The organism is Paraglaciecola sp. G1-13, assembly GCF_055809255.1.
In genome coordinates this window covers 3,689,547-3,747,217 of the sequence record NZ_CM147903.1, presented here as the reverse complement: position 1 = coordinate 3,747,217, position 57,671 = coordinate 3,689,547, and the positions used below count along the sequence as shown (strand labels likewise).

At 45.6% G+C, this 57,671-nt stretch carries 39 protein-coding genes (2 of these 39 cut by a window edge); 30 read left to right on the top strand and 9 right to left on the bottom strand.

Going from position 1 to position 57,671, the window contains the following annotated elements; translation table 11 throughout:
* The 3 genes from AC0L6N_RS15925 to AC0L6N_RS15915 all read right to left on the bottom strand — a co-directional run.
* Positions 1–2,472: the 5' portion of a TonB-dependent receptor gene (locus tag AC0L6N_RS15925; protein ID WP_473481355.1), read on the bottom strand. 570 nt of this gene lie to the left of the window's left edge; the window shows 2,472 of its 3,042 coding nt (coding positions 1–2,472); it begins with the start codon at positions 2,470–2,472; the stop codon falls past the left edge of the window.
* 91 nt (positions 2,473–2,563) lie between these two features.
* Positions 2,564–5,278, bottom strand: coding sequence for a poly(beta-D-mannuronate) lyase (locus AC0L6N_RS15920; RefSeq protein WP_473475898.1), 2,715 nt, complete (start codon positions 5,276–5,278; stop codon positions 2,564–2,566).
* Between the two features lie 422 nt (positions 5,279–5,700).
* Positions 5,701–6,714 carry a polysaccharide lyase family 7 protein gene (locus AC0L6N_RS15915; RefSeq protein ID WP_473475896.1) on the bottom strand — a complete coding sequence of 338 codons (1,014 nt, stop codon included), beginning with the start codon at positions 6,712–6,714 and terminating at the stop codon, positions 5,701–5,703.
* A gap of 675 nt (positions 6,715–7,389) precedes the next feature.
* On the opposite strand from AC0L6N_RS15915, the gene AC0L6N_RS15910 reads away from it, so the two are divergent.
* The 15 genes from AC0L6N_RS15910 (at position 7,390) to AC0L6N_RS15840 (ending at position 34,130) form a co-directional block, all read left to right on the top strand.
* Positions 7,390–8,850: a sensor histidine kinase gene (locus AC0L6N_RS15910; RefSeq protein ID WP_473475893.1), complete on the top strand. Its 1,461-nt coding sequence runs from the start codon at positions 7,390–7,392 to the stop codon at positions 8,848–8,850.
* Between the two features lie 2 nt (positions 8,851–8,852).
* Entirely contained in the window at positions 8,853–9,269 is a 417-nt protein-coding gene (locus AC0L6N_RS15905) for a response regulator (RefSeq protein WP_473475891.1), read from the top strand.
* Positions 9,270–9,298: 29 nt separating this feature from the next.
* Positions 9,299–10,855 (top strand): PAS domain-containing sensor histidine kinase, encoded by a 1,557-nt coding sequence (locus AC0L6N_RS15900; protein ID WP_473475889.1) that lies wholly within the window; start codon positions 9,299–9,301, stop codon positions 10,853–10,855.
* Positions 10,856–10,907: 52 nt separating this feature from the next.
* A complete protein-coding gene (locus AC0L6N_RS15895) occupies positions 10,908–12,617 on the top strand; it encodes a two-component system response regulator (protein ID WP_473475887.1) in 1,710 nt (569 codons plus the stop codon).
* A 177-nt stretch (positions 12,618–12,794) separates the two neighbouring features.
* Entirely contained in the window at positions 12,795–16,010 is a 3,216-nt protein-coding gene (locus tag AC0L6N_RS15890; RefSeq protein WP_473475884.1) for a ligand-binding sensor domain-containing protein, read from the top strand.
* 495 nt (positions 16,011–16,505) lie between these two features.
* On the top strand, positions 16,506–18,623 hold the full coding sequence (locus tag AC0L6N_RS15885; protein WP_473475882.1) for a S8 family peptidase: 2,118 nt from the start codon (positions 16,506–16,508) through the stop codon (positions 18,621–18,623).
* A gap of 260 nt (positions 18,624–18,883) precedes the next feature.
* Positions 18,884–23,380 carry a hybrid sensor histidine kinase/response regulator gene (locus AC0L6N_RS15880; RefSeq protein ID WP_473475880.1) on the top strand — a complete coding sequence of 1,499 codons (4,497 nt, stop codon included), beginning with the start codon at positions 18,884–18,886 and terminating at the stop codon, positions 23,378–23,380.
* On the top strand, positions 23,370–25,142 hold the full coding sequence (locus AC0L6N_RS15875; RefSeq protein WP_473475877.1) for a two-component system response regulator: 1,773 nt from the start codon (positions 23,370–23,372) through the stop codon (positions 25,140–25,142). The genes AC0L6N_RS15880 and AC0L6N_RS15875 overlap by 11 nt, the downstream gene beginning before the upstream one ends.
* Positions 25,139–28,168: a sigma 54-interacting transcriptional regulator gene (locus AC0L6N_RS15870; protein WP_473475874.1), complete on the top strand. Its 3,030-nt coding sequence runs from the start codon at positions 25,139–25,141 to the stop codon at positions 28,166–28,168. The genes AC0L6N_RS15875 and AC0L6N_RS15870 overlap by 4 nt, the downstream gene beginning before the upstream one ends.
* Positions 28,169–28,597: 429 nt before the next feature.
* Complete coding sequence (locus AC0L6N_RS15865; RefSeq protein WP_473475871.1) at positions 28,598–30,004, top strand: DUF1533 domain-containing protein; 1,407 nt, start codon at positions 28,598–28,600, stop codon at positions 30,002–30,004.
* A 185-nt stretch (positions 30,005–30,189) separates the two neighbouring features.
* A complete protein-coding gene (locus AC0L6N_RS15860) occupies positions 30,190–30,849 on the top strand; it encodes a TonB family protein (RefSeq protein ID WP_473475868.1) in 660 nt (219 codons plus the stop codon).
* A gap of 125 nt (positions 30,850–30,974) precedes the next feature.
* The gene (locus tag AC0L6N_RS15855) at positions 30,975–31,484 is read left to right on the top strand and encodes an RNA polymerase sigma factor (protein ID WP_473481353.1); all 510 of its coding nucleotides are present in this window, start codon (positions 30,975–30,977) and stop codon (positions 31,482–31,484) included.
* The gene (locus AC0L6N_RS15850; RefSeq protein WP_473475866.1) at positions 31,477–32,082 is read left to right on the top strand and encodes a hypothetical protein; all 606 of its coding nucleotides are present in this window, start codon (positions 31,477–31,479) and stop codon (positions 32,080–32,082) included. Before AC0L6N_RS15855 ends, AC0L6N_RS15850 begins: the two co-directional genes overlap by 8 nt.
* Positions 32,083–32,259: 177 nt before the next feature.
* Positions 32,260–32,892 (top strand): putative quinol monooxygenase, encoded by a 633-nt coding sequence (locus AC0L6N_RS15845; RefSeq protein ID WP_473475863.1) that lies wholly within the window; start codon positions 32,260–32,262, stop codon positions 32,890–32,892.
* 245 nt (positions 32,893–33,137) lie between these two features.
* Complete coding sequence (locus AC0L6N_RS15840; protein ID WP_473475861.1) at positions 33,138–34,130, top strand: DUF2167 domain-containing protein; 993 nt, start codon at positions 33,138–33,140, stop codon at positions 34,128–34,130.
* A gap of 81 nt (positions 34,131–34,211) precedes the next feature.
* On the opposite strand, the gene AC0L6N_RS15835 is transcribed toward AC0L6N_RS15840, so the two are convergent.
* The 6 genes from AC0L6N_RS15835 to AC0L6N_RS15810 all read right to left on the bottom strand — a co-directional run bounded on the left by AC0L6N_RS15835 (position 34,212) and on the right by AC0L6N_RS15810 (position 40,279).
* Positions 34,212–35,294, bottom strand: a complete 1,083-nt coding sequence (locus AC0L6N_RS15835; RefSeq protein ID WP_473475859.1) for an aldose epimerase family protein — start codon at positions 35,292–35,294, stop codon at positions 34,212–34,214.
* The gene (gene glpK / locus AC0L6N_RS15830; RefSeq protein ID WP_473475857.1) at positions 35,291–36,784 is read right to left on the bottom strand and encodes a glycerol kinase GlpK; all 1,494 of its coding nucleotides are present in this window, start codon (positions 36,782–36,784) and stop codon (positions 35,291–35,293) included. Before glpK ends, AC0L6N_RS15835 begins: the two co-directional genes overlap by 4 nt.
* A gap of 38 nt (positions 36,785–36,822) precedes the next feature.
* Positions 36,823–37,557 carry a FadR/GntR family transcriptional regulator gene (locus AC0L6N_RS15825; protein ID WP_011576261.1) on the bottom strand — a complete coding sequence of 245 codons (735 nt, stop codon included), beginning with the start codon at positions 37,555–37,557 and terminating at the stop codon, positions 36,823–36,825.
* A 67-nt stretch (positions 37,558–37,624) separates the two neighbouring features.
* Positions 37,625–38,554 (bottom strand): SMP-30/gluconolactonase/LRE family protein, encoded by a 930-nt coding sequence (locus AC0L6N_RS15820; protein WP_473475855.1) that lies wholly within the window; start codon positions 38,552–38,554, stop codon positions 37,625–37,627.
* Between the two features lies 1 nt (position 38,555).
* A complete protein-coding gene (locus tag AC0L6N_RS15815) occupies positions 38,556–39,512 on the bottom strand; it encodes a 2-dehydro-3-deoxygalactonokinase (protein ID WP_473475853.1) in 957 nt (318 codons plus the stop codon).
* Entirely contained in the window at positions 39,512–40,279 is a 768-nt protein-coding gene (locus AC0L6N_RS15810; RefSeq protein ID WP_473475851.1) for an SDR family NAD(P)-dependent oxidoreductase, read from the bottom strand. Before AC0L6N_RS15810 ends, AC0L6N_RS15815 begins: the two co-directional genes overlap by 1 nt.
* 468 nt (positions 40,280–40,747) lie before the next feature.
* Here AC0L6N_RS15810 and mraZ point away from each other — a divergent pair, with 468 nt between their 5' ends.
* The 15 genes from mraZ to ftsZ form a co-directional block, all read left to right on the top strand.
* Entirely contained in the window at positions 40,748–41,206 is a 459-nt protein-coding gene (gene mraZ / locus AC0L6N_RS15805; RefSeq protein ID WP_006994258.1) for a division/cell wall cluster transcriptional repressor MraZ, read from the top strand.
* Complete coding sequence (gene rsmH, locus AC0L6N_RS15800) at positions 41,206–42,141, top strand: 16S rRNA (cytosine(1402)-N(4))-methyltransferase RsmH (protein WP_473475847.1); 936 nt, start codon at positions 41,206–41,208, stop codon at positions 42,139–42,141. Before mraZ ends, rsmH begins: the two co-directional genes overlap by 1 nt.
* Positions 42,138–42,458 carry a cell division protein FtsL gene (ftsL, locus tag AC0L6N_RS15795; protein WP_011576256.1) on the top strand — a complete coding sequence of 107 codons (321 nt, stop codon included), beginning with the start codon at positions 42,138–42,140 and terminating at the stop codon, positions 42,456–42,458. The genes rsmH and ftsL overlap by 4 nt, the downstream gene beginning before the upstream one ends.
* Positions 42,455–44,215 (top strand): peptidoglycan glycosyltransferase FtsI, encoded by a 1,761-nt coding sequence (locus AC0L6N_RS15790; protein ID WP_011576255.1) that lies wholly within the window; start codon positions 42,455–42,457, stop codon positions 44,213–44,215. Before ftsL ends, AC0L6N_RS15790 begins: the two co-directional genes overlap by 4 nt.
* On the top strand, positions 44,205–45,782 hold the full coding sequence (locus tag AC0L6N_RS15785) for a UDP-N-acetylmuramoyl-L-alanyl-D-glutamate--2,6-diaminopimelate ligase (protein WP_473475844.1): 1,578 nt from the start codon (positions 44,205–44,207) through the stop codon (positions 45,780–45,782). Before AC0L6N_RS15790 ends, AC0L6N_RS15785 begins: the two co-directional genes overlap by 11 nt.
* Positions 45,779–47,194: a UDP-N-acetylmuramoyl-tripeptide--D-alanyl-D-alanine ligase gene (locus tag AC0L6N_RS15780; protein ID WP_473475842.1), complete on the top strand. Its 1,416-nt coding sequence runs from the start codon at positions 45,779–45,781 to the stop codon at positions 47,192–47,194. Before AC0L6N_RS15785 ends, AC0L6N_RS15780 begins: the two co-directional genes overlap by 4 nt.
* Positions 47,188–48,270 (top strand): phospho-N-acetylmuramoyl-pentapeptide-transferase, encoded by a 1,083-nt coding sequence (mraY, locus tag AC0L6N_RS15775; protein ID WP_473475839.1) that lies wholly within the window; start codon positions 47,188–47,190, stop codon positions 48,268–48,270. Before AC0L6N_RS15780 ends, mraY begins: the two co-directional genes overlap by 7 nt.
* A gap of 15 nt (positions 48,271–48,285) precedes the next feature.
* Positions 48,286–49,611, top strand: a complete 1,326-nt coding sequence (gene murD, locus AC0L6N_RS15770) for a UDP-N-acetylmuramoyl-L-alanine--D-glutamate ligase (protein ID WP_473475837.1) — start codon at positions 48,286–48,288, stop codon at positions 49,609–49,611.
* Positions 49,608–51,071, top strand: a complete 1,464-nt coding sequence (gene ftsW, locus AC0L6N_RS15765; RefSeq protein WP_473475835.1) for a cell division protein FtsW — start codon at positions 49,608–49,610, stop codon at positions 51,069–51,071. Before murD ends, ftsW begins: the two co-directional genes overlap by 4 nt.
* Positions 51,064–52,212: an undecaprenyldiphospho-muramoylpentapeptide beta-N-acetylglucosaminyltransferase gene (gene murG, locus AC0L6N_RS15760; RefSeq protein WP_473475832.1), complete on the top strand. Its 1,149-nt coding sequence runs from the start codon at positions 51,064–51,066 to the stop codon at positions 52,210–52,212. The genes ftsW and murG overlap by 8 nt, the downstream gene beginning before the upstream one ends.
* Positions 52,209–53,663 carry a UDP-N-acetylmuramate--L-alanine ligase gene (gene murC / locus AC0L6N_RS15755; RefSeq protein ID WP_473475830.1) on the top strand — a complete coding sequence of 485 codons (1,455 nt, stop codon included), beginning with the start codon at positions 52,209–52,211 and terminating at the stop codon, positions 53,661–53,663. Before murG ends, murC begins: the two co-directional genes overlap by 4 nt.
* Entirely contained in the window at positions 53,660–54,616 is a 957-nt protein-coding gene (locus AC0L6N_RS15750) for a D-alanine--D-alanine ligase (RefSeq protein WP_473475827.1), read from the top strand. Before murC ends, AC0L6N_RS15750 begins: the two co-directional genes overlap by 4 nt.
* 5 nt (positions 54,617–54,621) lie before the next feature.
* The gene (locus AC0L6N_RS15745) at positions 54,622–55,383 is read left to right on the top strand and encodes a cell division protein FtsQ/DivIB (RefSeq protein WP_473475825.1); all 762 of its coding nucleotides are present in this window, start codon (positions 54,622–54,624) and stop codon (positions 55,381–55,383) included.
* A gap of 21 nt (positions 55,384–55,404) precedes the next feature.
* Positions 55,405–56,634: a cell division protein FtsA gene (gene ftsA, locus AC0L6N_RS15740; protein ID WP_011576245.1), complete on the top strand. Its 1,230-nt coding sequence runs from the start codon at positions 55,405–55,407 to the stop codon at positions 56,632–56,634.
* Positions 56,635–56,717: 83 nt separating this feature from the next.
* Positions 56,718–57,671 carry the 5' portion of a cell division protein FtsZ gene (gene ftsZ / locus AC0L6N_RS15735; protein WP_011576244.1) on the top strand. It continues 219 nt past the right edge of the window, so the window shows 954 of its 1,173 coding nt (coding positions 1–954); the start codon lies at positions 56,718–56,720; the stop codon falls past the right edge of the window.

Genomic DNA, 57,671 nt, shown 5'->3' with positions numbered 1-57,671 from the left:
GTTTTCTAATACAGTTTGTTGTTGGAATCCGCCTTGGAATTGCTTGTAGTAAAAGCCGAATGCAAAGATAGAATCCTCGTTTGGATACCATTCAAACGCCACATCGTAGTTCCAAGACATCAAAGGCTGTATATTCGGGTTGCCCGAGCCGTTTACACCGACAAGTAAGTCCGACAAAGACGTTGGTGCAATATCATCATCTGTTTGGAATGTGCGGCTGTAGCCCATATCAGACGGATCAGCGCGGGACATACCACGGTAAATCCCGCCACGAATTAATATGTCGTCGCTGTAATTAACCACCAAGTTAAAGCTCGGTAACACTTCAGTGTAATCACCGCCGCCTTCGATTCTTTCTAAAGAGTCACCGGGCACAAGACTGAGCACGCCTAGCTCGTCGGTGACTACATCAAATGTATTTCTAAAGCCGATGGATGTGACGTCTGTATCAACTACGCGAACACCAAAGTTACCGCGGATCAACTTACCAAACATTTCAGTGTCATAACTTGTCATAACGTAAGCTGAGTTGGTTTTTTCAGTGACATCTATGGTGCCACTGTTTTCATACTCTAGTTCAGGGTAACTAAAATCGGCCCCACGAGATGCGGCAACCGCCTCAGAGAAGCATAAGTTATCATAGGTTGCCCAAGACGAGCCTGTTCCGCTATCAACTACATTGCCTTCACTATCTACATGGGTAACTATATTGCCGTCAGACACTTCAGATAAAAAGCCGCTCTCTGGGAAGTCTTTTTGACAGCTATCGAGTACCTCTAGGGCGGTTGTTTCACTCGTGTCTAGGGTGTATTCATTTCTTGAGCCGTTACCTTGACTGCCGCCGTACTGAATGAAGCTCAACTCAGATGTTCTAAGGCCTGCTTGCACACTGGTGAACACCTCTCCATCTAAGGCATAATCAAAATCTATGCGTGCTGATTTGATCTCATTGTCACGGGTATTTTCTCTATCGATACGGGTGCGTAAGCTGTCGGTAAAATTACTGATATCAGTCACATCTAAATCGGTGACTGTGAAGTGCGGAATTTCTTTGCCCATATCCCAGCTAAAGAACTGTCTGTCTGGTGTGCGACCTCTATTCGATACTTGCAATTCTTCACGCTCAGTTTTTGAGTAAGACACATCCACGTTAATGGTCAGCGCGTCTGTAGCGTAATGCTCTACGTTTAATCCATAACCGCGGTATTTTTCTTCCCGAGAAAACTGCTCACCTGCAGACTCAATCCTGTCTTGACCTTCCCAGTGCAATATACCGCCCACACTATTGGTTACTAGCGTTGGACCGGTTAAACCTGGGATCGCGCGTTTTTGTAAAAAGATTAAGTCGTGACGGGATTCTTGTTGGGTGCGATCAGATACTTGTGCATCGAAGTTGATATCCCACGCGTCGGACGGTTGAAATTGCAATGCTAGGAACAGAGCGTCTCGTTCATCCGAGGTCTCATTTTGGCGGTAGCTACGGCTACTGCCTGTCCACGCATAGGGGATTCCATCACTTTCGGCTACGCCAGTTTCTGGGTCAATATTGGCTTGATAACCTTGGTTGTTGCTGCCACTGATTTGGTCCTCACAATCCCCAGCACTGCTGCGATAAAAGCCTTCATTAGTGATTGTAGGGTCGTTTAAGCACGGCCACAAAGAAGAGCCCGTAGGGCTAGAGCTTCTGTACTCAGCTTCTGGTTGGCTAATGTCTTGACGCTGCACACCAAAAGACACCCCAAGTGCTTGGCCGTTATCAAACTCAAATTGGTCAACATAACTAAAGGTACCGCGAAACCCTAAATCCCCTTGCAAGGAGTTGTCGACATTGCCTTCATCAGGGTTGTAGTTGGCTTTGACTTCACCTTGAAAGCGTTGCTTGCCAAAATCCAGCGGTTGGACCGTTTCTAAAGAAATCACCCCAGCCACACCACCTTCAATCATGGAAGCATCTTGGGTTTTGTAGATAGCGACTTTTTTAACCAATTCTGACGGGAACTGCGAGAAGTTAACCGAGCGGTCACCACTGCCATTCGTCGCTTGACGTCCGTTAATGTGAGTCGCACTTAAAAACGGGCCAAGACCACGAATGGTAATTTCCGTCGCGCCGCCGTTCTCTCGGTGTGATGCCGCGCCAGTAATAGATTCCAGCGCTTCACCAATAGAAAGGGCAGGCAAATCACCAATATCTTCAGAAGAAAGTCCGTCAACCACAGTGGTGGACTCACGCTTGATGGCAATTTGATCTTGAATTGTGCGTCGGGTGCCGACCACGTCAATGATTTCCAATTCAGCATCATTTTCGTCAGTTAATTGCTGTGCTTCTTGTGCCTGCAAGGCAAAGGCCGTTGTGCTGGCTAAACTTGCGAAAATGGCTGTTTTTATCCATTTAGCCGCTGGGCTCAGTCTAAATTTTCTATTCTCCGTGCTAATCGGATATGCGGTATTCTTCTGCAGTGTGGTCAACGACATTTCGAGATCTCCGTTGTGTCTTTTCATGCTTTCTTTCATGCTTGTGTCGCGGCGAATGGTAGTTTCAGTGTGTAAAGGCGCTCGGCGTTGATTATTCATCGCTTGCCACCCAAGTTGAACCAACGCCCACTTCCGTCGCTAATATGTAGTGAAGGCCTTTAGCGCCTGCTATTGCTTGTGCGCCAGCAGGATCGGTTTCGGTCAGCGTGTTGCTGGCCGTCACTAATTCAGGTGCTTCTTTGCCGTTATCCGCGGGGTTTTGGTCAATTGCTCCATCTGCATCAAATTCACCATTGCCATTTAGGCCTCTGATATCAACCCAGTCATCGTCTTCTACATCCCCTGAGGCATAGCTGTCGCTAAAGCCAAAGCTATTGGAAAACAGCGATTCGGCGTGGTTAATTAAATCGCAGTCATATTCAAACGAATGGTCACTGCTGCTGTCATCAAAGGCTAAAAAGAGCCCTTGGGTATTCGCATTGTCGTTTAAACCATTTGCAATTAAGTTGGCGTCAAAGTTAATCACGAAGAAATTTTTAGTAAGGGCGTATAGTTCTGGGTTGTTTGCTGCGGTGAGTTCATCACAATCACCCACGGGGGCTTTCGAGCCAATCTCGGTACTAAAGACAATAGGTTGTATTGCGTTGAGTACCGTATTGCTAGCCACTGTCAGCGTTAAGTCACCTGAGCCATCAAGTACTGCTTGGTTGCCTGAATTTGGCACGCCGCCATCGGCTTGTGAAAACGGGTTGGCGGTGAATACAATGCCGCCCGCTTCTTTGTTGGTGGAGCGAATACCTGCGATATAGTTATTGCTGATGGTATGGCCTAGTGGTGTAACCAATACGCCACTAGGTCGGTCATCAGAGCCCGCTATATCTGTGGTGCGCAAAATGATGTTGTCGCTAACGGTATTGAAGCCACCGTCCTCTAATGAGATACCGCCATTGGCATTGATAATGGTATTACCCTTTATCGTGGCGCCGGAGGTTTGCACCCGCATTAAACGCCGACCGGTGACGAAGTTTTCAACTCGGTTGTACTGTATGGTGAAGTTGGCGTCGTCAGCTGCATCACTTCCCGTTGTGCTTCCAAGATTGAGGAGCAACAAGCTTGAGTTGTCAAAATTAGGGTTGTTGCTGTCGCTGAACAAATTGTACTGAATGACGTGATTAGCACTAGATGATGCTAATTTGATTACAGAGCCTTCTTGCGTGATTTCACGGCCTTTAAAGGTATTGCGCTCAATTAATGCACTGTCACCTTTTAGCATAAGCCAATGGTAAGCTTCATCTGGATAATTCAGGACTGTGTCTTCACCATCCATAATATTGTGTGAAAAGACAAAGTTATCCCCTTCAGAGTAGATAATCGCTTCTTCGCCACTGTCGCAAGTTGAGCCGGATAGCGTATCTACATCGTTGAACGTTATTCCAGTGACCGCTGCGCCATCGACGCCACTTGCTACGTGTATGCAGAACTCGCCGGTGAATGTTGGGGATTGGCCTTCTAGCGCTCGCAAGGTAATGGCACTGGTAAGTGCTAACTCGGCCATTCCCGTGTAGTTGTTGGTGCTTAGTCCTAGCACATCGCCGTCTGCCAAACTGCCAATGGAGGCTTCTAGTGCCGTGGCATCCGCTACAGTTTGTGTATAAACCAACGTTTCGAGCGCGTCAGTGACGGTCGCTGAAAACATATCGTTATCCGTATATGAAGCGCTAACGGATATGATTGACCCGGCTTCAGCTGTTGGAGTGAATGTTTTGCTGTTGCTATCAGTAATTTCAATACCGTCGGCGGACCAAGTATAAACCACATTGCTTTGTTCAACGCCGTTATTGTCGGTAATTTCTGCGCTCAGGGGGGCGCTGGCAAGATAAGGTGACGTGCCCACTATCTCAATACTACCGGCTTGGTCCACCGCAACGCTAGTGACTGCAATAGTAGGATCTGAGATGTAGTTTTCATCAAAGCCATTATCGTCGACATACATTAGCTCGACTGTAATGACACTGCCTACGATAGAAGCATCAACCACATAGCTATTATTAGTTGCACCGGCAATGGCGCTATCATCAGCGTACCATTGATAACTTACCGTACCTGAAACACCGTCAGGGTCAGCTATTTCTATCATCAAGGTATTCCCGACCGTTGGGGTACCTTGTATCTCGACAGCTCCGGCCGAGTTGACTCGAGATACGCTATTCGTTCCGCTTGAGGTCGGAGACTCACTAAAGCCCCGGTCATCTTCAAACGCCGCCGCAACAGTAATGACCGTTCCGAACTCATTCTCACCTAGGGTTAACTCTGATGTAACTTCACCGTCGATGACTGCATCATCAGCAAACCAGGTATAAATAACTGTTGCGCCTTCGATACCGTTTTGATCTGCCACTGAAGCGCTTAGCGTAGAGCCCACCAAAGCATCACCACTTATGGTAACTGAAGCTGGAAAGGCAATAGCCGATACGTCCGAGGTCGGGTCACTAATGTGAGACTCATTGATATTGCCATCGTCTGTGTATAGCGCTTGAACCGTTATGGGAAATCCAATTTGTTCATCAGTGAGTGTCAATGTTGATGAGTTCGCGTCCCCAATGGCTACGCCGTCAGCATACCAATAATAAGTAATCGCGCTTGAGATCCCGTCGGGATCATTTACAGATGCACTTAAGGTTTCACCAGATAAGGCTGTGCCTGACAGTGAAATAGAGCCCAATGTGTTGGGGTTATTGTTCGAGTCTGTACCGCAGCCTGTTATTGCCGCTGCAATCGCACAAAGTGCAAATGTTTTAAGCTTCATGATGGCTCTATTCTCCATGTTATTGGTTTTTAGTTATGCCTTTGTGGTTACCAAATGGTGGTTTATTGGATTACCAAAAGTTATTTTATTAATACCAAATTGTTAACCTGTTGGTTATATAAACACATACACGAAACATCTTTCAATGGTTATATGATAATTATTTACATTAAGTTTACATTTGGGGTCGAATTGCTTTCGAGTATTTTTTGTCACGTTAAGTGACGCAAAATTGAAATTATGAGACGTGATTTCTCAGCTGAAAAATGAGCAGGATCCACTACGGCCAATGAAGCGCTCTCAATGGATGATATAACAGAGATGTCAAACGATGCGTCTGTACGTCTGATTGAAAAATAAACACCAGATGCATTGGTAATTGAAGGATTCGTGGCGCGTAGGGCCACCATTTCTACTGAAGATTAATCTCGATAGCCAGCATGTTGATTTTTGAGATGATAAAATGTGGCTTGAACATAGTCTTTTGGATCGCCGCCGTTGTTTTGATTGTAAACACCGGCTTTGAAATACATGTATTGATTACTTTTACCATAGCCACTGTTAGTCATATCAAACGTCTTTGTTATGTTCGGCTTTGATTGGCGTATCAGCGTGACAAACAGCACATTATTCTCGACACTGATTTTATAGCTAAATTTTTCATTCAATCTGATGCCATCAGTAGGGTCTGGCAATGTATGTGAGCGAGAGCCAATAAGGTTTACCCAAGTGTCATCACCATCATTCTCTTCATGAGCGAAGTAAATTGAGCCGAATTGATTGTTAGGTAACTTACGATAATACAGCCGAATAGGCTCATCATCAGTAGCATGTATTTGACCTATAATGACCCGACCTAGCATTTTTTCATCACCCGTAGTTGAAACACGATTAACCGCTAACGTTGCTTCTAGACTGCCTTCAACGGCCGCTGCTTTTCTTTTAACAGAGCCGTGAGCACTGGCAAAAACCCAATTGTTCTTGGTAATGCCTTGGGTTTTAACGCGCATGTTGCCACGCCTAAGCATTTCGCGAAGTTCGGTGCGAGCATACTTGGTATTTTTGGACGTTTTTGCTCCCACATTGGGGCAGGCGAATACCATGCCGCCGTCATCTGCGGTGTAGAAAAGGGGTTTTAATTCGAACCCACTACTTAGCGGTTTCTCATAAATGGTGTCTGCTTTTAGGTCTTTGTTAAGATCTGTCGGTAGGGTTAAGCTCCAATCTAACAAGTCAAAATTATCGCTGGGAGGTTTGTCTGCGCCGAGACGGTTTGCCTCACCTAATAATAGGCCATCGGGGAGTGAGCTATGTGATTCAGATAACGTATTGGGAGTATCGTTGACCTTGGCCACGGCGGTTGCCGAATGCATGACAATAGTGATAAATAGCAGAGCTTGTACTGTATTTAGAATACTTTTTACTATTGATCTCATATCACTTCTCGTCGGACTCTTTTGCTGGATTTTTAGTAAACATTTTTAAGTAAATTGCTTCAAGTACAATGTCTTGAATAGAGTGCACCAACCCAGCGATGAACCAGGTTGTTCCGCTTAACTTTTCAGGCCTGATTCGGTTAATTCCGTGTCAAACACCTACGCTAAATCGACATTGCAATCATTCATAATGTAAACAAAGTGTTGCTAATAAGTCAATTCTGCACTTGCCAATTTTAGGTGATTGGTTTGTTGTATTGGTCTTACCGTTAGCTCCCGTTGTTTTCGTTACAGCATGGACCGCGATGCCAAATTTACTATTGCGCCGTTTTATACATGTAAGCTTTGTGATTACTTCATCGGTGCGTTGAATTGCGTTATCCCACAATTCTTGCTCATTTAAAGTGCGCGTAAATTTGAGGGGCATTTTAAATTTTAGGATTGATTGGGCAATCACGAAGGGAAGGCAACTAATGCTAGGAAAAAATGGCACTAAATACTTTGGCTTCTCAGTATTTAATGATTCTGCTGGGAGCGTTGACAGCGTCGTTGTTTATAAAATGCTTATTTTACCAAGACATTTTAATTTACTTGACTAAAGTTAATGGGTGGACGACTGTAAATCATTGATAATAAGAAATTAAAGCCTTTAAAACCGCACCCATAGAGATACCAATGAAAATCTCCAGTAAACTCCTGCTTATCGTTGTGTTGACCATTTTCGAAATAACGCTCACGCTATTTTCGATACTTGAGATCTCCAAAGGAGCCAAGTTTCATCAGTTGAACTCCTTGCATCTTAAGTACACCGTTCAATTTTCAACATATATTTCGACGTTGGAAGAAGACCAAGTAGATGAAAGAGAAAGTGACCTAGAGCAGTTGCGGATGGCAGTCAAAAATGTTCGCCAGCAACCCACTGAATGCTTAGATACCGTGGATTTTGTCAACGGTTTTATCATGCGCCAAATAGGTACTTTCCACGCAGTAGAAATATGTAAAAAAGATATCAATGACGCCAATTTTGCATTGAGCGTTATCGATAACTACGCTCAAGGTTTGATAGAGCGTGACACCTTTATTACTGATCTGAGAGACGTTGCACTGAGATTTAATCAAAACTCTGCGGATTTTGAGAAGCCAGTTGCAGATACTGTATCTTTTGTTATGCGCACTATGATTCCTTTTGTTATCTGTATTTCCTTGTTTAATATCCTCTTTATTAGTTACATGTCGAAAACGATTTCTTCTTCTATCCGGAACACAATTAAATTACTAAGACGCACTGACGATACGCAAATTCTGTTTGAGCAGATAGAAAAACGTACAACAGGAGAGCTGAAAACACTGTTAAAGGTCGCTAAAAAACGTATTGCTAATGAAATGCTGACTGCCCAGATTAACCAGAAGCTCGAACGTCTAGTAGAAGAACGCACAAACAGCCTTTTACGAGCAAATGATGAGTTAGCACAATTTGCATATCGGGCTTCTCACGATCTTAAAGCACCGCTCACCTCATCAAAGATGCTGACCCAGTTTATTGTCGAAGACATTGAAAATGGCAACTATGCCAATGCCATCAATGATACCAATAAAATTCATGATCAAATGGAGCGTCTTGAGGCTTTGGTAATCGGTATTTTGTCGTTGACTTCAGCGGATGCGGAAAATGGTCACTACTCTAATATCTCATTGGATGCGGTCATAGAATCAATAGAGCAGAGACTTTTTGGACCTGAAAATATCTCCAAGGGATTTGTTCACTTAAAAGACGACATGACCCAGCCGCTATTCAGTGACGAAGTGCGTATTGTGCAGATATTAGAGAATTTGATATCAAATGCGTGGAAGTATCGAGATGACTCTAAAGAGACTGAGCCATATGTGAAGGTATCGTCACGCTGCGTAAACGGTGAATACCAGATAGTGGTTGAAGATAACGGTTTAGGTATTCCAAGCGCTCGAAAAGATGAAATTTTTCAGATGTTCAAACGTTTTCACCCCAAGGTAAGTTCAGGTTCAGGCTTGGGCCTAGCGATTGTGAAGAAGCATGTGGAAATTTTAAAGGGAACCATATCGGTAGAGTCATCAGAGCGTGGCACCTCTTTTGCTATTACATTGCCTAAACAGGTGTAAATATGAAAACAGTAAAAGTACTTATCGTAGATGACAGTGAGCTCGACCGATATATTCTACGCCGTCAGTTAAGGGTGTTAGGTGTTGATAAAGTGGAAGAAAAGGACGATGGCTCAACCGCTCTTGAATACCTGCGAGATTACGAACGGAATCTACGGTTACACCCCGACAAATATCCGCCCATAGTCATCTTTTTAGATATAAATATGCCTAAAGTAAACGGGTTCGATTTTTTGAAAGAGTTTGCCATTCTTCGTACGCAATTAGCCATATTGTCTTGTGTGGTCGTGATGTATTCATCTTCTGAGCGACGTGAAGATAAAGAGCAGGCTTTGAAGTATGAGTTCGTTCAACGTTATTTAGTTAAAGGTGAATTAAACCAAGGAGTGCTTGATGAAACGATTCAAGCGCTCGGCTAAAAATGATGGATAGCTGAGAAGGAAGGCAAATGCTAGAGATTGAACATTACATCGGAAGACCTAATCTGGCTGCAGAAGATTCAGAATGGCAGCTGAATTTAGATCCCTCCTTACTGGTCAACCTCAATAATATCTGCGAACTTGTTTTGCTAACGCTCGAGCCACTTTACTGCAGATTGGCATGTCACTATCAAAATATCGCTATTCCCGTCGCCCACAGCGGAAATGCCACAGCGCAAATGCTCGCAGATACCCATTCTTTTCGACAGTCGTTGTATTATCGAGATCAGGTAAACACCACAGAGTTAACAGACGCGAACTGGGTTTGTATTGACGACGATTATCATCGCGTAAGTATGCCAATCGTTCTTGGTGACGCCGCTGGTGGCAAGGTACCCTTTGGTTATTTAGAGTTATATTACAGTCAAAAACGAGAATTTCTGCCCAAGGATATATCTACCTTAAATGTGTTAGTACGCGGCATTACTAGCCATCTTGAGCAGCACAAACATATTATCGAATCTCACCAAGCACGCGAACTTGACCAGCTTGTCTCTGAATATAATAAGGATTGGATCTACGTTAAGGACGCCAAATTTAGGTTCATTTACGCCAATCAAGCGTTCATGTCACTTTTCCCTAAAGATAGACAGCAAGAGGTTATTGGCAATACCAATGTCAAAGAGCCTAGTGGCCAAGAGGCTAAGGATATACTCATCCAAGACAAAAAAGCGTTCAAAGATGGCCAGTGTGTCAGTATACAAGAGGCGTACTCTTCAGCAGGTCAAAGGATGGTATATGAGACGATAAAAAGGCGATTTTACAACGCTAGCGGAAAGCCTCATATTTTATGTATTTGCAGAGATATCACAGATCGCGAAAATCTGATTCGGCAGTTGAAAAACGCTAATGATGATTTAGATGATTTTACCCATATCGCTTCTCATGACTTAAAAGCCCCTTTAAATGCCATACGTCGACTCCTTGGTTGGATTGAGGAAGATTGCCACAATATTCTGCCAACGGAATCGCAAGAGAATCTTCGCTTAGTTGTCAATCGTGCCAATAGGATGTATCAGCTTTTAGACGACTTACTTTCATTTGCCAAAATTGGTCGTAAAGATACAACCACAAAGCGCATTGTGTTGGAAACTCTGGTAGCAGATTTAACGCCACTCTTAGACGCCCCAGAAGAGTTTACTATCAATGTTGACCCTGCAGAGCTAACGGTCGCCCCCGTTCCGTTTAAAACGATCATGCTAAATTTATTGGGAAATGCAGTTAAGCACAACGATAAATCAAGCCCACAAATCAATGTTAGCTTTCGCGAAATGCAACATTTTTACGTCGTAGGTATTGAAGATAATGGCCCAGGTATAGACCCAAAACACTTTGAGCGTATCTTTCAACTTTTTCAAACGTTGAAATCCAGAGATGAAGTAGAAGGCAGTGGGATAGGACTCTCTGTTGTGCTCAAGCACCTGAACCAGTACGGTGGCAAAATAGAAGTTGACTCTGATGGCGAAAATGGAACTACATTTACTGTGTATTGGCCAAAACCTAAACATGGAGTAGAGCAGGGATGAGAACATGTTTCAGTTATAACGTAAGACGCTATGCATCCATTGGGGGTGGCGTATGAAGGTACTCATTGTTGACGATGATGCTGTTGACAGGCGTGTTGTAAGAAGAACGCTTAGCGCGTCGGGTGATACCTATCATGAAGTGCAAGAGGCTAGTTCTGTTGCAGAAGGACTTGAGCTACTTGATGGCAATCAATTTGATGTCATCTTACTTGATTGTCGTATGCCGGAGGTGGATGGCATTGAAATGGTCACTGATATGCATGCCAAGCCAGATATGGGAAATACTGCGGTCGTTATGATAAGTGCCTCAGACGATCCCGCTTTGGCGCTGCAATGTATCGAAGCGGGTGCTCAAGATTATATTTCTAAAAATGAGATCACGTTAGCCAAGTTAGAGCGTGCAATTTTGCATGCTAATAAGCGCTTCGAAATCGAGCAGCGCATGCACATGAGTTATTTAGAAGTGAAAAAAATGGCGGAAATGGACCCCCTAACAGGTCTGTCAAATCGCTACCATTTTGAAGAAACCTTAAAAGTGATGATTGCTAGCAATAAACGAGACGGCAGCAATGTTGCCCTTTTAGCATTGGACTTGGACAACTTTAAGCACGTGAATGACACCATGGGACACGAAGCCGGTGACAGTGTGCTTAAGCAGTCTGTAAAGAGAATACGCAGTTGTTTGCGCAATAATGAAGGGTTCGCACGCCTAGGAGGAGACGAGTTCGCCATTATTCTGGGGGACATCGCTCGTGTCGAGGATGTAAACAACATTAGCAATCGTGTGCTCAATTCATTTAAGCAGCCCTTTAATATTCAAGGAAAAGAATTTGTATGCGGCGTTAGCATAGGTGTAGCGCTATGCCCAGTGGATTCAGATGATTCTCAAGCACTGTTGAAATGTGCAGATATTGCTATGTATCGCGCTAAGCAAGATGGCAAAAACGGCATTAGGTTTTATGAGCCTCATTACCAAATAGAATTTAACCAACGGTTTATTATTCATAATGCCTTGACGAATGTGCTCGAAAATGACTCGTTCAGGTTATTCTACCAACCTATTTTCTGTGCTAAAAGTGACAAACTCCTAGGCTTTGAGGCACTGATCCGCTGGCCAGAAGCAGAAATATGCTACACGCCAGATGTGTTTATTCCCGTGGCAGAACAAAGTAAATTAATTAATCAAATTGGACGGTGGGTCATTGAAACCGCAATCGCACAGCTTTCGACCTGGCATCAACGGTTTGATGCAAACTTGACCCTGTCGATTAATATCTCCCCAGTACAGTTGCAAAATGACGGGCTACTGAGCGAGTTTCAGCGCACGCTTGAAGCGCATAACGTGTCAGCAAATAACATCATATTAGAGATAACTGAAACCGCATTGATTAAAGATAACAGTAAGGTAACGCACTCTTTGAATATCTTGTCTGAAAATGGTTTCAAAATTGCGCTAGATGATTTTGGTATGGGGTTCTCGTCGGTCGCGCACTTGATGGATTACCCCATTGACATTGTTAAATTAGATAAGAGTATGCAAGCCACTATGCAAATCACAGATAAACGCTTAAGAGTTTTTGAAGCGTTAGCACTGATGCTTAAAAAATTGGACTTCATTGTGGTTGCTGAGGGGGTAGAAACACAGAATCAAGTAAGCCTATGCCAAAAGTTCGAATTAGATAGGCTACAAGGGTATTTACTCGGCATGCCAATGGACGTCACTAAATGTAGTGCGTTTCTCGCTAAGAGGTATCAGGAGTAGTGCAATAAAGCTAACTCCCTAGATGGTTTTCAATTCATTACACATGTATTTTCAGTGTTTTTATCCTACCTAGTGGATCGGCACTAGCGTTATAACTCCCTGTTACCTATCCAATTGTTGGAAAGTCTCCCCGCTTGAGTTAGGCTGAAGTATTATCTTAGTAGTATTGATGTATTTATGTTCAAAAACGGAATGATTTGGGTTGTACTATCCGTCTTTTTTAGTACAGGTTTGCAAGGAAGTGAAAAGCCATTTTTTAGTTTTAACCCTGCTGATTTTAGCAAGCATTTATCTCAAAAAACGGTTCGCCAAGTTTACCAAGATAGCACCGGCTATTTGTGGTTCGTGACTCAAGAGGGTGTGAGCCGATACGACGGTTACCAGCTGTTAAATTTCGTACACGATCCAAGTCAAATCAATTCCATTAGTTCTGATAACGTTCGCGCTATTGTCGAAGACAATCAAAAACGCTTGTGGATTGCGACAGATGGCGGCGGGTTAAATTTATTTAATCCGCTGGATCATAGTTTTACGCAATGGCCATCAGGTAGTGATGTTCGTAAGTCTCCCATGTCTGATAAGATCCGTAGTTTATTTTTAGCACGAGATGGGACCATTTGGCTTGGTTACAACAATGGCAACTTCAGTCAGTTTGATCCTGATTACAATACTTTCACACACTTTGAAACCCGAAATTTACTTCCAAGTATCGGACAAGATGCGTTTATTACATCCATTACAGAAAATGCTGAAAATATTTACCTAGCGACAGATGGCAATGGATTATTGATCCTAAATAAAAATCATCGTTCTCTCACTCGTATTCATATGAATGACGAAGAGCCGCTATTTAGTGACCGACTCGCAAAGGTATTTGTTGATTCACAAGAACGTCTTTGGCTTGCAAGCTACGATGCGGGCCTAGGCCTTTTGGATTTTGACGCGAACAAGTTCAAGTCGTGGCGACACGAGAAGAACCAAGTAAGCAGCTTAGCTTCTAATTTAGTTCATACGATCTTTCAAGACCAAAAACAGCGGATATGGTTGGGAACAGAAGAGGGTCTTAGCTTATGGGATGTTCAAAATAAATTTATAAATTTCAGTGAAAAAAATGGAGTCAGCAATAACAAAATACTGTCTATATTACAGGACCCATCAGGTTTGATGTGGGTTGGCACATATGGCGGGATTACCAGAGGTGTCGAAGTGCCATTCGAGTTAATCGATAAAGGTTTGGCGAGTAATACAGTGTTGGGATTTGCTGAAACTCGTTCAGCATCCGGCAATAGATCTATATGGGTTGCGAGTTATGAAGGCTTATCACAATTAAACAGTGATGGAGCTGTTGTGCAAGTGCTTAACACAGAAAGCTCACCAGCCCTTGAAGATCCTCGCATAATGACAGTTCGTGGCGATGACAATATTTTGTGGTTCGGCACCCGTGGCGGTGGATTGGGCCGGCTAAATGTTGATACGCAAGCAATAGACTATTTTCAACATGCGCCAAACGATTCAAGCAGCATTAGTTTCGACGGTATCTCCAGTATATTACCCGATAAACAGGGGAATCTGTGGATTGGAACATTCGGTGGAGGCTTGAATTTTTTGCCCGCCAATAGCAAGAAATTCAAACACTTTCGCAATGAAGCTAACAATCCAAGTAGTCTAAACAGTGATCGCGTGGTAGCGCTCTCTCGACTAAAGGACGATACGTTAGTCGTTGGCACCGTTTCAGGTTTGAATGTGTTCGATCCAATTACATCGACTTTCAAGCGTATTGAACACCAACAAGATAAGTTTGAGAGCTTATCGGCGCCTACTGCGTGGACATTTTATCAAGACAATAATGAAAACCTATGGGTTGGTAGCCAAGGAGGCGGCTTAAATCAATGGCGCAAAGAGGATATCAGAACATTAGAAAACCGCTTTACTCATTTTGATAAGCGTAATGGACTACCTAGCAGCCATATTTATTCCATTCAGGCCGACGAACGAGGTGCATTGTGGCTCAGTAGTACCGCTGGTATTACGCGTTTTAATCCAAATAACGGCACTATGCGTCACTTCGATTCGTCCCAAGGTATAGAGGACAGCGAGTTTAATTTTGGCGCAGGTTTTACCGATAGTCAGGGAGTCATGTATTTTGGTGGCAACTCGGGTTTTGTCCGATTTCATCCAAATGATATTAAAGAAAGTAAAAAAGTTCCTCCTGTGGTCTTAGTTAGAATAAAGAAGCTGAATGAAAAAGTAGGCATTGATTTACAGTATCAAGAGCAGAGTGAGATTGTCTTACACTATTTGGATTACTATATTTCTTTCGAATTCGCAGCGTTAGATTTTAATGCGCCTGAGCTCAACCAGTATCGCTACAAGTTGGAAGGATTAGATCCTAAATGGGTCGAATTGGATCACAGCCGCCAAGCAACCTTTACCAATTTACCAGCTGGTCGGTATGAACTGAAAGTACAAGCCAGTAATCACTTAGGCTTGTGGAATGCACACGGCGTCTCCTTGCCAATCACAGTACAACCCCCGCCTTGGAAGACAGTGTGGGCTTACTGTTTTTACGTGTTCTTGTGCATTGTTATTCTATTGAACGCTATGCGCAGATACCGTCTAAAGCGTTTACGACGAGCTCAGCATCTTATTGATTTAGAAGATAAAGTGAAAGAGCGTACCGCAGATCTTAGATTAGCCAATGATAAATTAGAGCAGATTAGTTTCACTGATCCGCTAACTGGCCTCAAAAACCGCCGTTACTTGAGCCAACACCTAACCGCAGATATAGATTTCGTGCTTGCAAGACATGAAGAAAATCTGGCTACTGGTGCTGCACAAGCGACAAAAGATACTGACTTAGTCTTCTTTTTAGTTGACCTAGATCATTTTAAACAGGTCAACGATCAACATGGTCATAGCGCTGGTGATATTGTTTTGGTCGAAGTGAAATCAATCTTAGAAAGTGTATTTCGTGAGACTGACTATTTGTTGCGCTGGGGTGGTGAAGAATTTCTTATCGTTGCGCGCTTTGTCAATCGAAGCAGAGCAGCCATACTGGCCGAACGTTTACGTCGTTCAATTCAAGAGCACTCATTCAAGATTGAAAAAGACATTGCGCTAAATGTCACCTGTTCAATTGGTTTCAGCGTGTTTCCATTGTTATCGAGCAATCCCACTTCACTTAATTGGGAGCGCACTATTGATGTAGCCGACTTGTGTTTATATGCCGCTAAAAAGTCAAACAGAAACACGTGGATAGGCTTTACTGACTTGACGTGCGATGAACAGGACGTGTTCAGTGCTGTAATCGCTGAGACTGAATCGTTGATCCGTTCGGGGCAACTAATGCTAGCGAGTTCTATTGATGAAGTGGATAAGATTCAATGGCGATGAACTCGTTCTCTTACATACGTATCTGAGTCTCATATGCGATGGTGGGTGACAATCATTAACGGATGTAGATTCGTCTCAGTACAGCCCTACAAACGTTCGTGGTACCCTAGCTACATCATACTTTGGACCTTTGGTAAGCCCCCACCTCGCTATTGGCGGCTTTCTGCACTTTTTCACGCTTAGGTGACTCTTCGAATTCACCTCATATACTCCCATACCTTGCTTATATAGGGCTTATTGACGGGTGTTGATCTACCAGTATGTGCCTTGTTTAACAATAAATTGAAATAAATGAATGCAACCAAAAGTCTAATTGCCATCATTTTATTCATTCAATAATTTCATTTTAGTCCGTTCGTTATTTTCACATCAAAATAAATTACTTTAAAATCAGAGCTTTGCAAATTGGCATGCTGCTTGCTTTTTACCGTTAGAGCGATAGTGCTAACTGAATTTACTTCGAACTCGGCGAGTGGATTTGAAAAGGAAAATATAATGAAACCAAAATTTAATAAGCAGCGAGCAGTACTGCTAGCGGGAATGGTGTGCTTTAGCGCTTTCGCAACAGCGGGCTTAAAAGTTAGCAGCTTAGTTAACGACATCAAATCTACTGTTGAGCCAGGTTCACTCGGAACTTCACAATTAGTTAAAACCGTTAATAGTTTAGTGGGTCTGAATAATGAAGTGATTATTCAGGGGGCTGAAATCAGTATCTTAACTGAAGTGATTAATACGCTTGGCGGCGTGATAACACATGAATTGCCCCTCATAAACGGGATTGGCGTTCGGGTAAGTGACGCACAGCTAGTTTTGCTGAATCAGTTGACTGACATTATTACTATCAAAAAGAACGAAGCCGTTTATACATCCAGTGCATTGGATCACTGTTTAGTATATGGAAGTCACGTAGCAGAGCTAACCAATAGAAGTATTCGCTGGAACCTGTATAACGCCCGTGACATGGAAGCTAACATGCAAAGCATGTCTTTCAAATGGCCTGAAGAGCTGGGACATATCTACTCTGTTAAAGTGAACGGTGCCACTGTGTATTGGCGCTTGTACAGTAAGAAGACGGGTGAATTGTCGATCGATATTAAGCGACTCAAACGTTTTGCCAAATTAGATTCGTTCGAAGGCGTAACGGTTGAAGTGTCTTTTGCCAAAAAAGGCGTTAAAAATTACCAACAACGTGATTTTTCTTTGGATGTTCAATTCAAAGAGGGTTGTGATCGCAGCCTAGTGAAGGGGTACGACACCCAAGCAAATGAAGGTGATAGCAACAGTTATTATGTGAATAACATTGGTGCTGACGAACTACATGATCGTGGCATTACAGGTAAAGACGTTACCGTTGCTGTTATCGACAGCGGCCTATGGGCTGCGCATAGCGCGTTAGGGAATGACACGGCGAATAATACACGTATTAAAGCGGCATATGATGCTTTAGAAGATACGGAACTGAACGTGAGTAATCTTACTGATGAAAACAGCCACGGAACTCACATTACAGGCATCATTGCCAATAGTGACCGTGCGGTCGTAGACGGCCAAATGCGCAGTTATTATCAAGGTGTTGCACCGGATGCAAACCTAGTGGTCGTAAAAGCCTTTTACGAAGACGGTCATAGTACTTACTTAGACGCATTACGCGGCCTACAGTACATAGCTGATAACCATGAAGCGTTAAATATAAGGGTAGTAAACCTTTCCTTTGGTGCGCCGCCTCGTTCAAATTACTGGGATGATCCCATTAACCAAGCGGTAATGGCATTATGGGAAAAAGACGTCATTGTGGTGACATCAGCGGGCAATACAGGCCCAAGTGCAATGACCATTGGCGTACCTGCAAACGTACCTTACGTAATAAGCGTGGGGGCAATCAGCGATAATTACACTCAGGACAATGCAAATGATGACACCTTGCTTTCGTTCTCATCTCAAGGCCCAACTCACGAGGCCTTTATAAAGCCTGATATGGTGGCACCTGGCGGCCATATGTTTAGCTTAGCGAACGAAGACATGTATGTGCCTGCTAAATACCCTCAGTATATGGTTGGTAAAGACCGCTTTATCATGTCCGGTACGTCACAAGCTTCAGGTGTGGTCAGTGGCGTAGTCGCGTTAATGTTACAAGACGATCCAAGTCTCAGTGCGAACGATGTGAAATGTCGCTTGATGACCAGTACGACTATGGCTCAAGTGAATGGCAAACTGGCTTACAGCCCATTTCAACAGGGCTCAGGCAGTGTTAATGCAATAAAAGCCGTAGATTCCAATGAATCAGGTTGTGCGAATAATGGCATGGACATAGCGGCCGATATTAGTGGCGACCAACATTATATGGGCGCAGCTCGAAAAGATGAAAACGGCAACTACTACATTCAAGGGTTTGAGTTTGAAGTTTGGGAAGAAGCTTTCATGTGGGAAGAAGCCTTCATGTGGGAAGAAGCTTTCATGTGGGAAGAAGCTTTCATGTGGGAAGAAGCTTTCATGTGGGAAGAAGCTTTCATGTGGGAAGAAGCTTTCATGTGGGAAGAAGCCTTCATGTGGGAAGAAGCCTTCATGTGGGAAGAAGCACACATGAACCAAGAAAACTTCATGCTGCAAGAATAACGACCTAGTTCCCCAGAGGTATGCGGTAAGCCTCTTATCACTTTGAGCCTAGGTTCATAGCGATAAGAGGCTTTTCTATTTTTAATAATTAAAAATGCAACATTCTTTCCTTTCTGCTTAAAGCGTAATTCTTGAGCTTAATTGAACCGATAACTGCGGATTATGGCGCTATGAGAGGTTGCCAAGCTGCTGTATCTGTTGGCAATTCTACAGCGATGGGGTAGTCTGTTTTTTAAAAAATAATAAGTCACTGCACGCATATGGTCATGAGTAAGGTATTTGGCGTTCTGTTTTTCTTCACGTTCGCTATGGGTATTCACGCTTCTGAAAGCCCTAATTTCAGTTTTACGTCCGCTGAATTAAACAAAGAATTATCGCAAAAAACCGTACGCCAGATTTATCAGGACAGTACCGGATACCTGTGGATCGTCACGCAAGAAGGCCTCAGTCGGTACGATGGTTATCAGCTCCTTAGTTTTGTACACGATCCGCGGCAACCGAACTCCCTCGGTTCAGATAATGTACGCGCAATATTAGAAGATGAGCAAAAAAGACTATGGATTGCGACTGATGGTGGGGGACTGAATCTTTTTGATTCAGCCAAGCAGACCTTCACCGTCTGGCAAGATGCTAAAGACTCTGGCCAGTCACCATTATCAAACAGACAGCAATCTCTTTATCACGACGCAGAAAATTACATCTGGATAGGTTATCGCGACGGTAACTTTAGTCGGTTCAATCCCCAAGATATGACATTTGAACATTTTGACACCCGTGCTCTGTTGCCTGAGTTGGACAAAGACGCCGCGGTCATGTCGCTAGTGGAAGATGGCAACTGTATTTGGTTGGCGACCGACGGCAATGGCCTACTCAAATTAGATAAAAAAACCAGAACGCTGACGCGTATTCATGCAGGCTCAAACGAACCACTGTTCAGTGACAAATTAACGCAAGTTTTCATTGATGTTCAGCAACGCTTGTGGATAGCCAGTCACGATGCAGGGGTAAGTATGTTGGACCCTCAGCGCACTAGGTTTACCACTTGGCAACATGAAAACGAGCAGGCAGGTAGCCTTGCGGCAAATCTAGTACATAGTATTTATCAGGATCAACGTCAGCGAGTGTGGTTGGGTACTGAGTCCGGTGCAAGCTTGTGGAACGGGCGTAACATGTTTACTACCTACACCACAGAAAACGGATTGAACGACAATAAAGTGCTGTCGATATTGCAAGATCCTTCTGGGTTAATGTGGTTTGGAACGTTCAACGGGATCACCAAAAATATAGAAGTGCCCTTTGAGCATATTACTAAGGGCTTGGCCAATAATGTTGTACTGGGATTTGCGGAAACGCAGTCATCAAAAGGGGAGCGTGCTATTTGGGTGGCGACTTATGGTGGCTTATCGCGATTAAACGCCCAAGGCGAAGTGCAAGATGTTATTAATAAAGACAGCACCCCTGCATTACGTGATGCCAGAGTGATGACAGTGCGTGGTGATAACAACATGCTGTGGTTTGGTACCCGAGGTGGTGGACTGGGGCGTCTCAATGTCGATACTCAGCACATTGATTATTATGTGCATGATCCTCAAAATCCGAAAAGCCTGAGTTTTAATGGTGTCACCAGTGTCTTTCCTGACAGTGCCGGCAATATTTGGGTCGGGACCTTCGGCGGCGGGCTTAATTACTTGGCGGCAGGCAGTGAAGAATTTGTGCACTATCGCTACGACGAAAATGACCCACGCAGCCTCAATAGCGATCGTGTGCTCGCTATCTACCAACTTCTTGATGGAACCATAGTGGTCGGCACGGTTGCGGGCATTAATATGCTTGATCCGGTATCGCTGAATTTTGATCATATAGAGCATCAACCGAACGACTTCGATAGTCTATCTGCACCTATGGCGTGGGCTTTTTACCAGGATTCAAAAGCACAACTTTGGGTCGGTACTCAAGGCGGCGGCTTAAACAAGTGGTCTGCGAGTGATATTGGACAATTACGAAATCACTTTACTCGTTTCGACGGTTTCAGTGGGCTACCCAGTAGTCATATTTACGCTATTTTGAATGATAAAAATGACAACTTATGGCTGAGCAGCACGGCGGGTTTAACGCGGTTGAATCCAGAAAGCGGCAAGGTTCGCCATTTCGACACCTCACAAGGGCTCAAAAATAGCGAGTTTAATTTCGGCGCAGGGTTCAAAGACAGTCAAGGCGTAATGTATTTCGGTGGCAATGAAGGCGTTGTGCGTTTTCACCCTGATGATATAAAAGACAACGATGTCGTGCCGCCTGTGGTATTGGTGCGCATTAAAAAGCTCAATGAGCAAGTGTGGTTCGATGTCCCTTACCAGCGTCTACAAAATCTGGAGTTGGATTACACTGATTATTTCATCTCGTTTGAATTTGCTGCTTTAGATTATAACGCGCCTGGCCTAAACCAATATAGATACAAGTTAGAGGGACTTGATCCTAGTTGGATTGAACTGGAGCACAGACGCTTGGCTACCTTTACTAATTTGCCACCAGGTGAATACGTTTTAAAAGTACAGGCGAGCAACAACCAAGGCTTGTGGAATACCCAAGGGGTTGAATTGCCCATATCTGTGTTGCCACCGCCATGGAAAACCCTTTGGGCTTACAGTTTGTATTGCTTGATAGCGCTGCTGATTATCCTCAACGTTATATGGCGATATCGTAGAAAACGGCAAAAAGAACTGCAACAACTCATAGAGTTGGAAGAAAAGGTTGCCGAGCGTACCAAGGAGTTAAGTCATGCTAATAGCCAGCTTGAGCAAGCAGTAGTAGAGACCGAAAAAGCTCGTAGACTCGCTGAACAAGCCAGTAAAGAGAAGAGTGACTTTTTAGCTATTATGAGCCACGAAATTCGTACTCCAATGAATGGAGTCTTGGGTATGACCGAGGTCTTATTAAGCTCAGATCTGAAACCAAAACAGCAGCACTTTGCCCAGCTGGTGTACCGATCTGGCAGGCTATTGTTGGATTTACTTAATAACATTTTGGACTTTTCAAAATTGGAGGCGGGTAAAGCGACGTTGGAGTCAGTGCCTGTTGACCTAGAAGCACTGATAGAGGAAGTGTGCGATCTGTTTAGTGAGGCTGCGTACAACAAAGGTCTCAACATTAACGCCATTTTATCCCCTGAGCCTTTGCCACAAGTCTACGGCGATCCTGCTCGCTTGCGCCAGATCATCGCCAATTTAACCAGTAACGCGATCAAATTTACCGAGCGTGGAGAAGTCAATGTCAGTATCAGGCGAGTCGCCTGTCATGATACTGAACATGAGGGTAACAACAAGTACAGCGGATTTGTATTTTGCGTACAGGATACCGGCATTGGTATGGCACCAGATCGCCAGCAAAAGGTCTTTGAAATGTTCACGCAAGCAGATGCGTCTACCACACGTAAATACGGCGGAACAGGTCTAGGCTTGGCTATCTGTAAGCAGCTTACTGTGCTTATGGGGGGGCAAATAGGCGTGCAATCCAACATTGGGGAAGGCAGTCGCTTCAGTGTTAAGATTGATTTACCGCTTTCGGACACCTCATTGATCCAACCTGCGCCAATATTAGCCTGTCCGACTGTGTACTTAGTTAATTTAAACGGTGGGTTGGGGCATGCGATAGAAACCATGCTGAGTAAATTAGATATCAACTTCGTGCACGTGCAACGGGTTAAATCTGAACTTGCCTCCGCCAAACAGGGCTTATGGATAAGCCAAGGTGAATACCAGTCGTCTATCCAAGAAGCGGGCATTCCTTTGGATAACTGGATTTGTCTGGTGCCGACTTCCCAATGGCAGGAGAACGACACGCGCAATGTTTTGCCTCTTCCGGTGCATTTTAGAGGCTTGCATAAGAGTTTAAATAGAGCGCTGGGCATTGAAAACATCCCGTCAAGTCGAGCTGATGACGAACATCGCAATCATCAGCATTTTTCTGCCAATATTTTAGTGGCAGAAGACAGTTTGACCAATCAAGAAGTCGCCAAAAGTATGCTCGGGCTATTGGGGTGTGAAGCCTGGTTAGCTGACAATGGTGCCGAAGCAGTAGAGCAAGTGAACTTGCAACAACCTGATTTGGTGTTGATGGACTGTCAAATGCCCGTCATGGATGGTTACGCTGCGACTAAAGCTATTCGCCAGAATTGGCCGAATATTCCTATTATAGCGCTGACCGCAGGCATGGGCGATAACCTGAGGCAACAGTGTTTGGACTCCGGCATGAACGATGTCATGTCTAAACCGTATTCATTGCAAGAATTAGAGCAAACCTTATCGCGCTTCTTGGAAACGCCTGTTGCTAAAGATGGGCTAACCATGGATGAAGAGCCACCTCACGATGCACTTAAAGAGACTGATGAGAGCCAAGAGCAACTCGCGCTGTTAGACATGTCGACTGTGGATACGTTACTCAATATTTCTCGAGATACCGGTAAACCAGTGTTTGCGAAAGTACTTGATGCCTTTACCCAAGAGGCGGAAAAACTGGTTGAGCAATTGGCCCAACTATCACAAACAGCGCCGTTAGATCTAGCCGTTACCGAGGAAATCGCCCATGCACTTAAATCGATGTCCGGTAACTCTGGCGCGAAGGCCTTATACGAATTGTGTAGGGAGTTAGAGAGCAAAGTAAAGAATAATGAAGTACAGGAAGTGCTTTCGTTAGCTCAGCGTATTCAAGCGACTTTTATCATCAGCTGCGAAAAATTGGAGACGTTCAGACATGTCGATTGAGGGAAAGGTTAAGATTCTAGTCAGTGATGATGATCTCACTGCACGGATCTTAATGAGGGAAACACTCGCCAGTGACACCATTGAAGTGCTGGAAGCTGAAAATGGTAAACGCGCGATAGAGCAATTTGAAGAGCATAATCCTGCCTTGCTGTTGCTTGATGTTTCCATGCCTGAAATGAACGGTTTTGACGTCTGTGAATATATTCGTACGCATAAAAATGGTAAGCACATCCCCATCATTATGGTGACGGGCTCAGATGATATTGATTCAATCCATAAATCCTATGCGGTGGGCGCCACAGACTTTATCGCCAAGCCGATTAAATGGCCCATTTTGGGGGAGCGAGTTAAGTATATTTTACGCGCTAGTCAAGCGTTCGCTGATTTAGTCACTCAACAACAAGAATTGCATCAGCTAGCGTTTTATGACTCGTTGACAGGGTTGCCCAATCGTCAATATTTGATGCAAGATTTAAAGCGCTTTTTAGCTATGGCCAAGCGCAACGAGTATCAAGCCGCGATGCTGTTTATAGATTTAGACCGCTTTAAGCGAATTAACGATACCATGGGTCACAGCTATGGTGACAAGCTGTTACGCAAGGTCGCACATCGCTTACAAGCTAATTTACGAGACAGTGATACATTTGCGCGCGTTGCCGCTGAAAAAAACAAGGAAGCCCCTCAATTATCTAGCTTTGGTGGTGACGAATTCACTATTTTCCTTAGCCGTTTGAATGATCCAAATGAAGCCATGCTGGTGGCGGAGCGGGTTATTCGTAGTTTCAGTACGCCATTTCAGTTAGAGCAATACGAAGTGGTGGTAACCCCCAGTATTGGCATTTCGACATTTCCTAATGACGGTGAAGATGCTGAAACACTGCTGAAAAATGCTGATACTGCTATGTATTTTGCCAAGCAATCTGGCCGCTGCTGTTACAAATTTTACCAAGACTCCATGAACTCTAAAGCCGCGGCACGCCTGCAATTAGAGCAAGATCTTCGACAAGCACTGAAAAGTAACGAAATCGTACCCTTTTATCAGCCACAAGTGTGTGCCAAAACGGGGCGCATTGTTGGGGTTGAGGCGCTTGTTCGTTGGTTACCGTTAAAGGGAGGGATTATTCCTCCTGATGAGTTTATTCCTATTGCTGAAGAAACAGGCCTTATCAATGAACTGGGAAGACTCGTGCTTGAGCAAGGGTGCTATCAAGCCAAGCAATGGTTAGATTCAGGTCACTCAGTGCGTATGGCCATCAATGTATCTGCGCATCAATTTAGGCAGCTCGATTTTACCCAAACGGTTGCAAAGGTTTTAGCCCAGAGTCAGCTTCCTCCCTCGTTATTAGAATTGGAGTTGACAGAGTCGGTGATCATGAGTGACGCCGAGGAAAACATCGCCCGTCTGGTTGAGCTTAAATCCCTTGGGGTTTCGCTTGCCGTAGACGATTTTGGGACAGGGTACTCTTCGTTGAGTTATCTCAAGCGTTTTCCAATCGATATTCTCAAAATAGATCGCTCTTTTATGTGTGATGTAAATTCGGCCCCAGATGATGTGGCGATAGTGGAAGCCATTTTGGCGCTGGCTGAGAGCTTAACACTCGGGGTTATCGCCGAAGGTATAGAGTACAGCAGTCAAATTACCATCCTCAAAAACACCAGTAATTTACTGTTACAAGGCTATCTATTTTCTAGGCCTGTGGCGGCAGATTATATTGGTCCTTTGCTTAGCCAAGACTTTACGTATCTGATGTCAGAATTATGATGAAAATGTCTCCCGCCTTCGCCCAGCTAGCAGATGAATTTGAGCGTATCCAATTGTTCGTGGATAAACCAAATACAATACATATTCGAGAGCTAAAAAAGCACACTGCCAATACTGAATTTATGTTTGATATTGCGCCACTTAGCCTAGCCGTCACCGCGATTAAAAGTGATCAATCAGCACCTTTGTTAGTGGCATGTGATAGTGAAGATCATGCAATCGCATTAACTGATAAATACGAACTGCTCGAGCAAGACGTTTATTGGCTAACCGCTGACACCGCGGCTTTGCAAGATACCCAGCCCGTTCCTGGACATATATTCGTTGATTGGCGAGCAAGTGGTGTATTAGCGATGATGCTTTCACTGTTGAGACAACAAGCCAGCATTAACCAAGATAAAGTGTATGTTGAGCATAAACTAAACCTGTTGTCAGATTGTTTAGGAGATCTGTCGTTAACCTTAAATGCCAGTGGGGAAATTAAAGATATTAACCCTGAGTTATTGTCTATGCTGGGAACCAAAGGGTTATCAGCGATAGGGCAAAATTGGCTTAGCAGCTTGCATATTCCCTCTTCTACAGCGAAAAAGCGCCTGCAGCATATATTGTCTGACTTAGGGCTTACGCATTCCATGACGCGTCTACCGCCATTTCCCATTCAATTAGACAAAACCGTATTGATGGTAGATGGGTTTGTCGGGCCGTTACCCAATGATGAAACCTTGCTCATTTTGCGCGAAGTGGCTCAGTGGCAAAGCCAAGAATGGGTTGCTCAGTTGAGTGAGCAAAGTACCCCTGTCACCTTGCTGCTGATTAATCCTGACGAATTTGCAGAGCTTAATCGTGTTCATGGGCGTGAAATTGGCGACGAGGTGCTCAAAGAAGTGATGCAGTCTATTTCGGCTGTATTGAGAGGCAATGATTTTGCCAGTCGTTACAGTGGGGCTGTGTTTGCCGCGCATTTACCTGAAACAAACGAAAAGCAGGGCCAGATCCTCGCCACGAGGATGTTACAGAGCCTGCGCTCTATGTCATTTACACGTAAAAAGCTGAAACTAGAATTTAGCCTAGGCTTAGCGTCGTTAGATTCAGAAGAGCAGTTAGGAGAACAGTCACCGCTGGAATTATTTCGTCGAGCGAACGCAGCGCTACAAGCTGCGCGTAGCATAGGGGGCGGTAAACTTGTCAGTTGGCAACCACAGTTTGACGCTAATATTTTAGCCAATCTTGACCGTATGAGCGGTAAGTTCTCACAAGCACCCAGCGATGATTTCAGATTGATGAACTTGCAGTGGGATATTATTCGCCTTATTGGTAATACCCATTCTTTAAAAGATTTTTCATCCCAAGTCTGTCAATTACTGGCCAGCGGATTACAGAGCATGTTTGCTGGTCTGTATATCCAACAAGGTGAAGCCTTGTCATGTTTATCTCATAGCGCAGCCATTGCGGACATCGAGGTTCAGCGAATACACCAGTGGGTAAATAGTAATATAACGAATTCTTCTACGCATGAGCGTTTAGCGCAATCAATAACAGATTTATCTGAATTTCAATGCGCTGTTATCCCATTGGAAACCAGAGCCCAATGCTTGGGCTTTTTAGTGGTTTGCTGGACGCCAAATGGAAAGGAAAACGCACACAAATGCGCTGAGCAGTTAGCGCAAGTCACTCCTAACTTAGCGGCTGCTATTGACCGTATTATGCTACTTGAACAAGATGAGAATCGCCGCGTTGTAGCAGACAAAGATCCATCCCCAGAGCATGAATTGCTGTTTGAATCAGCAGCAATGCGTACCTTAATGCAGCAAGTACAACTAGTCGCTCCCACTGACGCGTCTGTGCTAATCATTGGGGAGTCTGGAACAGGAAAAGAGGTCATTGCTCAGCAGTTGCATAATCACAGCCTGCACCCTGATAAGCCGTTTATCACGGTTGATTGCTCCACCATAGTCGAGCATTTAATTGAAAGTGAGCTATTTGGTCATAGAAAAGGCGCCTTCACTGGGGCAACAACTGACCAACCAGGCAAGATTGCCCAAGCAGATGGCGGTACTCTTTTCTTGGATGAAGTGGGTGAACTACCGCTGGACATCCAATCAAAATTACTGCGTTTTGTTCAGGAAAAAACCTTTGTTGCGGTAGGTGACCAACGTGTCAGAAAGGTTGACGTGCGCTTAGTATTGGCCACAAATCGCAATTTGCCAGACGAAGTAGCACAAGGCCGCTTTAGAGCAGATCTTTATTACCGTATTAATGTATTCACCCTTAACTTGCCAGCATTGAACGACAGAGGGGATGATCCTCTGCTCTTGTGTCGGCATTTTTTGCGTAAGTTTAGCCGGCAATACCACAAAGATATCTTGGATTTTTCTACCACTGCCATAGACAAGCTGAGCGCATATACATGGCCGGGTAACGTGCGAGAGTTACGTAATTGTATGATGCGTGCGGTCATACTTTGCGCCGGTGCATATGTGGAGCCTGAGCATTTAATTTTGCAGGAACAGGGAGACGACGTCTCGTTAAAAAGCAGTGCCAGTTCATCTGCTCAGATGCCAGATTTACTCACCGCAGGGACTAAACCTGATAGCGCGAAATTAGAGCAGATTTCGGCGCTGCTAACACAAACAATTGCCTTTGCATGTCAACAAAATCAACTGTTCTCAATCAGTGGTTGGTTGGAAAAGCAGTGGTTGAATCAGTGCGTAGTAAAGTGGGGCAGTTTATACCAGGTCGCTTTGCAGCTTGATCAATCAGAATCGACCATCAGGCGGCGCTATGCCAAGCTAAACAAACAGGATTTTGATCATCTCGATCTCGCTGAGTTAACTCTGCTATGCAGTCGAATTTTCACCGAGATACTTGAGCATAAGCCGCACAGTGCTTCGTGGCCAGTAATTGAATTTTCATTGCAGCAACTGGTGTTACAGCAAGATTTGAGTCAGCAACATAAAGCCAAGCTGCTGGACGTCACTCAGCCCACGTTACGCAAAATCATTCAGCAGATCCAAACGGCTGGATGATCTGAAAAGAAGTAATTTGAAAAGAAGCAATCTGAAATGAAAGTAAAGTGCAACCATGGCGCACTTATAGGCATTGCATTTTCATAGCACTTTCATAAGAAAACGCTCGCACATGCTCATCGGTCATGTGCATATAGCATGGCTATGCGCCTTGAACTTACTACATCAGGCCTTTCAACTAATTCTCGGCGTGAAATTTGCTAAAGCCCTTCCTATTGAAAACCAGCTAACGAATAACAGACAGCGACGGATAGTTGCTTAGGGGATCGTATTCTGACATTCGTTAGTCGCTACGCGCTATTTAGTGCGTGTAAGCACCCCGTCGATGTTCATTCTATGCTCGGTCAATACACACAATATCTACTTAACAACCTTAAATGGAATGCCGAGTGTATCTACTTGGCTACACGCTCAAGAGGAGTGAAAAGCATGATCAGCCTGCGGGAGATCAAATTTTTAGTTAGCGGTCGCTTAAAGGCGTTTGCTGCGGTTTTGTTGATCGCGACTGTGACCACAACAGCTCAGGCCGCGCAACGCGCTAGCGAAGCGTCGACAGCAAGATTAACTGCTCAATTATCTACCCAGTTAACGGCGCAACTAATCGATGGCGAAAGTGTACCTGCTTACAAAGCCATTGCTCTGAAAGGTCTGGGGCCTGAAGGTGGCACAGTCGATGTTAAACTGCTCAAAGACGGCACGACGGTAACTATGGCCAGAGCGCACATAAACACCCAAGGGCAGTGGCAAGTATCACTTGCTCAGCAACCTCCTGGAGGGCCTTATCAGTTCCTTATTAGTGACGGTGAACAGACCCAGTATCTGCATGATATATACGTGGGTAATGCTGAGCCTAGTATGCGAAATCCAAAGGGGGACATTATTCTATCCACCCGCTTAAACGATAATATGTTACTTCAACCCGGTGAAAAAATTAACGTTGGTGGCCTTGCCGAACCAGGGCGAACCGTTGATATAAAGCTGATTAAAGAACAAGAAACCTACACGATGGCCAGGGTGCAAGCAGGCAGCAATGGTCTGTGGCATGTGATTATGCCGGGACAGAAAGCTGGCGGCCCATTTAAGTTGACTGTTACTGATAGCACACACTTTAAGACCGTAAACGGTATTATTATTGGCTATGCAGATGTGAAGAAAGTCACACCTGTTAAGCCAGACGTTGCCGTGGCCAAGGCAGACGCTAAAAACAACGTTATTTTAAGAGCTACTCCAAGAGCTACTGCAGATAAAGCGCCAACTCAGGGGATTGAAAAAGTGTCTCTGGATAATGCTAGTACCACGGGCGAACCCGCTGCAACCGTGTCAGATGGGGCATTGGCGAACAAACCCAAGCGCCCAGTAGAGCCACTTCAATCCGTCGCTATGGACAAAGAAGAAGCCAAACCTGTGCTACCTTCAACTTCTACGCCTGTGAAGAGTGAATGGCTGCAACCTCAGTTTGATGATTCCCAGTGGCCGCTCATGAATCTAGCGTCTATGGAAGGGGCTGCTACAGGTGAAACTCTGATCGCTCGAAAGCACGTGCACTTCGCAATTGACCCAGAAGTGGTGAGTTTAAGTGTCGGAAAGGCAAATCAAATCAAGCAGATTTACATCAACGGAAAGGCACTCAATAGCCAAGATTGGCAGCATAATCCGTCAAAGATTGCTATACCCAGTGAGCTATTTCGGTCAGGCGACAATGTTATCGCCTTGGTGTCTCACCAACAATGGGACAACACTCAGTTTATTGGTAAATCTGCTCGCTTTAACCTCAGTATTGACCAATTCAGTCTAGAGCTGTCCAGCAACTGGAGCATATTTCAAGCGGGGAAATAAGCAGGGCTGTACCCTATCTTAAGTGCCGTTTTCATCATCGCTGAACACTTCAACGGCGCTTATGGCTCAGTCACATATTATGTAATGCTATTGTTGGCTCACCTTTTAATGTGCCTAGGTGTAAATTAATTTAACCCCTTTTGGCGTTGTGCGTCGTTACTCCATTAAACAATAGGAGAAAAGCGATGCACACAACCCTTGATTCAGTTTCACCTCAATTAACACATCCTTCCCTTCAAGTTGTGGCGCGTGTAGCGGGCAGCCTGTTAATAGCCAGCACCGTAACTTTTGGGTTATTTGTGGCGATGCAAAAACTAATCGAAAACAACGCAACCGGCGTGACGTCAGTGGAGGCTTTGCCGATAATTAATCTTTATCAACAGTTTGAAGAAAATCCAGTCATTGAAAAAGTAAGACCTTTACCTAAACCGAAGCCTGTTCCTATTCCCACAGAGCAAACCAAGCCTCAAGAAGAAGCGCCTGATAAATCCGCGCTAATCTCTAAGTACGTGCCTGATATCACTATTGCTGGGCCATCAGGCCCAATTGACACACAAATAACGCTGGATGAAGGTGAAGCGCGTCCAGTGGTACGAATAGAGCCTAAATATCCACCTCAAGCCGCTCGCGATGGTATCGAAGGGTGGGTGAAATTGACGTTCTCTATCGGTACGCAAGGGCAAGTTATAGATGTGCAAGTGATTGATGCCCAGCCCAAAAGAACATTTGATCGCGAAGCCAGAAGAGCATTGGGGAAATGGAAGTACAAACCGCAAATCGTAGCGGGCAAACCACAGCAACAAAATGGCTTAACGGTGGTACTCGATTTCAAACTATCCCATTAGCGCACGCTCTGGCATAGTAAAAGTGATATACGACCGTTGAAAGAACGTATTTAGAGGGAACGCTATTGACGATTAACTTAGCGCTGAAATCTTGGTTTAGTCAATCAAACAGTAATGAATATTTGATGCGACGATATGCCGTTTCAGGTGACCAAGGCGTATTAACCAAACTCTATGATGCTTGTGGAGACGATTTATATCACTTTCTGCTGACATTATCGGACAGCACCTTGGCAAGAGATATTAGTCAAAAGACGTGGCTCAAGGTTATTGAGAAAAGACATTTATATCAGGACACAGGGCTTTTTAAAGCCTGGTTATTTACCTTGGCGCGAAACCTGTTGATTGACGAGTATCGCGAAACAAAACGTTTGGTGTACGAAAGTGCGCCAATCGATAGGGCAGCTGCTCCTGCTATCACATCATGCTCACTGCTAGGGCGCTTTGATGGAGCGTTGAATTCGTTAGCGTTTGTGCAGCGAGAAGCTTTTTGTTTACAACAAGAAGGGTTCAGCATGCAAGAAATTGCGCAAATCACCCACTGCGGTCAGGAAACCGTTAAGAGTCGACTGCGTTATGCCAAAGCATCGCTGCGCGAGCAATTGAAAGAGGGGTTAGGACACAAGCATGTCTGAGCAAAAAGAGAAACACAATCAAAATGAATTAAACGATTCGTCACTAGCGAGTTTATACCAAGCGCGCAAAGCACAGATCAAAGCGCCACCAGCAATTAAGCGCTCTACGCTTAACGCCCAGCGCTCTGGATTGCAGAATAGGCACGTTTGGCAACGCCTCGGAAATGTTGCGTTAGCTGCGAGTACACTGCTTCTAGTGCTGATCACGTTCTGGCACCACAGCGCATGGGATGATTCATCACAGGTATTTGCTAATAAAACATATACCCAGGTCACGTTGCATTCATTAGCTTCAACTAAACAGTCGGAGGCGATTTCAGAGCGTTTTGCCACGCATTACGCTGACTATTTAGCACAGCGAGAAGTATTGGTTATGCACCACCAAAAGCATGCTGTGTTAGCCCAAGTAAGCGACGGCTGGCAACTGCAAACCTGCGACGCGCAAATAGTCAGAGTTTCTCAACGTTTAATCGATGCTCTTCGTAACATTCAGCAGATTGAAGGTCGGTTTCATCAGGGGGACTTTGTCGACGTACGGTTCGGCAAAAACGGGATTATTCTCGGTATTGAACGCAGCATGCAGAGCATGCACTGCTGAGTGCCGCATTTCGTTATCAAATTTTCATTGAAAGTCTTTCTGCATTCTGCTGGTTTTTCAATATAGCAATGAAAGATAGTATTTCATCACTGACTGAGGCAGACCTGTTGCGGCAACATGAAGTGACAGACGCTGCCTTTAAACCCAATGAAATATTTCAATAGAAAGGACATGACCATGCTCACTCTGATCGTAAAATTTGATGTAAAGCCCGAACAACTCGAAACGTTCAAACAGGTTTTAAACAATAATAAACTAGGTTCACAGAACGAGCCGGGGATGCTGGAAATGCGTTTCTTTGAGGGTAAGGATTCACCAACGACCATTTTTGCTTACGAGCGCTGGGCAAGTGCTGAAGCTCACCAAACGCATGCGAATCAACCGTACGCAAAAGCGCTATTTGAGCTGGCTGAAACGGCCCTTGCGTCGCCCTTAGAAGTGCTAAATTTAAAGGATACTCATCCAGCGCCATTGCATGAAAGCAACCCTAAGCAGGTGCAGCCCCAAGATGAAGTCTTCAGTATCTTTTTTATATTTAAGATTAAGCTTGAGTATCGAGAGCAGCTGCTTAAACAATTTTCCAGTCACATTGTGCATACGAGAAGTGAAGAGCCAGGAAACTTAGTGTTTGACTTATATACTATCGAGGGGCAAGACGACACCCTAGTCGTATATGAGCATTGGCGTACAGAGTCTGACGTTTGGGATATTCATTTTAATCAGCCTTATGCCATCGATACCGGCAAGCTGTTAGAGCAAGCCATAGTGGGCGACATGAAACAATACATGAATTTCGTCAAGGAGTTTTAGGGTTATCAAGTAGGCTCTAACCCCGAATCTGCAGTACAAAGTTGTGTGTCATCGAGTGTGACTTCCTATTGGCCATAGCCGAGTTATTTAACTCTCTATGGTCTTTTTTGTGCTTAATCTTTATGCCATGAAAATTGGACTAGGTCTTCGGGCTCTGATATAAAAAGCTTACGGATCAGTGAGCTAGGTATCTGCGATGGGTAGGCTAGGGATCATGAAAAGCCGATTATTTTAATAGGGATATTATGCAATTATTAGTTAGAGTGTTTTGTACTTTGCTGTTTATCGCAACGATGAACGCACGTGCTCAAGACGCCGTACCCAGTCAGCAATCAAGCGAGTTGGCTCAACAAGAGCTAGATCAACAAGCGCTAAGCCCCCAAGATATAGAACAGCAAGAATACATAAAGTGGGCCAATGCGTTATGGGACGCTATGGAGCCGCAAACAGGTAATATATCGCTACCAGGGGATGTCGCAGAGCTAAACGTGCCAGATACATTCTATTTTTTAAACGCTGCTGATTCCCGTAAGGTATTGGAAGATATATGGGGCAATCCACCAGGCAGTGCAGAGACCATGTTAGGGATGCTTTTTCCAACAGGCGCGACTCCGTTTGAAACAAGCTCTTGGGGCGTCACTATTGAGTATGAACAAGATGGTTATGTCACAGACGACGATGCCGACGACATCAATTACGATGACTTGCTGACTCAAATGAAAGAAGATACCTCACTCAACAGTGAAGAGCGCGTTGCACAAGGTTACGACGCTATATCATTAGTAGGCTGGGCTGCGAAGCCCTACTACGATAAAGCGTCGAATAAGTTGCACTGGGCCAAAGAGATTAAATTTGGTGATGCGCCGGTAAATACGCTTAATTACAATATTCGTGTGCTAGGCCGAAAGGGGGTTCTAGTATTGAACTTTATTGCGGGCATGGATCAATTGCCGCTGATCAATCAAAACCTCGATAGTGTGCTGGCTATCGCTGACTTTAAAGAGGGGTCAAAATACGCTGACTTTAACCCAGATATAGACGATGTGGCAGCATATGGGATTGGTGCGCTGGTGGCTGGCAAAGTGCTTGCAAAAACGGGGCTAATCGCGGCTGCATTGATATTTTTGAAGAAGTTTGGGGTGATCATCGTTCTCGGGCTCGGGGCGTTTATACGGAAATTGTATAAAGTCCGTAAATCAAAAGCACAAGAAAGCTCTGATTCCTCCGCCGAAAGTTGAGTAAGCTTTAATTAAAAAAACGCTGCCAAATGGCAGCGTTTTTTGTTTATACCTTTGTGGATAAGATACTTTGCAAACTATCTACGAAAAGGATAAACGATATTCGGTCACCGAGTAATGCTCTTCATTGGCCTTAAGCGTGGCGCTGGGGAAATGACTTTGATTAGGTGAGTCTGGGTAGAACTGCGTTTCAAAGCAGTATGCTTGTTTACCTTGATACTCTGTTGCGCCTTTTCCAATGGGCTCTGGCCCAACGTAATTTGCTGTGTACAGCTGCATGCCAGGCATAGTGGTCAAAACACTCATAGTGCGCCGACTTTTTGGCTCGAAAGCCTTAGCGACCAGCTCTGGCGCATTCATCTTGGCTTGGTAAGCATCTAAGCACCAGTTGTGATCAAAGCCATTACCAAGTTTTATCTGCTTATGGCTGGACTGCAATGGGCTCTTAAGTGTCGTCATTTCACGCAAGTCAAACGGCGTGTTATTTACATCAACTAATTCCCCCGTGGGGATAGCGTGCTCATCGGTTGGGGTGTAATGACTGGCCAAAATTTGTACTTGATGATCTTCAATGGAGCCGCTGTTATGTCCGGCTAAGTTAAAGTAACTGTGTTGGGTAGGATTGAACACCGTGTCTTGCGCTGCTTTTGCGCGGTAGGTTATTTTCAAACCCGTTTCATGCAAAGTGTAAGTCACATTGACTTCTAATCGACCGGGAAAGCCTTGATCGCCATCTTCACTGGTAAGCGTTAGCATCAAGGAGGCTTCAGCGTCATTATCTAGTGTTTGCGCTTGCCAAACTCGGCGATTAAACCCTTCAAAACCGCCATGTAAGCTGTTACCACCTTGATTCACATCTAACTGATAATTTACATCGTTTAACGCGAAATGTCCTTTGGCGATACGGTTTGCGTAGCGTCCAACAAGTGCTCCTACGTAAGCTTGGTCAGCGATATAATCTTCGAGAGTATCGAAGCCAAGCACGATATCCACTGGTGCCTGCGGCGCATCTGATTTTAACGGTTCTGCATCTGGCACTAACCAGCGACGAATGATGCCGCCCAAATCAAGAATATCTACCTGCATTCCGACTTTATTTCGCAAGCTGTATTCAGTGACTTTCTGTCCGTCAGGCAGCGTCCCAAAAAGACGATGTTTGATCATTTCGTATAACCTAATGTGCTTTGTACCGCGTTTTCCCAGCCCGCAATTAATTTTCGGCGCTGAGAAGAAGGCATTTCAGCGTCAAAGCTGCTTTCTACTTCGTTCATACTGGCTAGCTGCTCACATGACGCGTAGATGCCCGCTTTAAGACCGGCAAGATAAGCCGCGCCTAGGGCTGTGGTTTCCATGATTTTAGGCCGCTCTACTGTGACATCTAAAATGCCAGCCAAGAATTGGCATAACCAGTTATTGCCAACCATACCGCCATCGACGCGAATTTTATCCAGTGATACGCCATCTTCTGCCATGGCATGCAGCAAATCTGAGGTTTGATAACACACTGACTCAAGGGCCGCGCGCACAAAGTGTGCATTAGTGGTGCCTCGTGTTAAACCGAATACGGCACCGCGAGCATCTGGCGCCCAATGTGGCGCGCCTAGTCCTGCAAAGGCCGGCACCATGTATACACCATGATCGTCATCCAATGACTTGGCTAAGTCTTCAGTTTCTGAAGCACTTTTAATGACGCCTAAACCATCACGCAGCCATTGAATGGCAGCGCCCGCAATAAAAATTGAGCCTTCAAGGGCATAATGGGTTTCACCTTTAATGGTGTAAGCCACGGTCGTGAGCAGTTTATTTTTAGAGTTAAAGGCTTTGGTGCCTGTATTTAGCATGACAAAACAGCCAGTACCATAGGTGCTCTTTATCGCGCCTTCTTTGAAGCAACATTGCCCAATGCTGGCGGCCTGTTGGTCTCCTGCAACACCTAGGATTGGCAAGGAAAAGCCGAATAAATCTTCGGTAGTATGGCCAAAATCATCAGCGCATTCTTTGACCACGGGTAACACTGATTTAGGGACGTTGAAGACCTCTAGCAGTTTTGGATCCCATGCCATGTCATGGATATTGAATAAGTTGGTGCGACTGGCGTTGGTCACATCAGTGGCGTGCACCTGTCCGTCAGTTAACCGCCAGATCAAAAACGAATCAATCGTACCGAAAGCCAAGTCTCCGGCGTCTGCTTTTTCACGAGCCCCTTCAACATTATCTAAAATCCATGCGACCTTTGAGGCGGAAAAATATGGGTCAAGCAATAAACCTGTGCGTGAATTCACCACGTCAAACAAGCCTTTATCTTGCATTTCTCGGCACGTTTTTGCGGTGCGCCTATCTTGCCATACAATCGCGTTGTAAATAGCTTGGCCTGTGTTTCTATCCCACACGACCGTAGTTTCACGTTGATTCGTAACGCCAATCGCTGCGATACGGGCACCTTTTGCTATTGCTTCTGAAATAGCTTGGCGACATACCACAACGGTTGATGACCAAATATCTTCTGGGTCATGTTCTACCCAACCATCATTTGGGTAATGCTGAGTGAATTCTTGTTGGGCTACGGCAATAATGCTCGAATCGGGCGCAAAAATAATGGCTCGTGTTGAAGTAGTACCTTGGTCAATAGCTAATATACAATCTTTGATCCGCATCGCAATTTCGGTCCTTTTACAGGTTAACTTTTTATAGGTTAACTTTGTTGAGATTTTCTGTTCTTTTCATCGTCTAGCGCTTTATTGAGAAGGGTTTTTGCTTCTAACAATAGGCTACGCATTTGGTTCTCAGCGGACTGATGATCACCCGCTAAAATATAATCTAGGATCTCTTGATGATCTTCCACACTTGCACGGTCTACGCCTTTGTGGCGGTTGGTAATACGAATACTGAAACGTAGCGCAACCTCAATGGTATGACGCATATTCCAAAAAAAACGATTTCCGCTGGCTTCTAAAATGCCAACATGAAAAGCAATGTCAGCATCAAGATGATCGTCTTCTCCCCTTGCTGCTGCTTCCATACGCTCAATGGCAGCGTTCAGGGTTTGCCGGTTTTCTTCCGTTAAATTTTGCGCCGCCAACCCTGCCGCTGCAGGCTCAATGGCTAAGCGCATATCGGCGAATTCTGAAATAATTGGCAGTGAGCCTTTTCGATCCAGTAGCCAATTTAAAATATCAGGGTCTGACAAGTTCCACTGTGACTCTGGTAACACTATGGTGCCCCGGCGAGGGCGGGCATCTAACATGCCTTTCGCGGTTAGCATTTTTACTGCTTCACGCAATACCGTGCGACTTGCATCAAACGATTCGCACAGCGCAGCTTCTGCCATAAGCGGCTCCCCTTGTGGGTACTCACCTAAAGCAATTGCTTTGCCCAACGATTGCACTATGTGACGGGTAAAATTCCCGCTAAACATTCTACTTGCCATGATTTTTTCCGCGTTTCATTGTTATTTTAATTAATGAGCTGACAGTGCCAGTTTCGCCGAGACGGTGTTATTGCCGCCGAGGCACTGTACATATTGGCTCCGCTATTCCCTTAAACGGTGTGTGATAAATCATTACCGCCCCATTGTGCTTATAGATTTCATCATCCTCACGAGATAGCCCCTCACGTGCGGATGTAATAATTAGATGATTAAGGTCTGGGCCGCCAAAGCTTACGCATGACGGCTGTTGGCAATCAACGGGTAGGGTGAAATCTAGTGTTCCTGATGGGGAGTATCGTTTTACACAAGCGCTTCCCCACTGAGCATTCCAAAGGTAACCCTGATTGTCAATGCACGAGCCATCTGGAAATGCGTTGCCTGTCGTAGCAAAAAAATGCTCCAATTGACTTGGCGTGCCACATTCAGACTCAAAATCACTGCGCCATACTTGTTGCTTAGCTGAATCAGCGAAATACATTGTTTTACTGTCGGCGCTGAACGCCAGCCCATTAGCGATGGAAATGCCATCTAACATAGTGCGCGCTTGGCCATTGGCGTCTAAGCGATAAAGTTTGGCTTGTTGGTCGTTTGCAAGTCTGGAGACATCCACACTGTCATCTTCGATGACGGAGCCGGCCCAAAAACGCCCTTGACGGTCAACTTTGCCGTCATTCATACGAGTGTAAGGTAAATCGGCTTCTATTTTGCTTATCCATTGGATGTCTTGTTCAATCGGATTAAAAAATGCAAAACCCGTTTCAAACGCAGCGATAAACCAATCTGGCTCAGGGGTTAAGCCAAAAGAACATAATCTTTCAGGGCAGGGGTATTGAGTCACCTTGTTATCAAAATCCCAGCGATAGAATTGTTTGCCTAGTATGTCTGTCCAAAAGGCACATTGTTGCCTGGGATCCCAAATGACGCCTTCGCCTAATTCGTTTTCCACTGCTAAGCAGCGATATAAACTCACGTCTTTTGACTGATTTATTGGCTTCACGTTACGATTGCTCGCTTGGTGTATTAGCGGCGAGGTCGCGCCATTTTACTGAAGCTAGGGTTTGTAGGCCTAATAAGGTCGCATCTTCGTTGCTGAAGTGTTCAGTGCTGATCCCCATATACTCTAGTGCCTCAACATACAAACCGCAGATATGGTCCGAGCCAATGACTGCCACATGCGAGAAAATATCAAAATCTTGCATAGCCGCTTTTACATCTGAACCAATCAGTAAGCCTGACAAATAACCAGCAGCTTCTGCGTTGGTGCGTTTGTCGATGATCTGATACGCCCGGGTAGCAAACAAGGTATGCAGTAAGTTACTCGATTGATGCATGCCTACCCGTAATCCATTGGTAAAACTGCTTTTACACCAGCTGGGTACAGAAGCAGGGCTAAGCAGTACACTATGTTGACTCAGCACTTCATAAAGTTCTCCCACTGGACTGGTCACAAAAGAAGTAATGCTTTCACCTTCACATAATGCCCATTTGGTATGGGTACCAGGCAGGCAAATCAAGCGTTTATCGGAGATGTTAAGCACTTGAGACAAAAAGCCGAATACTTGGGTTTCTTCACCGCGCATAATATCAGGCAGATGATGGCGGTTCTGACAAGACACACCGGGTAAAATGGTGATGTTCAAGCCGCGAGCTGAAAAACTTTTACTCAACGCCAATAAGTTGTTCTTATCTGTGGGACAAGGCACATAGCTGGTTTGTTTCCAGCCGGTGTCAGAGCCGACGGCACCAATTAAAAATACCGGCACATTTCCGTATAATTCTATCCAAGGTTGGCATAACTCAAAAAATCGAGACTCAGGGTTATTAATATATTTGATGCCCATGCCCTTGGTGCGTGCCAAAACGGTGAGCTCTTGTTGATGAAAGCGGCACAAGTAGAGACGGCATACGCTTGTGCCCCAATCACCCAAAATAATAATATCAGACTGCATGTTCATCAGGTTCGCCCTGCGTCAATGACAAACTGCTGACCAGTAATCATTGCGCTGTCCTCTGCTGCTAAAAATAGCGCCATATTAGCCACGTGTATGGGTTCGAGGCTGCCACGCAGGGCAACGGATTTTTGCCATTCCTTATCTGCTTCTGGTGTCAACCAAAGAGCGAGCTGACGGTCAGTGGCCACCCAGCCGGGTAATATAGTATTAACTCGTATGCCATATTCGCCGTATTGATTGGCCAAGGATTTACTCAAACCGTTTAACGCCGATTTAGCCGCTACGTAACCGGGCATTTGTTTTGGTCCAATCAGCACATTGATAGAGCTCATATTAATAATATTGCCGGCACGTTTGTCGCGCATTAGGCGGATCGCGCTTTGACAAGCAAAAAACGTCGAGTCGAGGTTCACAGCCATACAGTCGCGCCAACCTTGCTGGTCGATATCAAGAGGAGAGTGGCGTGTGTCATTGGCGACATTATTAATTAACACGTCTAACCGCCCGTGACTGTGTCCAATTGAGCTTATAAAGGCCTGTAGTTCGTCTATATGCGTTGTATCTAAGTTCTTAAAAATGGGGGCTGCACCCAGCTCTGCATGCAATTTGCTGCACAATGCATGAGCAGCTTCTTCTTGCACATCAACAAAAAGGACTCGGGCTTGTTGGCGCATAAACGCTTCTACCATAACCGCACCGATACCAGTAGCACCGCCGGTTATAAGAATAACTTTGCCTTTCAGGCTTGGGTAAGTAGCGTAATTGGACATAACTAACTCATTGATATTGATAGGGCTGTCATTATAAGCAAACACGTGGTTCAATCACCAACGTCGGACAGTTTCTTATGTACATATATATTATAATATTATTTATTTTCAAATTTAACCCATTTTATTTACATTTTTACCCCCTTTTGTGTGTGACTTCCTTCCCTGACTGATTAAAAATCCGCCGTCTTAGCTGCCTTCGCAAACGAGTAGTGAGATTTACATGCCTTCGGTGATGCCAAAATGCGTCACTTTTAGTAATTCCTTTCACATATCAGTCACTTCAGCCAACGCCTTGATTTCTCTGGCTTGAGGCATCGTCAAATTGCCTGTTTTATCCCTTGACATGATGGACATGAGGTACCTAAACTGTGCATCGTGGGTAAAAGTGGCAAAAAGTGGATCAAAAACTCATATTTAGTGAGAAATGGTTCTAAATCAGTAACGAATTATAAAAAAGGCTAGGAAATGTTCCGCGGCGCTAACGCAATCAATCTTGACGTAAAAGGACGGGTAACGATACCAACGAAGTATCGTCAGTCTTTGCTGGATGATTGTCAGGGGCAACTGGTGTGTACTATTGACACCCAGCAACCTTGCTTGCTGCTTTACCCACTTCCTGAATGGGAAGAAATTGAGCTTAAACTTTCGCGCCTATCCAGTATGAATCCCCATGAGCGCAGATTACAGCGTTTACTGCTCGGTTATGCAACCGAAGGGGAGATGGATAAGAGCGGTCGCTTTCTATTGACTGCGCCGCTGCGCGAGCATGCTCATTTAGATAAACAAATTATGTTGGTAGGCCAATTGAACAAATTCGAAATTTGGGATCACAGTGTCTGGCAACAACAAATACAACAAGATGTTGCGACTGAGCAAGAAGCAGCCTTTGAATTAACTGAGCGCTTGCAGGATTTCTCACTCTAATGACTACGCAACCATCACACCTATCTGTACTGCTGCAAGAATCCATTGACGGGTTAGCGATTAAACCCGACGGCGTCTATCTGGATGCCACATTTGGGCGTGGTGGTCACACTAAGCAGATATTATCTCAGTTATCGTCAAACGGTCGCTTGATTGCCCTTGACCGTGACCCTTCAGCGATTGAAGCGGCTAAAGCGCTGGCGGATGATGCACGTTTCAGTATACATCATTGTAACTTTTCAGAAATGGAAGAGGTGCTTACCTCTCTTGAACTGCACGGCAAAGTAGACGGTATCTTGATGGATTTGGGCGTGTCTTCACCCCAGCTAGATGAGCCAGAGCGTGGCTTTAGTTTTATGCGTGAAGGGCCATTAGACATGCGCATGAATCCAACTAAAGGGCAAAGTGCTGCCCAGTGGTTAGCCCATGCTGAAGAGCAAGATATTGCACAAGTCATCAAAGAATTTGGTGAAGAAAAATTTGGTAAACGTATTGCTCACGGTATTGTTAACGCGCGTCAAGAAGCACCAATAACCACCACGGCGCAATTGGCCGAAATTATCGATTTGGCGGTCCCCGTTAAAGACAAGTTCAAGCATCCAGCAACGCGCAGCTTTCAAGGTATTCGTATCTATATCAACAGTGAACTGGATGAAATTCGCACGGGTTTGAAAGCCGCGTTAAATAGCTTGAATTCTGGTGGACGCTTGTCTGTGATCAGCTTTCATTCATTGGAAGACAGACTAGTAAAACGCTTTATTCGAGAGCAAAGTCGCGGTCTTCAAGTTCCCCATGGTTTACCCATTATGCAGGCTGAAATAGATTCTCATAAAGCCATGAAAGCCATAGGCAAAGCCATAAAACCCTCAAGTGATGAGTTGTCTCGAAATGTCCGTGCCCGTAGTTCGGTTCTCAGGGTTGCCGAAAAATTATGAGTACCCAAGAAACTAACTTCAAACTCGTCGGCTTTCTGCTTGCTGACCTAGCCCGCCATCCCGTGCGGGTTTTGTTGTTTTTGTCACTGTTAGTTAGCGCGGGTGCCGTTATCTTGAGTGCACACCATAATCGCCAGGCGTCGATTGCGCTTGAGCGCCTGATGCAAAAGAAAGATCAGCTAGATGTCCAATGGCGAAATCTGATTTTAGAACAAAGCGCGTTAACCGAACATAATCGTATTGAGAACCTGGTGTCTAAGCAATTAGGCATGCGCCGCCCGCAAGCTGATGAAGAAGTGGTGGTGAGAATAAAATGAGCCGAGTTAGCACCAACAAAAAACGTAATCAGCAAGCGAAGCAAAATGTCGCCCCTACTGCTTTGCAGTGGCGCTATTTGCTCGTGATAGGCGTGATTATGTTGGTGTTTGTTGGGCTATCAGCTCGGGCAGTTTACATTCAAGTTATCGACCCTGACTTGCTGATTAAGCAAGGGGATAACCGCACATTACGCACGCAAAATATGCCGGTGCACCGAGGTTTGATAACCGACAGAAATGGCCAGAATTTGGCGGTAAGTGTGCCAGTAAGAGCCATTTGGGCTGACCCGAAAACCATCGTTGAAAACGGTTCATTAAATGATAAGCGCCGCTGGCAGGCGCTCGCTGACGTGTTAGGTCAAGATTACACCAAGCTCGTTTCACGCGTGAAAAATCCGAAAAAGCGTTTTGTGTACATTCAACGTCAAGTTTCACCTGCGATGGCTGATTATGTGGATCAGCTTTCCATAAGTGGGGTGTATTTGCGAGACGAGTCCCGTCGCTATTATCCAACAGGAGAAGTGTCTGCGCAGCTAATTGGTTTCACCAATGTTGACGATCAGGGCATCGAGGGTATCGAAAAGTTATATAACGAATGGCTGAAGGGAGCCCCCGGCAGTCGTAAGATTCGTCGTGACGGCAAAGGCCGTCAGGTGGAAATTTTAGAGCAAGAAGCCGGTGAAGAGCCAAAAGATATTCAGTTAACGATTGACCAGCGTATTCAGGCCTTTGCCTACAAAGAATTGAAAAAAGCCGTGCAGTATTACAAAGCCACGTCCGCTTCAGCCGTTGTGGTTGATGTGCAAACCGGCGAGATACTGGCCATGGTTAATAACCCGTCTTATAACCCGAATAATCGTAGCGGTGTTTCTGGTCACAGGATTCGTAATCGCGCGATTACAGATGCTTTTGAGCCCGGCTCATCGATTAAGCCTATTGCGGTGCTTAGCGCATTGGAATTTGGCTCAGTAGAAATGGACAGCGTTATTGATACCTCACCTGGTTGGATGCGCGTAGGCGGTAGCATGGTGCGAGATTCTCGTAACTACGGTGAGTTGGATTTAACCGGGATCATTCGTAAATCGAGTAATATGGGCACCTCAAAGTTGGCTTTATCTGTGCCAAAGCAATTCTTGATAGATCAGTATTACAACATGGGGTTAATGAGCGACACAGGCTCGAATCTTATTGGTGAAAGTAGCGGTATATTTCACGATCGCAGCCGCTGGTCAGAGTTTGAATTATCCACCTTATCATTTGGTTATGGCTTGTCGGTGACCACAGCCCAGCTAGCCAGAATGTATAGCGTATTGGGCAGTGGCGGCATTAAACGCCCGCTTAGCGTGATAAAGAGTGAGCAAAAAGCGCCGGAAGAGCGAGTACTCAGCGAGGACATCGCTCATGAAGTACTGACCATGATGGAAAGTGTTGTCAATGAAGGCGGCTCAGGCACGAAAGCGCGTGTTCCTGGTTATCGTGTAGCAGGCAAAACGGGCACCAGTAGAAAAGCGGTCGCTGGTGGTTACGGCGAAGAGTACGTCAGTATCTTCGCTGGTGTGGCGCCTGTATCTGACCCGCAACTTGCGGTAGTGGTACTGATCAACGAACCCCGCGGTGACTTATATTATGCGGGTGATACCGCAGCGCCTGTGTTCTCAAAAATCATGTCTAATAGTTTGCAAATGTTAAACGTTCCCCCCGATGACAAGTCAGTGTCTTCACTGGCCTCAATTACGGGAGCGTCTCATGCTGGATAGCAAACAAGTGCAAACTAACCAAGCTCAATTAAAGCGAGCTCATTCAAAAACAGCGCAGAGTATAAAACCGCTACTGTTAGAATTTGGTATTCAGGCCGGGGACATTACGATTGAATCTTTGGTGCTTGATAGCCGTGATGTGGCTATTCACAGTGCATTTATTGCGCTCAAAGGCCATGTACGTGACGGGCGAGATTTTATTCCTCAAGCGATCAGCCTAGGCGCAAAGGTCATCATAGCCGAGTGCGAAACCCAAGCAGAGCACGGGCATACGAGCATGCGCGAGCAATCGTTAATCATCAGCTTTTATGACTTATCTGCTCAGTTATCCGCACTTGCGGCTGCATTTTATGGTTACCCAGCCAAGTCCTTACAAGTGATTGGCGTGACGGGCACCAACGGCAAGACATCGACAGTACAATTGACCAGTCAATTGGCAGCGCTACTTAATAAGCGCGCCGCGTCAATTGGCACATTAGGCTCAGGTGTGATTGACCAATCAGGGGTATGCGCATCGCATAGTGAAACGGCGAACACCACGCCAGACGCTATCAGCATGCATAAATTGATGGCGCAATTTGCACAAGATCAGGTTAAACAAGTCGCCCTTGAAGTGTCTTCTCATGCATTAGTACAACAACGCGTTGCTGCGCTTAAAACAGATGTGGCTGTGTTGACGAACTTAACACGAGACCACCTTGATTATCACGGCACTATGCAAGCCTACGCCCAAGCTAAACGCGAGTTGTTGAAGCAACCTGAGCTCAGATTCGCGGTACTCAACGGGAATGAAATTGAGAGCAAGCGTTGGTTGGCGCAGTTACCTTCAGCGGTAACGCCTGTTATTTACGGGATCGCTGACGAGAGCTTAATGCTAACGGACGCTGAGCATCAATGTTTAGCCAAGGATGTCGTGTATTCGAACCAAGGGTGCCGATTTAAATTGGTGAGCTCATGGGGTGAATGTGACATTCAATTATCTTTACTAGGGCGCTTTAACATTTTTAACGCACTGGCTGCAATAGCGAGTCAGTTATGTCTAGGTGAATCGCTAAATGATATCGCTAAGCATGCGCATTTGTTGGTGCCGGTCACCGGTCGCATGGAGCGTTTTGGTGGGAATAACTCGCCTACCGTTGTAGTAGATTACGCCCATACGCCAGATGCCTTAAAGCAAGCGTTAGTGGCGCTTCGCCAACATAGCCAAGGGCGTTTGTCGGTTATTTTTGGTTGCGGTGGCGACAGAGACACAGGTAAACGCTCTTTAATGGGAGAGGTCGCTGAAACCTACGCAGATGACATGACCATTACCAATGACAACAGTCGTTCGGAAGATCCCACCGCGATTGCTAACGATATTCTAAGTGGCTGTGTACACCCAGAAAAAGTGCAGGTGGTACTTGACCGCAAGGCGGCTATTGAACAAGCCGTATCGAACGCGACAGCGAATGACATCATTTTAGTGGCAGGTAAAGGCCACGAAGATTACCAAATTATTGGCAACCAAACGGTTGCTTACGACGAGCGTGAATACGTACAACAAATGTTTGAGAGGAACATCACATGATCCCGGTTTCATTGGCGTGGATTGCGCAGCAAGTGCAGGGCGAAATTATTCGCAGCGAAAACAGTATTGCTGAAGACGCCATAATTCAGGGTGTCAGCACTGACACGCGTCATATAAATTCAAATGATTTATTTATTGCCTTGAGCGGACCAAATTTCGATGGCCATAAGTTTATCGAACAGGCTCAAACAAGTGGAGCAATAGCGGTAGTTGTTAGCCGTCAAGTGGATACCCCGTTAGCCCAAATATTAGTTAGCGATACCAAAGCCGCTCTGGGACTATTGGGACAGGCAGTAAAGCGTGAGGTAGCACCAAAGACGGTGGCTATCACCGGTAGCAGTGGCAAAACCACAGTCAAAGAAATGGTTGCTGCTATTTTATCTCGACGCGGTAAAGTGCTCGCCACTAAGGGCAACTTCAACAACGATATTGGTGTGCCTCTTACCTTATTGCGTCTTGAAGCGCAGCACGAGTTCGCCGTAGTTGAGTTAGGTGCTAACCATCTTGGGGAAATTGCTTATACCACTGAGTTGGTAAAGCCAGATGTGGCTACGATCGTTAACGCTGCTGCTGCTCACCTTGAAGGGTTCGGCAGCTTATTAGGTGTGGCACGCGCTAAAAGTGAAATTTTCAAAGGGTTAGGAAAAGACGGGCTAGCTATTTTCAACGCCGACAGCCAATTCTACGCGTTCTGGCACGGTAAGTATGAACATCTACGTAATCAGCGTTTTTCGACCCAAGGTGAAGCCGATTATTACGCACAGGATGTCGTACTTGGTTTAAGTGGTTGCGCAGACTTTCTGATGGTCACGCCCATCGGTAAGGTGTCTATCACTTTGCCTTTGCCTGGTATTCATAACGTCAGCAATGCCTTAGTTTCTGCTGCATTAGCGATAGAAGTAGGTGCTAACTTACAGGATGTGCAAGCTGGGTTGCAGTACATGGCACAAGTAAGTGGTCGCTTACAAGTTAAGCAGTTAAGTGGTCAGGTTAAAGTACTTGATGACACATACAACGCTAACGTGGCCTCTGTAAACGCAGCCATTGATTTACTTGGCAGCTTTGCTGGGCGCAAAATTTTAGTGTTAGGCGATATGGCTGAACTAGGAGAGCGAGCACGCTTTTATCATCAGCAAGTAGGGGAATATGCCAAAGAAAAGGGCATAGACGACTTGTACACTCTTGGCGTACTCAGTCAAAGCGCCAGCGATGTGTATCAAAAGAGCGGTTACCATTTTAGTGATAAAGACAAATTAGTCGCGGCATTAGCCGAGCATTTAGCAGCGGAGAAACGAGATATCAGCATTTTAGTAAAGGGCTCCCGTAGTGCGCGTATGGAGTTGGTAGTGGAAGCTTTGGAGGCATCCCCCGTGGGAAAGTTTGAACGCTTTAGGGAGCTAATGGCATGTTGATGCTACTGGCCGATTGGCTACAACAGTTTGAGCCAAGCTTTCGGGTCTTCTCTTATCTGACGCTTCGTGCCATTTTGAGCACGCTAACGGCCCTGTTAATTGCCGTTTTAATTGGCCCGCGGATGATCCGTTGGTTGCAAACCATGCAAATTGGCCAAACGGTGCGTGATGACGGCCCTCAATCCCATCTGGCCAAATCAGGCACACCTACTATGGGTGGCTTACTGATTTTGGCGGCGATTGTGGTAAGCGTACTGTTATGGGCAGACTTAACCAATCGCTATGTTTGGGTCACGTTAAGTGTCGTTGTCGGTTACGGCATTATCGGCTTTATTGATGACTACCGTAAGGTCGTGCGTAAAGACCCGAAAGGCTTGATTGCGCGCTGGAAGTACTTTTGGCAGTCGGTTATTGCTATTGGTGTCGCCTTGTATTTATACGCCAGCCAGCAAGACCCGGCTGAAACCGCCTTGCTCGTGCCATTTTTCAAAGATGTGATGCCGCAAATGGGCATGTTCTTCATCGTGATGACTTATTTTGTGATTGTCGGGACCAGTAATGCGGTCAATCTAACGGACGGTTTAGATGGCTTAGCTATCGTGCCTACTGTTCTAGTGGCTGGTGCATTCGCGATTTTTGCTTACACCACAGGCAACATTAACTTTTCCGCTTACCTGAATATTCCGTATTTACCCTTGACCAGTGAACTGGTGATTGTATGCACAGCCATTGTCGGCGCGGGCCTCGGCTTTTTGTGGTTCAACACTTACCCAGCCATGGTGTTCATGGGCGATGTTGGCTCACTGGCACTTGGCGGCACGCTAGGGATCATCGCTGTGTTAGTGCGTCAAGAAATCGTACTGGTGATCATGGGTGGCGTATTTGTGGTGGAAACGCTCTCGGTTATTTTGCAGGTGGGATCATTTAAATTGCGCGGCCAACGGATTTTCAGAATGGCGCCAATCCACCACCACTATGAATTAAAAGGCTGGCCAGAGCCTCGCGTTATCGTGCGATTCTGGATCATCTCCATCATTTTAGTCTTGGTTGGCTTAGCCACCTTGAAATTACGTTAAAGGATATTGCGTTAAATGGCTGCTAATCCATTAGCAAATAAAAATATCATCGTAGTTGGACTCGGTTTAACCGGTTTGTCCTGCGTGAGATTTTTAGTCGCTAAAGGTGCCAATGTGAGCGCAGTGGATACCCGTGCAGATTTGGATGTCAGTGTATCCGTTCCTGTGTTTCTCGGTGAACTGGATAGCGCCCGTTTGTGCGCAGCAGACATGCTGGTAGTCAGCCCAGGTTTGAGTTTGAAAACACCGGCCATCAATGCCGCCATTGACGCGGGCGTGCAGGTGATTGGCGACATCGAACTGTTCGCCATGTTCAACAATACACCTGTATTAGCGGTTACCGGCTCTAATGGTAAATCGACGGTGGCAACACTCGCCTACGAGATGTGTTTAGCGGCAGGAAAAAAAGCGTTATTAGGGGGGAATATCGGTATTCCTGCTCTGGAATTGTTAGAAAATGACGCTGACATTATTGTTTTAGAGCTATCGAGCTTTCAGCTGGAAACCACCTATACCTTGCGCCCTCACGTGGCTTGCATGTTAAATCTCAGTGATGATCATTTGGACCGCCACGGAGATATGCTGAGCTATCAGCGCGCAAAACTGCGGATATTTCGCGATGCACGTTTCAGCGTGTGCAACCGCGATGACGCTGCCACATGGCCTATGACGATTAATCCTGATGTCATGTTTGGTTTGAGTAGCAGCGAACGTGGCCTGAGCTGGAATAAAGAGACCGCGCATATCTTACTGGACGGTAAAGACTTCCTTGATAGCCATGCCTGCATGTTGGTAGGCGAGCATAATATGCTCAATATTCAAGCTGCCACTGCCATGGCGATGTTGGCGGGTATTGATCTTAGTGCCATTAAGCATGCAGCCACCAGCTTTGCAGGTCTGGCACATCGCTGTCAAACCGTGGCGGTGAGTCATCATGTGCGTTGGATAAATGACTCCAAAGCGACCAACGTTGGCGCCACTATTGCCGCCATAGATGGCCTAGCACCGACCTGTAAAGGCAAATTGATCCTTATCGCGGGTGGCGACGGGAAAGGAGCTGATTTCTCGCCACTGGAAGAGCGGTTCAACGCACAAGTAAATGAGTTAATTACCCTAGGTAAAGATGGTCCTAAGTTGGCTGAATTAAAGGCAAACAGCCATCAGGTTGCAACCTTAGACGATGCAGTGCAATTGGCTGCTACGTTAGCAGAGGGCGACGCGACCGTGTTGCTGTCACCTGCTTGCGCTAGCTTGGATATGTTTAAAAACTATCAGCAACGCGGCGACTTATTCGTAAAAGCGGTAAACACTCTGGTAGCTGAGCAAGGAGGTCAGCGATGAACACATCGACTTTCGCGACGCCTCTTCGCGCTATGTTTGCTCAGCGACATGATGCTGCCCCAGCGGTGGTTCGCCCTTACGATGTGAGCTTGATTTTGCTGGCGCTGTCGTTAATGGCGATTGGCTTGGTTATTGTGACGTCTGCGTCTATGCCGGTGGCGTCTCGTTTGTTTGACAACCCGTTTCATTTTGCTATCCGCCATGGCATCTATATCGTATTGGCGATTGGTGCGGCCTTGACCGTGATGCAGATCCCGATGCAGTGGTGGCGCACCAGTAATGCTTGGTTATTACTGTTAGGTCTGGTGCTGTTGATTGCCGTCTTATTAGTAGGGCGCAGTGTCAATGGCAGTACTCGATGGCTAGCGATAGGACCCATTACTATTCAAGCGGCCGAACCTGCTAAGTTATTCTTTTTCTGCTATCTAGCGGGGTACTTGGTTAGGCGTTATGAGGAAGTGACTGAAAACATTAAGGGCTTTGCGAAGCCGTTAGTGGTGTTCTTTGCCTTTGCTGTACTGCTGCTACTTCAACCTGATTTAGGTACCGTTGTGGTCATGCTATGCACCACTATTGGGTTACTGTTTTTGGCGGGGGCTAAACTGTGGCAGTTCTTTGGCTTGGCGTTTACCGGCGGCGCAGCAGTGACCTTCTTGATCATGTTCGAAGAATATCGCATGAAACGAATTACCTCCTTTTTAGATCCTTGGGCCGACCCATTTGGCAGCGGTTACCAGTTAACTCAGTCCCTGATGGCGTATGGACGTGGCGATGTATTTGGACAAGGCCTAGGTAACAGTTTGCAAAAGTTGGAATACTTACCCGAAGCACACACCGATTTTATCATGGCTATCTTAGCAGAAGAGCTTGGTTTCGCTGGAGTGCTAACGGTGCTGGCACTTATGCTATGCATAGTGCTCAAAGCCATGAAAATGGGTAGCAAAGCACTGCAAAATGAACGTCCTTTTGATGCCTATCTTGCGTACTCCATTGGTATTTGGTTTAGCTTTCAAACCGCAGTGAACGTGGGCGCGAGTGCCGGTATTTTGCCCACTAAAGGCCTTACGTTCCCGCTATTAAGTTATGGCGGCTCTAGTTTGATTATTATGGCTGCAGCAGTGGGTTTATTGGTGCGTATCGATTTTGAAATGCGCGTTGAAGGTATTCAAGCTATCGACCGAGGCGGCAAAGCGAAAGCGTCTACATCGAGCAGCATAAAAAACAAACCGAAAACAGCCAGTAGTGCAGGTAAGAAAAAAGTCTCTACTGTGCTTGATGATGTGGCTTACGCCGTCGTCGATGACGTGCAAGACGAAGAACAAGATATCGATTCTATCATGGATGACTTTGCCCAAGACGAATCTGCGCAAACACTAAGCCATCAAACCAAACGTGCTAGTAAAAACAACAGCAAAACCCCGCGAGGCAAGGACGAAGAGCAGGAGGATGGCTATGTCTAATCGAATTGCATCTGACTGTGCTATGACGCATACCTTGCTTGTGATGGCTGGTGGTACCGGGGGGCATGTCTTTCCTGGTCTGGCTGTGGCACAGGCGCTCAAAGAACAGAATTGGCATATCCATTGGCTTGGCACCGCACAGCGAATGGAAGCAGAACTAGTGCCCAAGGCTGGGTTTGAAATCAGTTTTATTGATATCGCCGGTGTGCGTGGTAACGGATTAGTGCGCTTGCTAGCGGCGCCGTTCAAAATCATCAAAGCGGTTATCCAAGCAAGGGGCGTTATCAAACAGGTTAAGCCTGATGTTGTGATCGGTATGGGCGGTTTTGCCAGTGGCCCGGGCGGCGTAGCAGCATGGCTAATGGGCAAACCTTTGGTCTTACATGAGCAAAACGCAGCGCCAGGTATGACCAATAGATTACTCGCCCGAATCGCGAATAAAGTACTGACAGGATTTGCTGGTACATTCGATGCGCAAAAAACAGCAGACCGTCAGGGGCAAGACGTGAGTGATTCCGCAAAATATCAATGGGTAGGGAATCCAGTGCGCGCGGGCTTTGCCACAATTATGCCCAAGCAAATATCCGGTATTAGCCGCGCTACAAATATCCTTATTCTCGGTGGAAGCTTAGGGGCAAAAGCGTTGAATGAGAATGTCCCTCTAGCGTTAGCGAAGCAGAATGAAATCAAAGTACGTCACCAATGTGGAAAAGGTCATTTAGACTCAGTCACCCAGTTGTACCAAAATCAATTAGGCGACAGCGGTGATTGGCAGGTGGATGAATTTGTAGAGGATATGCCACAGGCCTATCAATGGGCTGATTTGGTGATATGCCGAGCTGGCGCTTTGACCGTGGCTGAAGTAGCGGCATCCGGTGTGGCAGCTATTTTCGTGCCTTTGCCCCATGCTGTGGACGATCATCAAACTAAAAACGCGCAAACGTTAGTCGAGCATGAAGCAGGCTATTTGTTGGCGCAAAATGAATTAGTACAAGGCGGGTTAACTTCATTGTTAGAAGACTGTCTTGCACAACCAAACATGCTAGTGGAAATGGGTAACAAGGCCCGAAAGTTAGCGAAATTAGATGCAGTACAACGAGTCACTCATTGCTGCCAGTTGTTAGTGGAGAAAGCGCAATGATCGCACCCGATAAAGTTCATTACCATGTGCCAGAGATGCGCCGAATTAAAAATATTCACTTTGTGGGTATCGGCGGTGCTGGCATGGGTGGTATTGCTGAAGTGTTATTAAACGAAGGTTACCAGGTATCCGGCTCTGACCGTCAAGCCAATGGAATGACAGATCGCTTGTCAGGCCTTGGGGCAACTATTTTCTTTGGACATCAAGCGAGTAATGTTGAGAAAGCCAATGTGGTAGTGGTGTCCAGTGCGATTGACCCAACTAATCCAGAAGTTAACGCCGCCAACGAAATGCGTATTCCTGTTATTCGCCGAGCAGAAATGCTAGCGGAATTAATGCGTTTTAGACATGGCATAGCCATCGCGGGAACGCACGGCAAAACAACGACGACTAGCTTGATAGCGACTATTTTTGCTCAAGCAGAGCTTGATCCTACCTTTGTTATTGGTGGCTTACTTAATAGTGCAGGCACGAATGCTAGATTGGGTTCGAGTCAGTACCTTATTGCAGAAGCTGACGAAAGTGATGCGTCCTTCGTGCATCTTCAACCCATGGTGTCAGTGGTCACGAATATTGAGCCTGATCACATGGAAACTTACCAAGGTGACTTCCAAAAGATGCAAGACACCTACATTGACTTTCTTCACAACCTACCTTTTTACGGTTTAGCCGTGTTGTGCATTGATGATCCGGTGATCACGCAATTACTCCCTCGCATAAAACGTAAATACCTGACCTATGGCTACAGCGAAGTCGCGGATGTGCGTGCGACTAACGTTAAGCACACATTTAATCAAAGTGAATTCACTTTAAAGCGCAAAGATCATCAAGACATACAAGTTGTGGTCAATGCACCAGGCAAGCACAACGTACTTAACGCTCTTGCTGCTATTGCCGTGGCGACGGATGAAAATATTGAAGATGCTGCAATCACTGCCGCGTTAGCGAATTTCTCTGGCATAGGCCGTCGCTTTGAAATGTTGGGCGAATTTGCCACAGGCGAGGGCGACGTGCTGCTGGTTGATGATTACGGTCATCATCCCACGGAAGTTGAAGCGACCATAGCGGTAGCGCGTAATAATTGGCCTGACAGACGACTCGTTATGGCTTATCAGCCTCATCGCTATTCACGAACCCGTGATCTGTACGAAGATTTTGTGCGCGTATTATCGCAAGTAGACGTGCTGTTGCTCCTTGATGTGTATTCCGCTGGTGAAGAAAAAATAGAAGGGGCAGACAGTAAATCCCTGTGCCGTTCTATGCGTCAACGTGGTCAGCTTGAACCCATTTATGTAGCAGACAAAAACGAATTACCTAAGTTATTGGCAGACAACCTAAAAGACCAAGATATTTTGTTGACCCAAGGTGCTGGCAATATTGGCCAAATTGCCAAAGAGCTACAAGAAATGAAGTTAGACAAGGGCGCGTTGCGTACCGGGTGGTCAAAGTGACACTGGCGAACGCAACACACACTAGCGCAATAGATATCGCACGCTTTGGAAAGGTCGCCGTGATGTTTGGCGGGCGCTCTGCCGAGCGTGAAGTATCCCTGCGCTCAGGGCAAGCTGTGCTTAGCGCATTGATCAGCGCTGGTGTAAACGCCCATGGCTTTGATCCTGCTGAGTCTGAGCTACATCAACTTGTGGAACAGAAATTTGATCGCGTGTTGATCATGCTTCATGGCCGTGGCGGTGAAGACGGCTCGCTCCAAGGCGCATTACAGCAAATGAACATGCCTTATACCGGTACGGGCGTCTTAGGTTCTGCCTTATGCATGGATAAAATACGCAGTAAACAGGTGTGGCAGAGTCTGGGACTCCCAACAGCCAATTATGAAATTGCGGATAAAAGAGACTTTAATGCCGAGAACTGCAGCGATATAATGTCCCGCTTAGGAGATCTGGTTATGGTCAAGCCTGCTCAAGAAGGTTCGAGTATCGGCATGGCCAAAGTGTCAAATGCGCAACAACTCGCCGCAGCGATCCAACAGGCTTTTGAATATGACGATAAAGTGTTGTTGGAGCAATTCATCCAAGGTTCAGAGTACACCGTTAGCCTATTAAATGGCGAAGCGCTGCCCTCGATCAGTATGTCGACCCCACGAGACTTTTATGACTATGAGGCTAAGTACCAGTCTAATACGACTGAGTATTTTTGCCCCAGCGGTTTGCCTGCGGAACAAGAAGGGCTGTTAGCGCGTCTTGCGTTGGACGCATTCGATGCCGTCGCAGGCTCAGGTTGGGGAAGAGTCGATTTTATGCAGGATATGTTGGGGCAGTTTTATTTACTAGAAGCGAACACAGTACCGGGTATGACGGAAAAGAGTTTAGTGCCTTTAGCGGCCAAGCAAGCAGGATTGAGCTTTGAGCAACTTTCCTTAGCTGTATTGGCAACGGCAGGTTAATTGCTATGACCAGCGAAGCGAAGGTAACGACTGAGCAACCCAACTACCGATTTATCGGTGGAATGCTGTTCTTGTTGTTATTGCTCGCTGGCATTGTATACGGCGCTTGGGCCATAAAAGTGTGGGCCGAGGACGAGCAAAAAGCGCCAGTGCGCGATATTGCCTTGTCGGGTGATTTACGCTTTGTTAAACAAAGCGAGATTGAGAGCTTAATACGTAAAACCCAGCCGGGCAGTTTTTTTGAACTAGACGTAGAGCAAGCGCACCAAGATATTGAGAATTTGCCATGGGTTTACCGAGCATCAATCCGTAAACGCTGGCCAAATAGTTTGAAAATATATGTGCTGGAACAAACCCCAGCAGCGAAATGGAACAACGACTTGGTGTTGAATCAATACGGTGATGTATTTGCTGGGGAGCTCGCCAAGGCCACGACGCCGCCTCAGTTACCAAGTTTGTTTGGGCCTGGCGGCAGCGAACATACCGCGCTTGAAGGGTACAACTCTATGCAAGCGTTACTAGCAAGTGCTGGTATGAACATTGATGAATTGTTTTTAAGTGAGCGTTTCGCCTGGCATTTGCGCTTAGTCAATGGCATCAATCTGAATTTAGGACGCAACGAATACATAGCGAGATTGCAACGTTTTATCGACTTGTATCCCTTGCTGAAGAAGAACGAAAGAGCCGTAGATTATGTTGATTTACGCTATGACACAGGTTTAGCTGTGGGATGGAAGTCCCCTGAAAAACCTACACAAGAGAGCTAATGAAAGTGAGAGCAGCACGATATGTCTAAAGTTACAGATAGAAAGCTAATTGTAGGCTTAGACATTGGTACCAGCATGGTAAAAGCCGTCGTCGGTGAGCTACTTGACGATGGTGGGATCAGCGTTATTGGTGTCGGTAGTCATCCATCTAAAGGGATGGATAAAGGTGGCGTAAACGATTTGAACCTAGTGGTTCAGTCGGTACAGCGTGCCATGAGCGAAATGGAATTAATGGCTGATTGCCGAGTGTCGTCAGTGTTTATGTCGATCTCTGGGCGTCATGTGCAGTGCCAAAATGAAAGTGGCATGGTCCCCATTAATAACAAAGAAGTGACCCAAGAAGACGTTGATAATGTGATCCACGCCGCCCGCTCAGTGCCTATCGCCGCTGAACGTCGTTTGCTTCACGTATTGCCACAAGAATTTACGATTGACGTACAAGAAGGGATAAAAAACCCAATTGGCATGTCAGGAGTGCGTATGGAAGCTCAAGCGCACATTATTACTTGCGCTGACGACATGGCTAAAAACTTAGTGAAATGTGTAGAGCGTTGCGACTTAACGACAGACCAGTTGATTTTCTCATCGTTAGCCTCGAGTTATGCGGTACTAACCGATGATGAAAAAGAGTTAGGTGTGTGCGTGGTTGATATCGGCGGTGGCACTATCGATATTGTGATTTATACAGACGGCGCCATTAGGCATACCGCTGTCGTTCCCGCTGCAGGTAATCAAATTACCAGTGATATTGCGAAAATATTCCGCACGCCTATCAGTCATGCAGAAGACATTAAAATTAATTATGCCTGTGCCCTAAAAGACATGGTTAGCATGGAAGAGAACATCGAAGTGCATAGTGTCGGTGGTAGACCGTCTCGCGCTATGTCTCGTCATACCTTGGCAGAGGTTATTGAACCAAGGTATCAAGAGCTGTTCGAATTGGTGCAGAAAGAAATACGTAATAGCGGCTTTGAAGAGCAGATAGCCGCAGGGATCGTGTTAACAGGCGGTACTGCCAAAATGGAAGGGGCGATTGAATTTGCCGAAGAAATTTTTCAAATGCCTGTACGTGTGGGTGAGCCATTATCTATCAAAGGTTTGTCGGAATACGTGGAAGACCCAACATTTGCCACGGCGATTGGGTTGCTTCAGTACGGAAAAGAACACATTACGGCCAAAACAGCGGCCAAAACGAAAGCGTCAGAAGGCGTTTGGGAACGAATTCAAAGTTGGTTTAAGGGCGAGTTTTAGACCTGCTTTTAAATGAACTTAAAAAACTATAGGCCGCAAACTATTTTGTTTGCATGTCTTAGCGCAAAAACCGGAGAGTAAATATGTTTGAATTAATGGATAGTCATAGCGAAGAAGCCGTCATTAAAGTTATTGGTGTCGGTGGAGGTGGCGGAAACGCTATCGAACACATGGTGTCACAATGTATTGAAGGTGTTGAATTCATCGCCATCAATACCGATGCGCAAGTTTTACGTAGCTCAGCGGCTAACGTGACTCTGCAAATCGGTTCTGGTGTTACCAAAGGCTTGGGTGCAGGTGCAAACCCTAACATAGGCCGTGAAGCAGCTGAAGAAGACCGCGAGACCATTCGCCAATCGCTGGAAGGTGCCGATATGGTATTTATCACAGCTGGTATGGGTGGTGGTACCGGTACAGGTGCAGCACCTGAAGTGGCTAAAATCGCTAAAGAGTTGGGTATTTTGACTGTAGCGGTTGTCACTAAGCCTTTCCCTTTTGAAGGCCGTAAGCGTACTGATTTCGCTGAACAAGGTATCGAAGAGTTATCAAAATACGTTGATTCACTGATCACCATCCCGAACGAAAAATTACTGAAAGTCATGGGTAAAGGTACGCCTTTACTGCAAGCGTTCAGTGCTGCGAATGATATTTTAAGCGGAGCGGTACAAGGTATAGCTGAGCTTATTACACGTCCTGGTTTGATCAACGTGGATTTCGCCGATGTAAGAACCGTTATGTCAGAAATGGGTACGGCCATGATGGGGAGTGGCAGTGCTTCTGGTGAAGATCGCGCTGAAGAAGCTTCAGAAGGTGCAATTGCGTGTCCATTATTAGAAGACATCGACTTGTCTGGCGCCCGTGGTATTTTGGTTAACATCACAGCTGGCCCCGACTTCTCAATTGATGAATTCGAAATCGTGGGTAATGCTGTTAAGGCGTTCGCATCTGAAAACGCAACTGTGGTTGTGGGCACGGTTATCGACATGGAAATGTCTGATGAGCTGCGCGTGACCGTTGTGGCGACAGGTATTGGTGCA

Coding starts and splice junctions, on each gene's coding strand:
- AC0L6N_RS15920 (WP_473475898.1), bottom strand. CDS start 5,278: ATGAAGCTTAAAACATTTGCACTTTGTGCGATTGCAGCGGCAATAACA.
- AC0L6N_RS15915 (WP_473475896.1), bottom strand. CDS start 6,714: ATGAGATCAATAGTAAAAAGTATTCTAAATACAGTACAAGCTCTGCTA.
- AC0L6N_RS15910 (WP_473475893.1), top strand. CDS start 7,390: ATGAAAATCTCCAGTAAACTCCTGCTTATCGTTGTGTTGACCATTTTC.
- AC0L6N_RS15905 (WP_473475891.1), top strand. CDS start 8,853: ATGAAAACAGTAAAAGTACTTATCGTAGATGACAGTGAGCTCGACCGA.
- AC0L6N_RS15900 (WP_473475889.1), top strand. CDS start 9,299: ATGCTAGAGATTGAACATTACATCGGAAGACCTAATCTGGCTGCAGAA.
- AC0L6N_RS15895 (WP_473475887.1), top strand. CDS start 10,908: ATGAAGGTACTCATTGTTGACGATGATGCTGTTGACAGGCGTGTTGTA.
- AC0L6N_RS15890 (WP_473475884.1), top strand. CDS start 12,795: ATGTTCAAAAACGGAATGATTTGGGTTGTACTATCCGTCTTTTTTAGT.
- AC0L6N_RS15885 (WP_473475882.1), top strand. CDS start 16,506: ATGAAACCAAAATTTAATAAGCAGCGAGCAGTACTGCTAGCGGGAATG.
- AC0L6N_RS15880 (WP_473475880.1), top strand. CDS start 18,884: ATGGTCATGAGTAAGGTATTTGGCGTTCTGTTTTTCTTCACGTTCGCT.
- AC0L6N_RS15875 (WP_473475877.1), top strand. CDS start 23,370: ATGTCGATTGAGGGAAAGGTTAAGATTCTAGTCAGTGATGATGATCTC.
- AC0L6N_RS15870 (WP_473475874.1), top strand. CDS start 25,139: ATGATGAAAATGTCTCCCGCCTTCGCCCAGCTAGCAGATGAATTTGAG.
- AC0L6N_RS15865 (WP_473475871.1), top strand. CDS start 28,598: ATGATCAGCCTGCGGGAGATCAAATTTTTAGTTAGCGGTCGCTTAAAG.
- AC0L6N_RS15860 (WP_473475868.1), top strand. CDS start 30,190: ATGCACACAACCCTTGATTCAGTTTCACCTCAATTAACACATCCTTCC.
- AC0L6N_RS15855 (WP_473481353.1), top strand. CDS start 30,975: ATGCGACGATATGCCGTTTCAGGTGACCAAGGCGTATTAACCAAACTC.
- AC0L6N_RS15850 (WP_473475866.1), top strand. CDS start 31,477: ATGTCTGAGCAAAAAGAGAAACACAATCAAAATGAATTAAACGATTCG.
- AC0L6N_RS15845 (WP_473475863.1), top strand. CDS start 32,260: ATGCTCACTCTGATCGTAAAATTTGATGTAAAGCCCGAACAACTCGAA.
- AC0L6N_RS15840 (WP_473475861.1), top strand. CDS start 33,138: ATGCAATTATTAGTTAGAGTGTTTTGTACTTTGCTGTTTATCGCAACG.
- AC0L6N_RS15835 (WP_473475859.1), bottom strand. CDS start 35,294: ATGATCAAACATCGTCTTTTTGGGACGCTGCCTGACGGACAGAAAGTC.
- glpK (WP_473475857.1), bottom strand. CDS start 36,784: ATGCGGATCAAAGATTGTATATTAGCTATTGACCAAGGTACTACTTCA.
- AC0L6N_RS15825 (WP_011576261.1), bottom strand. CDS start 37,557: ATGGCAAGTAGAATGTTTAGCGGGAATTTTACCCGTCACATAGTGCAA.
- AC0L6N_RS15815 (WP_473475853.1), bottom strand. CDS start 39,512: ATGAACATGCAGTCTGATATTATTATTTTGGGTGATTGGGGCACAAGC.
- AC0L6N_RS15810 (WP_473475851.1), bottom strand. CDS start 40,279: ATGTCCAATTACGCTACTTACCCAAGCCTGAAAGGCAAAGTTATTCTT.
- mraZ (WP_006994258.1), top strand. CDS start 40,748: ATGTTCCGCGGCGCTAACGCAATCAATCTTGACGTAAAAGGACGGGTA.
- rsmH (WP_473475847.1), top strand. CDS start 41,206: ATGACTACGCAACCATCACACCTATCTGTACTGCTGCAAGAATCCATT.
- ftsL (WP_011576256.1), top strand. CDS start 42,138: ATGAGTACCCAAGAAACTAACTTCAAACTCGTCGGCTTTCTGCTTGCT.
- AC0L6N_RS15790 (WP_011576255.1), top strand. CDS start 42,455: ATGAGCCGAGTTAGCACCAACAAAAAACGTAATCAGCAAGCGAAGCAA.
- AC0L6N_RS15785 (WP_473475844.1), top strand. CDS start 44,205: ATGCTGGATAGCAAACAAGTGCAAACTAACCAAGCTCAATTAAAGCGA.
- AC0L6N_RS15780 (WP_473475842.1), top strand. CDS start 45,779: ATGATCCCGGTTTCATTGGCGTGGATTGCGCAGCAAGTGCAGGGCGAA.
- mraY (WP_473475839.1), top strand. CDS start 47,188: ATGTTGATGCTACTGGCCGATTGGCTACAACAGTTTGAGCCAAGCTTT.
- murD (WP_473475837.1), top strand. CDS start 48,286: ATGGCTGCTAATCCATTAGCAAATAAAAATATCATCGTAGTTGGACTC.
- ftsW (WP_473475835.1), top strand. CDS start 49,608: ATGAACACATCGACTTTCGCGACGCCTCTTCGCGCTATGTTTGCTCAG.
- murG (WP_473475832.1), top strand. CDS start 51,064: ATGTCTAATCGAATTGCATCTGACTGTGCTATGACGCATACCTTGCTT.
- murC (WP_473475830.1), top strand. CDS start 52,209: ATGATCGCACCCGATAAAGTTCATTACCATGTGCCAGAGATGCGCCGA.
- AC0L6N_RS15745 (WP_473475825.1), top strand. CDS start 54,622: ATGACCAGCGAAGCGAAGGTAACGACTGAGCAACCCAACTACCGATTT.
- ftsA (WP_011576245.1), top strand. CDS start 55,405: ATGTCTAAAGTTACAGATAGAAAGCTAATTGTAGGCTTAGACATTGGT.